This window comes from Streptomyces sp. NPDC093510 (genome assembly GCF_040683555.1).
Lineage (GTDB): Bacteria > Actinomycetota > Actinomycetes > Streptomycetales > Streptomycetaceae > Streptomyces.
The window spans coordinates 115,344-171,375 of sequence record NZ_JBFBEE010000001.1 but is presented as its reverse complement, the minus strand read 5'-3'; the positions used below and the strand labels follow the sequence as shown (position 1 = coordinate 171,375).

The 56,032-nt window shown below is 71.6% G+C and carries 52 protein-coding genes (2 of these 52 only partly in view); 25 read left to right on the top strand and 27 right to left on the bottom strand.

All coding sequences use genetic code 11. The features are described from left to right. Positions 1 to 2,232: the 5' portion of a malto-oligosyltrehalose synthase gene (gene treY, locus AB0N81_RS00670; RefSeq protein WP_365354821.1), read on the bottom strand. Its footprint begins 348 nt before the window's first position; the window shows 2,232 of its 2,580 coding nt (coding positions 1-2,232); the start codon lies at positions 2,230 to 2,232; its stop codon lies beyond the left edge, outside the window. 132 nt (positions 2,233 to 2,364) lie between these two features. On the opposite strand from treY, the gene AB0N81_RS00665 reads away from it, so the two are divergent. After that, on the top strand, positions 2,365 to 3,600 hold the full coding sequence (locus tag AB0N81_RS00665) for an MFS transporter (protein ID WP_365354385.1): 1,236 nt from the start codon (positions 2,365 to 2,367) through the stop codon (positions 3,598 to 3,600). On the opposite strand, the gene glgX is transcribed toward AB0N81_RS00665, so the two are convergent. Then, the gene (gene glgX / locus AB0N81_RS00660) at positions 3,575 to 5,683 is read right to left on the bottom strand and encodes a glycogen debranching protein GlgX (RefSeq protein ID WP_365354384.1); all 2,109 of its coding nucleotides are present in this window, start codon (positions 5,681 to 5,683) and stop codon (positions 3,575 to 3,577) included. The genes AB0N81_RS00665 and glgX overlap by 26 nt on opposite strands. Before the next feature lie 156 nt (positions 5,684 to 5,839). Between glgX and AB0N81_RS00655 the strand changes: the two genes are divergently transcribed. The 4 genes from AB0N81_RS00655 (at position 5,840) to AB0N81_RS00640 (ending at position 10,168) form a co-directional block, all read left to right on the top strand. Continuing rightward, positions 5,840 to 6,631 carry a Tat pathway signal sequence domain protein gene (locus AB0N81_RS00655; RefSeq protein WP_365354382.1) on the top strand — a complete coding sequence of 264 codons (792 nt, stop codon included), beginning with the start codon at positions 5,840 to 5,842 and terminating at the stop codon, positions 6,629 to 6,631. Positions 6,632 to 6,695: 64 nt separating this feature from the next. Continuing rightward, entirely contained in the window at positions 6,696 to 8,012 is a 1,317-nt protein-coding gene (locus AB0N81_RS00650) for a copper amine oxidase (RefSeq protein ID WP_365354380.1), read from the top strand. Between the two features lie 101 nt (positions 8,013 to 8,113). Continuing rightward, entirely contained in the window at positions 8,114 to 9,355 is a 1,242-nt protein-coding gene (locus AB0N81_RS00645) for an SAV2148 family HEPN domain-containing protein (protein WP_365354378.1), read from the top strand. Between the two features lie 102 nt (positions 9,356 to 9,457). Continuing rightward, positions 9,458 to 10,168 (top strand): 3'-5' exonuclease, encoded by a 711-nt coding sequence (locus AB0N81_RS00640; protein ID WP_365354377.1) that lies wholly within the window; start codon positions 9,458 to 9,460, stop codon positions 10,166 to 10,168. A gap of 5 nt (positions 10,169 to 10,173) precedes the next feature. On the opposite strand, the gene AB0N81_RS00635 is transcribed toward AB0N81_RS00640, so the two are convergent. Beyond that, entirely contained in the window at positions 10,174 to 11,037 is an 864-nt protein-coding gene (locus AB0N81_RS00635) for an aminoglycoside phosphotransferase family protein (protein WP_365354375.1), read from the bottom strand. A gap of 170 nt (positions 11,038 to 11,207) precedes the next feature. Between AB0N81_RS00635 and AB0N81_RS00630 the strand changes: the two genes are divergently transcribed. From AB0N81_RS00630 to AB0N81_RS00620, 3 genes are read left to right on the top strand one after another with little or no spacing between them, the layout of a single operon-like run. Next, a complete protein-coding gene (locus AB0N81_RS00630; RefSeq protein WP_365354373.1) occupies positions 11,208 to 12,131 on the top strand; it encodes a sugar ABC transporter permease in 924 nt (307 codons plus the stop codon). After that, positions 12,131 to 12,964, top strand: a complete 834-nt coding sequence (locus tag AB0N81_RS00625) for a carbohydrate ABC transporter permease (RefSeq protein WP_365354820.1) — start codon at positions 12,131 to 12,133, stop codon at positions 12,962 to 12,964. Before AB0N81_RS00630 ends, AB0N81_RS00625 begins: the two co-directional genes overlap by 1 nt. Then, a complete protein-coding gene (locus AB0N81_RS00620) occupies positions 12,964 to 14,259 on the top strand; it encodes a sugar ABC transporter substrate-binding protein (RefSeq protein ID WP_365354372.1) in 1,296 nt (431 codons plus the stop codon). Before AB0N81_RS00625 ends, AB0N81_RS00620 begins: the two co-directional genes overlap by 1 nt. 36 nt (positions 14,260 to 14,295) lie before the next feature. Here the strand turns inward: AB0N81_RS00620 and AB0N81_RS00615 are convergent, their stop codons facing one another. Next, positions 14,296 to 15,000 carry a response regulator transcription factor gene (locus tag AB0N81_RS00615; protein WP_365354371.1) on the bottom strand — a complete coding sequence of 235 codons (705 nt, stop codon included), beginning with the start codon at positions 14,998 to 15,000 and terminating at the stop codon, positions 14,296 to 14,298. After that, positions 14,997 to 16,217 carry a sensor histidine kinase gene (locus tag AB0N81_RS00610; protein ID WP_365354370.1) on the bottom strand — a complete coding sequence of 407 codons (1,221 nt, stop codon included), beginning with the start codon at positions 16,215 to 16,217 and terminating at the stop codon, positions 14,997 to 14,999. The genes AB0N81_RS00615 and AB0N81_RS00610 overlap by 4 nt, the downstream gene beginning before the upstream one ends. A 217-nt stretch (positions 16,218 to 16,434) precedes the next feature. Between AB0N81_RS00610 and AB0N81_RS00605 the strand changes: the two genes are divergently transcribed. Together AB0N81_RS00605 and AB0N81_RS00600 are read left to right on the top strand one after the other, a co-directional pair. Further along, the gene (locus tag AB0N81_RS00605) at positions 16,435 to 18,738 is read left to right on the top strand and encodes an MMPL family transporter (RefSeq protein ID WP_365354369.1); all 2,304 of its coding nucleotides are present in this window, start codon (positions 16,435 to 16,437) and stop codon (positions 18,736 to 18,738) included. Positions 18,739 to 18,791: 53 nt separating this feature from the next. Beyond that, positions 18,792 to 20,468 (top strand): alpha/beta hydrolase, encoded by a 1,677-nt coding sequence (locus AB0N81_RS00600; RefSeq protein WP_365354368.1) that lies wholly within the window; start codon positions 18,792 to 18,794, stop codon positions 20,466 to 20,468. 20 nt (positions 20,469 to 20,488) lie between these two features. Here the strand turns inward: AB0N81_RS00600 and AB0N81_RS00595 are convergent, their stop codons facing one another. Next, positions 20,489 to 21,535 carry a hypothetical protein gene (locus AB0N81_RS00595; RefSeq protein WP_365354366.1) on the bottom strand — a complete coding sequence of 349 codons (1,047 nt, stop codon included), beginning with the start codon at positions 21,533 to 21,535 and terminating at the stop codon, positions 20,489 to 20,491. A 205-nt stretch (positions 21,536 to 21,740) separates the two neighbouring features. Here AB0N81_RS00595 and AB0N81_RS00590 point away from each other — a divergent pair, with 205 nt between their 5' ends. From AB0N81_RS00590 to AB0N81_RS00555, 8 genes are all read left to right on the top strand, one after another. Next, positions 21,741 to 22,142: a MarR family winged helix-turn-helix transcriptional regulator gene (locus tag AB0N81_RS00590; protein WP_365354818.1), complete on the top strand. Its 402-nt coding sequence runs from the start codon at positions 21,741 to 21,743 to the stop codon at positions 22,140 to 22,142. Positions 22,143 to 22,180: 38 nt separating this feature from the next. Further along, positions 22,181 to 23,398 (top strand): macrolide-inactivating glycosyltransferase, encoded by a 1,218-nt coding sequence (mgt, locus tag AB0N81_RS00585; protein ID WP_365354365.1) that lies wholly within the window; start codon positions 22,181 to 22,183, stop codon positions 23,396 to 23,398. A gap of 209 nt (positions 23,399 to 23,607) precedes the next feature. Further along, positions 23,608 to 24,594 carry a CDP-alcohol phosphatidyltransferase family protein gene (locus AB0N81_RS00580; protein WP_365354364.1) on the top strand — a complete coding sequence of 329 codons (987 nt, stop codon included), beginning with the start codon at positions 23,608 to 23,610 and terminating at the stop codon, positions 24,592 to 24,594. 286 nt (positions 24,595 to 24,880) lie between these two features. Continuing rightward, positions 24,881 to 26,089 (top strand): S8 family peptidase, encoded by a 1,209-nt coding sequence (locus AB0N81_RS00575; RefSeq protein ID WP_365354363.1) that lies wholly within the window; start codon positions 24,881 to 24,883, stop codon positions 26,087 to 26,089. A 73-nt stretch (positions 26,090 to 26,162) separates the two neighbouring features. Continuing rightward, on the top strand, positions 26,163 to 26,714 hold the full coding sequence (locus AB0N81_RS00570; RefSeq protein ID WP_365354361.1) for a DUF1697 domain-containing protein: 552 nt from the start codon (positions 26,163 to 26,165) through the stop codon (positions 26,712 to 26,714). After that, positions 26,707 to 27,075: a nuclear transport factor 2 family protein gene (locus tag AB0N81_RS00565; RefSeq protein WP_365354360.1), complete on the top strand. Its 369-nt coding sequence runs from the start codon at positions 26,707 to 26,709 to the stop codon at positions 27,073 to 27,075. Before AB0N81_RS00570 ends, AB0N81_RS00565 begins: the two co-directional genes overlap by 8 nt. Before the next feature lie 8 nt (positions 27,076 to 27,083). Next, positions 27,084 to 28,085 (top strand): 2-dehydropantoate 2-reductase N-terminal domain-containing protein, encoded by a 1,002-nt coding sequence (locus tag AB0N81_RS00560; RefSeq protein ID WP_365354358.1) that lies wholly within the window; start codon positions 27,084 to 27,086, stop codon positions 28,083 to 28,085. 67 nt (positions 28,086 to 28,152) lie between these two features. After that, positions 28,153 to 28,803, top strand: a complete 651-nt coding sequence (locus AB0N81_RS00555) for a DsbA family protein (protein ID WP_365354357.1) — start codon at positions 28,153 to 28,155, stop codon at positions 28,801 to 28,803. Here the strand turns inward: AB0N81_RS00555 and AB0N81_RS00550 are convergent. From AB0N81_RS00550 to AB0N81_RS00475, 16 genes are all read right to left on the bottom strand, one after another. Continuing rightward, positions 28,794 to 29,324, bottom strand: a complete 531-nt coding sequence (locus tag AB0N81_RS00550; RefSeq protein ID WP_365354355.1) for a GNAT family N-acetyltransferase — start codon at positions 29,322 to 29,324, stop codon at positions 28,794 to 28,796. The genes AB0N81_RS00555 and AB0N81_RS00550 overlap by 10 nt on opposite strands. Before the next feature lie 54 nt (positions 29,325 to 29,378). Beyond that, a complete protein-coding gene (locus AB0N81_RS00545) occupies positions 29,379 to 30,236 on the bottom strand; it encodes a hypothetical protein (protein ID WP_365354353.1) in 858 nt (285 codons plus the stop codon). Between the two features lie 143 nt (positions 30,237 to 30,379). After that, complete coding sequence (locus AB0N81_RS00540) at positions 30,380 to 31,138, bottom strand: sirohydrochlorin chelatase (RefSeq protein WP_365354352.1); 759 nt, start codon at positions 31,136 to 31,138, stop codon at positions 30,380 to 30,382. 8 nt (positions 31,139 to 31,146) lie between these two features. Further along, on the bottom strand, positions 31,147 to 32,067 hold the full coding sequence (locus AB0N81_RS00535) for an ABC transporter permease (RefSeq protein WP_365354351.1): 921 nt from the start codon (positions 32,065 to 32,067) through the stop codon (positions 31,147 to 31,149). Beyond that, on the bottom strand, positions 32,054 to 32,860 hold the full coding sequence (locus AB0N81_RS00530) for an ABC transporter ATP-binding protein (protein WP_365354350.1): 807 nt from the start codon (positions 32,858 to 32,860) through the stop codon (positions 32,054 to 32,056). The genes AB0N81_RS00535 and AB0N81_RS00530 overlap by 14 nt, the downstream gene beginning before the upstream one ends. A gap of 37 nt (positions 32,861 to 32,897) precedes the next feature. After that, positions 32,898 to 34,019, bottom strand: a complete 1,122-nt coding sequence (locus AB0N81_RS00525) for an ABC transporter substrate-binding protein (protein WP_365354348.1) — start codon at positions 34,017 to 34,019, stop codon at positions 32,898 to 32,900. 238 nt (positions 34,020 to 34,257) lie between these two features. Beyond that, positions 34,258 to 35,631, bottom strand: a complete 1,374-nt coding sequence (locus AB0N81_RS00520; RefSeq protein ID WP_365354346.1) for a GTP-binding protein — start codon at positions 35,629 to 35,631, stop codon at positions 34,258 to 34,260. A 2-nt stretch (positions 35,632 to 35,633) separates the two neighbouring features. Then, positions 35,634 to 36,572 (bottom strand): sulfate adenylyltransferase subunit CysD, encoded by a 939-nt coding sequence (cysD, locus tag AB0N81_RS00515; protein WP_365354345.1) that lies wholly within the window; start codon positions 36,570 to 36,572, stop codon positions 35,634 to 35,636. Continuing rightward, entirely contained in the window at positions 36,569 to 37,150 is a 582-nt protein-coding gene (cysC, locus tag AB0N81_RS00510) for an adenylyl-sulfate kinase (protein WP_365354344.1), read from the bottom strand. Before cysC ends, cysD begins: the two co-directional genes overlap by 4 nt. Further along, the gene (locus AB0N81_RS00505; RefSeq protein WP_365354342.1) at positions 37,150 to 37,863 is read right to left on the bottom strand and encodes a phosphoadenylyl-sulfate reductase; all 714 of its coding nucleotides are present in this window, start codon (positions 37,861 to 37,863) and stop codon (positions 37,150 to 37,152) included. Before AB0N81_RS00505 ends, cysC begins: the two co-directional genes overlap by 1 nt. Continuing rightward, positions 37,860 to 38,039 carry a hypothetical protein gene (locus tag AB0N81_RS00500; protein ID WP_365354341.1) on the bottom strand — a complete coding sequence of 60 codons (180 nt, stop codon included), beginning with the start codon at positions 38,037 to 38,039 and terminating at the stop codon, positions 37,860 to 37,862. The genes AB0N81_RS00505 and AB0N81_RS00500 overlap by 4 nt, the downstream gene beginning before the upstream one ends. Next, on the bottom strand, positions 38,036 to 39,733 hold the full coding sequence (locus AB0N81_RS00495) for a nitrite/sulfite reductase (RefSeq protein ID WP_365354339.1): 1,698 nt from the start codon (positions 39,731 to 39,733) through the stop codon (positions 38,036 to 38,038). The genes AB0N81_RS00500 and AB0N81_RS00495 overlap by 4 nt, the downstream gene beginning before the upstream one ends. A 147-nt stretch (positions 39,734 to 39,880) precedes the next feature. Continuing rightward, complete coding sequence (locus AB0N81_RS00490) at positions 39,881 to 39,964, bottom strand: putative leader peptide (protein WP_317850486.1); 84 nt, start codon at positions 39,962 to 39,964, stop codon at positions 39,881 to 39,883. A 111-nt stretch (positions 39,965 to 40,075) separates the two neighbouring features. Further along, positions 40,076 to 40,663 carry a GNAT family N-acetyltransferase gene (locus AB0N81_RS00485; RefSeq protein ID WP_365354337.1) on the bottom strand — a complete coding sequence of 196 codons (588 nt, stop codon included), beginning with the start codon at positions 40,661 to 40,663 and terminating at the stop codon, positions 40,076 to 40,078. 56 nt (positions 40,664 to 40,719) lie between these two features. After that, the gene (locus tag AB0N81_RS00480; protein ID WP_365354336.1) at positions 40,720 to 42,018 is read right to left on the bottom strand and encodes a GAF domain-containing protein; all 1,299 of its coding nucleotides are present in this window, start codon (positions 42,016 to 42,018) and stop codon (positions 40,720 to 40,722) included. 252 nt (positions 42,019 to 42,270) lie between these two features. Then, complete coding sequence (locus AB0N81_RS00475; RefSeq protein WP_365354334.1) at positions 42,271 to 43,905, bottom strand: acyl-CoA dehydrogenase family protein; 1,635 nt, start codon at positions 43,903 to 43,905, stop codon at positions 42,271 to 42,273. A gap of 17 nt (positions 43,906 to 43,922) precedes the next feature. On the opposite strand from AB0N81_RS00475, the gene AB0N81_RS00470 reads away from it, so the two are divergent. Continuing rightward, positions 43,923 to 45,095 (top strand): YihY/virulence factor BrkB family protein, encoded by a 1,173-nt coding sequence (locus AB0N81_RS00470; RefSeq protein WP_365354332.1) that lies wholly within the window; start codon positions 43,923 to 43,925, stop codon positions 45,093 to 45,095. A 50-nt stretch (positions 45,096 to 45,145) separates the two neighbouring features. Here AB0N81_RS00470 and AB0N81_RS00465 read toward each other — a convergent pair whose 3' ends face one another. Next, positions 45,146 to 46,018, bottom strand: coding sequence for an NAD(P)H-binding protein (locus tag AB0N81_RS00465; protein ID WP_365354331.1), 873 nt, complete (start codon positions 46,016 to 46,018; stop codon positions 45,146 to 45,148). Positions 46,019 to 46,099: 81 nt separating this feature from the next. Between AB0N81_RS00465 and AB0N81_RS00460 the strand changes: the two genes are divergently transcribed. Both AB0N81_RS00460 and AB0N81_RS00455 read left to right on the top strand, forming a co-directional pair. After that, a complete protein-coding gene (locus AB0N81_RS00460) occupies positions 46,100 to 47,038 on the top strand; it encodes an AraC family transcriptional regulator (protein WP_365354329.1) in 939 nt (312 codons plus the stop codon). A gap of 30 nt (positions 47,039 to 47,068) precedes the next feature. Next, positions 47,069 to 47,800, top strand: coding sequence for a DUF6597 domain-containing transcriptional factor (locus AB0N81_RS00455; RefSeq protein WP_365354328.1), 732 nt, complete (start codon positions 47,069 to 47,071; stop codon positions 47,798 to 47,800). On the opposite strand, the gene AB0N81_RS00450 is transcribed toward AB0N81_RS00455, so the two are convergent. Then, positions 47,777 to 48,205 (bottom strand): VOC family protein, encoded by a 429-nt coding sequence (locus AB0N81_RS00450; RefSeq protein ID WP_365354327.1) that lies wholly within the window; start codon positions 48,203 to 48,205, stop codon positions 47,777 to 47,779. The two genes, AB0N81_RS00455 and AB0N81_RS00450, sit on opposite strands and share 24 nt — an antisense overlap. A gap of 206 nt (positions 48,206 to 48,411) precedes the next feature. On the opposite strand from AB0N81_RS00450, the gene AB0N81_RS00445 reads away from it, so the two are divergent. Further along, a complete protein-coding gene (locus tag AB0N81_RS00445; protein ID WP_365354325.1) occupies positions 48,412 to 48,822 on the top strand; it encodes an NUDIX hydrolase in 411 nt (136 codons plus the stop codon). Positions 48,823 to 48,861: 39 nt separating this feature from the next. On the opposite strand, the gene AB0N81_RS00440 is transcribed toward AB0N81_RS00445, so the two are convergent. Together AB0N81_RS00440 and AB0N81_RS00435 are read right to left on the bottom strand one after the other, a co-directional pair. Next, complete coding sequence (locus AB0N81_RS00440) at positions 48,862 to 49,587, bottom strand: hypothetical protein (protein WP_365354324.1); 726 nt, start codon at positions 49,585 to 49,587, stop codon at positions 48,862 to 48,864. Positions 49,588 to 49,629: 42 nt separating this feature from the next. Then, positions 49,630 to 51,060 carry a hypothetical protein gene (locus AB0N81_RS00435; RefSeq protein WP_365354323.1) on the bottom strand — a complete coding sequence of 477 codons (1,431 nt, stop codon included), beginning with the start codon at positions 51,058 to 51,060 and terminating at the stop codon, positions 49,630 to 49,632. A 63-nt stretch (positions 51,061 to 51,123) separates the two neighbouring features. On the opposite strand from AB0N81_RS00435, the gene AB0N81_RS00430 reads away from it, so the two are divergent. Next, positions 51,124 to 51,936, top strand: coding sequence for a dienelactone hydrolase family protein (locus AB0N81_RS00430; protein ID WP_365354322.1), 813 nt, complete (start codon positions 51,124 to 51,126; stop codon positions 51,934 to 51,936). A 48-nt stretch (positions 51,937 to 51,984) separates the two neighbouring features. Here the strand turns inward: AB0N81_RS00430 and AB0N81_RS00425 are convergent, their stop codons facing one another. Beyond that, positions 51,985 to 54,864 (bottom strand): glycoside hydrolase family 2 TIM barrel-domain containing protein, encoded by a 2,880-nt coding sequence (locus AB0N81_RS00425; protein ID WP_365354320.1) that lies wholly within the window; start codon positions 54,862 to 54,864, stop codon positions 51,985 to 51,987. 238 nt (positions 54,865 to 55,102) lie between these two features. Between AB0N81_RS00425 and AB0N81_RS00420 the strand changes: the two genes are divergently transcribed. Beyond that, positions 55,103 to 55,273 (top strand): hypothetical protein, encoded by a 171-nt coding sequence (locus AB0N81_RS00420; RefSeq protein ID WP_365354319.1) that lies wholly within the window; start codon positions 55,103 to 55,105, stop codon positions 55,271 to 55,273. A gap of 206 nt (positions 55,274 to 55,479) precedes the next feature. Further along, positions 55,480 to 56,032 carry the 5' portion of a pyridoxamine 5'-phosphate oxidase family protein gene (locus tag AB0N81_RS00415; protein ID WP_365354817.1) on the top strand. It continues 101 nt past the right edge of the window, so 553 of the gene's 654 nt are visible here — the first part of the coding sequence; it begins with the start codon at positions 55,480 to 55,482; its stop codon lies off the right edge, out of view.

Here is a 56,032-nt window from a genome sequence, read left to right as displayed (position 1 = left end):
GCGGGCGAACGCCAGGCAGTGCGCGGCGCCGGGACCCTCTGCGGTCAGCGGCTCGTACGTGGCCGTGCCCCCGAACAGCTCCGGCCGCCGCGCGCGCAGCCGCACCGCTGTCGCGGTGAGCGCGAGCTTCTCCTCCGAGAGGTCCCACGGCTCCCCCTGGGAGTCGAGCCGCTCCAGGACGTGCGGCTGGAAGCGTGCGGGCCGCCGGTTGTCCGGGTCGACCAGGGCGCGGTACTCGCCCTCCGTGCCCTGGTAGAGGTCCGGCACCCCGGGCATCGTCAAGTGCAGCAGGGCCGCCCCCAGGACGTTCGCCCGCACGTGCGGGCCGAGCTCCCGCGCGAAGGACGCCACCGCGTACAGCGGCGGCCCGCACGGCCCCGCCTCCACGAACGCCGCCACCGCCTTCTCGTACGCCTCGTTGGGCTCGGTCCAGCTGGTGTGGAGCCCCGCCTCGCGCACATGCTTCAGGAGGGCGTTCTGCAGGCGCATGTCGTAGGGGAAGCCGAAGCCGACCGCCGTCTGCCAGGCGGCCCACGCCAGTTGGGGGTCGGGCGCGCACGTGCCGCCCACGCGTGAGGTCTGCTCGGTCACCTCGGCGAGGAGATCGGCCCACCGGTCGGGGCACTGCGTCAGGACGGAGATGCCGGCCCGCACGTCCGCGCTGCGCTTGGTGTCGTGGGTCGTCAGGACGGTCCCCGAGTAGGGCCAGTCGCGCTGCACGCGCGCGCAGTACGCGTGGAACTCGTCCACCGGCACCGCAGGACGCTCGGGCGCACCGCCCACCTCGGCCGCCGAGAGGAGCGGCGCGTGCCGGTAGAACGCGGTGTCCTCGACGGCCTTGGCGCGCAGCGCCGACGCGGTCTGCGCGAACCGCGCCCTGAACTCCTCCACGGCCGACAGGACCTGCGGGCCCTCGGCGGCCCGCAGCCGCCCCAGCGCCATGTCCCGTACGACATCGACCGTCCGGGCCTCCTCGGGCACGCTGAAGGCCGCCCTGGCCTCCTCGGCGGCGCGGGCGGTGAGCACCGAATCGGGTGCGTCGCCCCCGGAGACGTACGGCCGGTAGACGGGAAGCCGCACGAGCAGCTCCCTGAGCGCGGTGCGCAGCATCCACGGCGCGTGGTCGCGCAGGGCGGGGACGGCCGCGCAGACGGCGCCCGCCGCGCGCGTGAGACGGTCGACCTCGGCGGCGAGTTCGCGGGTGACGACCTTGTACGCGGCCCGCCGCACCGTCGCGTCCCAGTCGCCGCCCCGGTCGGCGGGCGGCGCGGCGAAGCGGCGGTACTGCCCTAGGAGTTCACCGGCGCCCGCCGGGTCGGTGAGGACGCCGTCGATGTGGCGCAGCGCGTCGTAGCCGGTGGTGCCGGCCACCGGCCAGGCGGCGGGCAGGCGCTCACCGTCGGCGAGGATCTTCTCGACGACCGTCCAGCGCCCGCCGGTCGCCTCGTGCAGCCTCTGGAGGTACGTTCCCGGGTCCGCGAGGCCGTCCGGGTGGTCGATCCGCAGACCCTCGACGACGCCTTCCCGGAGCAGCTGAAGGATCTTCCCGTGTGTCGCCTCGAAGACGTCCGCATCCTCGACACGCACTCCGATGAGGTCCGAAATGGTGAAGAAGCGGCGGTAGTTGAGCTCCGTGCGGGCGAGCCGCCACCAGGCCAGGCGGTACCACTGCGCGTCCAGCAGCTCCGGCATCGGCAGCTCCGCGGTGCCTTCCCGGAGGGGGAACGCGTGTTCGTGGTAGCGCAACACGTCACCGTCGACCCGCAACTGTCCGAGCTCGTCCCCGAGCCGGCCGCCGAGGACGGGCAGCAGGACGCGCCCGTCGCCCGCGTCCCAGTCGATGTCGAACCAGCGCGCGTACGGCGACCGCGGGCCCTCGCGCAGCACCTCCCACAGTGCGTGGTTGTGCCGGGGCACCGCCGCCATGTGGTTCGGCACGATGTCCACGACCAGGCCGAGCCCGGCCTGCCGGGCGGCGCGGGAGAGGGACCGCAGGCCCTCCTCGCCGCCCAGTTCGTCGCGCACGCGCGCGTGGTCCACCACGTCGTAGCCGTGCGTCGACCCGGGGACCGCCTCGAGCACCGGTGACAGGTGCAGATGCGAGACACCGAGGGAGGCCAGATGGGGGACGGCCGCCTCGGCGGCCGCGAAGGGGAAGTCCGGCTGCAGCTGGAGCCGGTACGTGGCGGTGGGCGGCGGCGGTACCGCGGGGCCGGGGCGCTCCGGCGTCATGCGCGTCATGCGAACGTACGTACCCGCTCGGGAGGCTTTCGTGTCATCGACTCATGCGTGTCCGCCCTACGCCGTCGTTAGCGTCGGACGATGGGTCAGAACACACGGGACGCGTATCGCACAGTGATTCGGATGACGGGGGCTCCGCTGCCCGTCGTCTCGTTCTTCGGCAGGCTGCCCGTGGCCATGATCCAGTTCGGCAGTGTGCTGCTGGTGACCGAGACCAGCGGATCACTGGCCACCGGCGGGATCGTCGCCTGCGCGCTCGCGCTCGGCCAGGTGGGCCTCGGGCCGTTCGTCGGACGGCTCGCGGACCGGCACGGCCAGCGCCCCGTGGTGCTCGCGTTCTCGCTCGTCAACGCCGTGGCGATCGCGGCGTACACCCTGGGCGCCGTCGCGGACCTGCCCACGCCGGGCCTTGTCGCCCTGGGTGCTCTCGCGGGCGCGACGATCCCCGGGATCGGCCCGCTGGCCAGGGCCCGCGTCGTCCCGCTGGTGCGCGCCAAGGGCGGCGACGACCGGCTCGCGAGCACCGTGCTGTCCCTGGAGAGCACCATGGACGAGCTGTCCTTCGTGCTCGGCCCGGCCCTGGTGGGCCTCGCGTCCGTGGCGGGCCACCCGGCGTACGCCTTCGGGGCGGCCGCGCTCCTGGTCGCCGGCTGCGGCACGGCCTTCGCACTGCACCCCACGGGACGCACCCCCAAGGCGGAGACCGGCGGGCCTACGCGCGCGCGTGGGGAGCGCCCGCGCCTGCCGCGCTCCGTGTACGTGGTGCGGGTGGGGCTCCTCTTCCTGGGCGTCCTGCTGGGTGCCTGCGGGGCGGGGATCACCGCGTTGACCGAGGAACTCGGCAGGCCGGGGCAGGCCGGGCTCGTGTACGCGGCGATGGGCGTCATGAGCGCGGTGGTGGGGCTCTCCATGGCCGCGCTGCCCGAGCGCTTCGGGCTCATCGCGCGCTGGCGTGTCGCGACGGCGGCCGCGGCGCTCCTGTCGCTGCCCCTGGTGTGGACCGACAGCCTGGCGGGTCTCTACGTAGTGGTCACTTTCTTCGGTGCCATCTATGCCCCGAACCTCATCACGGGCTTCGCGCTGACCGAGCGAGCCGTGCCGCCGCAGCGGCTCGCCGAGGGCATGACCTTCGCGGCGAGCGCCTTCGTCGGCGGCCAGGCGGTGACGCTCGCGGTGGCGGGGCGGCTCGCGGAGTCGCACGGCGCGGGGGCGGCGTTCGCCCTCGGCAGCGCGGCCGCGGCGGTCGCGTTCGTGATCGCCCTGATCGCCCGCCACGAACCGCACCGCCCCGATCCGTCACGTCACCTCCATGAGGTGCCCCGGACCGCCACCGTCACGCCGGACGCCGCAGCACGGTAAGGCTCCGGTCGGTCAGCGTGAGCCGGTCGCCCGCCCGCACCTTCGGTCCCGGCTCCGGCGGCACCCCGTCGTCGTGCGCCGTGTCGATCACGATCTGCCACTGACGGCCGTGGTTGACCGGCACCACGAACTCGATCGGCTCCGGTGACGCGTTGAACATCAGCAGGAACGAGTCGTCGGAGATCCGCTCCCCGCGCGGTCCGGGCTCCGAGATGGCGTTGCCGTTCAGGAACACGCTCAGGGCGCGCGCCTGCGAGGCGTCCCAGTCGGGCTGCTCCATCTCATCGCCTTCCGGGGTGAACCAGGCGATGTCCGACAGTTCGTCGTGCGTGCCCTGGACCGGCCGGCCGTGGAAGAACCGCCGCCTGCGGAAGACCGGGTGGTCACGCCGGAGCATCGCCATCGTCCGGGTGAAGGCAAGCAGCGAGTTCTCACCGTCCGGCCAGCGCACCCACGCCAGCTCGTTGTCCTGGCAGTACGCGTTGTTGTTGCCGTTCTGCGTGCGCGCGAACTCGTCGCCGTGGCTGAGCATCGGCACGCCCTGGGAGAGCATCAGGGTGGCGGTGAAGTTCCGCATCTGCCGGGCGCGCAGCGCCAGGACGTCCGGATCGTCCGTCTCGCCCTCGGCGCCGCAGTTCCAGGATCGGTTGTGGCTCTCGCCGTCCTGGTTGCCCTCGCCGTTGGCCTCGTTGTGCTTCTCGTTGTACGAGACGAGGTCGTGCAGCGTGAAGCCGTCGTGGCAGGTGGTGAAGTTGATCGACGCCAGCGGACGCCGCCCGTCGTCCTGGTAGAGGTCGGACGAACCGGTGAGCCGGGAGGCGAACTCCGCGAGAGTGCGCTGCTCGCCGCGCCACAGGTCACGCACCGTGTCGCGGTACATCCCGTTCCACTCGGTCCACAGGGGCGGGAAGTTGCCCACCTGGTAGCCGCCCTCGCCGACGTCCCAGGGCTCGGCGATCAGCTTCACCTGGCTGACCACCGGGTCCTGCTGCACCAGGTCGAAGAAGGACGAGAGCCGGTCCACCTCGTGGAACTGCCGCGCCAGCGTCGCCGCGAGATCGAAGCGGAACCCGTCCACGTGCATGTCCGTGACCCAGTGCCGCAGCGAATCCATGATCATCTGGAGTACGTGCGGCGAGCGCATCAGGAGGGAGTTGCCGGTCCCCGTCGTGTCCATGTAGTAGCGGGGATCGTCCATGAGGCGGTAGTACGAGGCGTTGTCGAGGCCCTTGTAGGAGAGCGTCGGGCCCAGGTGGTTGCCCTCGGCCGTGTGGTTGTAGACGACGTCCAGGATCACCTCGATCCCCGCCTCGTGCAGCGCCTTCACGGCCTGCTTGAACTCCAGGACCTGTTCGCCCCGGTCGCCCCAGGAGGCGTACGCGTTGTGCGGGGCGAAGAAGCCGATGGTGTTGTAGCCCCAGTAGTTGTTCAGGCCCATGTCCACCAGGCGGTGGTCGTTCACGAACTGGTGGACCGGCATCAGCTCCAGCGCGGTGACGCCGAGGCCGGTGAGGTGCTCGATGATCGCCGGGTGCCCGAGCGCCGCGTACGAACCGCGGAGCTCCTCCGGAAGGTCCGGATGCAGCATCGTCAGGCCCTTCACATGGGCCTCGTAGATCACCGTCTCGTGGTACGGGGTCCGCGGCGGCCGGTCGTCACCCCAGTCGAAGTACGGATTGACCACGACGGACGTCATCATGTGCGGGGCCGAGTCGAGGTCGTTGCGCTCGCCGGGCTCCTCGAAGTGGTAGCTGTACACCTCCTCGCCCCAGTCGACGCGCCCGCTCACCGCGCGCGCGTACGGATCGAGCAACAGCTTCGCGGAGTTGCAGCGGTGCCCATGCTCCGGTGCGTAGGGGCCGTGCGCCCGGAAGCCGTAGCGCTGTCCCGGCATGACGCCGGGCAGATACGCGTGCCGCACAAACGCGTCGGACTCGCGCAGCTCGACGGCCGTCTCCGAGCCGTCGTCGTGCAGCAGACACAGCTCCACTCGCTCTGCGGCCTCGGAGAAGACCGCGAAATTCGTGCCGACTCCGTCGTACGTCGCACCTAAGGGATACGCCTGCCCAGGCCAGACCTGCATGAATAAGACTCTTCCACTCACGCCCCCTCAGATCGGGGCCACTTCGGCCAGAGTGTGCCCGAAAGTGGGGCAACCACCCAGGAGTTGTACCCGTCTAACCGTCCGACCACATACTCGGCATGCCCATGAAGGGGCGCCAGGGGAGTAGGGGGAGTAGTGCGAGAGATAGTCAGACGCCACTTGGGGAAGGTGGTGGCGGGCGCGGCGGTTGCGGCGACCGCGACCGCTGTGCTGGTGGGCGTCAATCTGCCGGGATCGGAGGCAGGCGGCTCGGGGGACCGCCAGGCCAACGCGGCAGCGGCGGAGCAGGACGCCATCGCGAAGGACGGCGTCGTGGAGGCCGCGCCCGAGGAGGGCGCCAAGGGTGTCGGCAGCGATCCGCTGACCGACGAGGAGATCGAGCGGGCCGAGAAGGCCTCGGTTTCGGGCCAGATGCGTTCCAGCGCCCGGGACGTCGAGGGGGACCGCGGCCCGCAGCTGCTGTCCACGAACCTCAGCGAGCCCGAGCCGGGCGGCGGCGCGGCAACGGCCCCGCGCAAGGCCGAGGTCGTCTACTACGACTACAAGAAGGACGCCGTCATCACCAAGACGGTGAACCTGGAGACCGGCAAGGTGGACGACACGGTCACCACCAACAGCGTCCAGCCGCCGCCCAGCCAGGAAGAGCTCGTCGAGGGCGCCAGGCTGCTGATCGCCGACCCGCTCGGCAAGGGCCTGAAGAAGGACTTCAAGCACGCCACGGGCAAGGCGCTGACCGGGCCGGAGCAGCTGCAGCTGAGCGGCATGGTCTTCCGCAAGGAGACCGTCAAGCGTGTGCCGTCCGGCCTCGCCGAGTGCGGAAAGCACCGGTGCCTCCAGGTCGTCACCAAGGTCAAGAACGGTCCGTGGATCGACACGCGGGCTCTCGTCGTCGACCTGAGCACCCGGACCGTGGGCCGACTCGGCTGACCCCGGGCGCCCGCGCACGAGACCACACATCAACTTCTCCTCTTACGAGGGAGTGCACTCCGTAATGCACGTCAACAGACTTCCGCGCGCCCGCAAACGGGCCACCATGGCCCTCGCGGTCTCCGCGCTCCTCGGCGGCGCCGTCTCCGTCGCCTCACCCGCGTCGGCGGCCCCCCAGGCACCCTCCGCACCCGCCGCGGCGGCCGACTGCAGTGACGCCTACAAGATCGAGCAGACCGTCGACGGCGGCACGACCTGGCGCATGTGCTGGCACTACAACACGCTCTCCGGCCTGATCCTCGACAAGATCAGCTACCAGCCGAAGGGCGAGCCGAAGCCGATCCCCGTCCTGACCAGCGCCCGGCTCGCCCAGGTGCACGTCCCCTACGACGACGGCCAGGCCGAGTACGACGACGTCACCGGCACCGACTTCGGCCAGGCCCTGCAGAACCTCAAGCCCGGCGAGTGCCCCGGCGGCACCATCAAGACCGTCAAGGTCCCGCACCGGGGCGACGTGAAGGGCCTGTGCACCACCACGCGCGCGCGTGGCCACGCCTACCGCCTCAACGACGACGCGTCCACCGGCGGCACCGGCAAGGTCTACACCGGCCAGGCCAAGGACCTGCTCGTCTACACCGTGAACAAGGCCTCCTGGTACGAGTACATAACCGAGTGGCGGTTCTCCTCGGACGGCACCATCACGTCCAACGTCGGCGCGACCGGCAGCCTCTCCCCGTACGACTACGACGGCGGCGACAGCCGGGGCTGGCCGATAGGCAAGGGCGACCAGGCCAAGGCCGAGAGCCACGCCCACAACGTGTTCTGGCGCCTGAACTTCGGCCTCGACGGCTCCCCGAAGGCCAAGGTCGAGCAGTACGACTCCAAGGTGACCCCGCCCACCGGCGACGGCAGCCCCACCACGAAGACCACCCGCACCAAGGTCACCAAGGAACTCGCGGGCGACCGCAAGGACATGCGCTGGTGGCGTGTGGTCAGCGGGGCCGGCAAGAACAAGGACGGCCACCCGCGCTCGTACGAGTTCGTCCCCGGCGCCAGCAGCAAGCACGCCGGACGGCCCTTCACCAAGCACGACGTGTACTTCACCCAGTACAAGAAGTGCGAGCAGTACGCCAGCAACAACCCGGGCTGCCCCAACGGCGCCGCGAACAGCGTGGACAAGTACGCGAACGGCGAGACGTTGACGCACCCCATCTCCTGGGTGCACATCGGCTACCACCACATCGCGCGTGACGAGGACCAGCAGCCCATGCCGGTCCACTGGCAGGGCTTCTCGCTGGCCGCGCGCGACGTCACCGCTATGAGCCCGCTCACTCCGCAGGACCTGGCGAACCAGAACGGCCAGCCTCCGATGGGCGGTTGAGAAACCACCCTGCCCATCGGGCTGCACCTCCTGCCGCTCCCGGAGTACCCTTCCTTGATCGTTGACCGGAGGAGTGTCCGGGAGCGGAAGGCGGTGCGCGGGTGAGCTCGGGTGGTCGGGAGCTGCCCCCTGGTGACGAGGGTCACGAGGGGAGCTCCGCGGACGTACCCGCCGGAGCGGTGTCCCTGGCCCGGCCGATGGAGACGGGATCTCAGATCGGACCCGAACTGGACTGGGACGCCGACGCCTGGCGTGAGGTCCGTACGCGCGCACAGCGCGCCGGGCGGGCCTACATCTGGCTGAATCTGGTGGAGCAGCGGCTGCGCGCGGTCGTGGCCGCTGTTCTGCGTCCCGTCTACGAACCCGTCCACGCCGACGACTGGGTCGTCGCGGCGGCGGGCCCCGCCGGTCAGGAGTGGGTGCAGCGGGCCGTCGCCGTGCGGGAGGTGAGCCGCCGCAAGGGCTATCTGCTCGACCCGGCCGACGACAACGTCCTCAGCTTCCTCACGCTCCCGCAGCTGCGGGAGCTGATGGTGCAGCACTGGCCGTGCTTCGAGCCGTACCTGGACGACCGGCGCGACGTCGAGCTGGCCCTCGACGAGCTGGAGGTCACCCGCAACGTCGTCTCCCGCAACCGGGCCCTGTCCGAGGCGGTCCTCGCCCAGGCCGAGCGCGCCTCGGCCAGGCTCCTGGACATCCTCGGCTCGGGCACCGACACGCCCTCCGCGCGCCGCCTGCCCGTCGACGCGGTCGAGGACCTGGTCGGCGACCGGTACGCGGACGTGGTGGCCGTGCACTCGGACCGGGTGCGGCTCCTGCGGCAGTTCCCCGCCGAGGACATCTTCGGCGGCGCCCGCCGCCTCGACGCGATCGGTATCGGCCTCAACCTCCTCGTGCAGAACTTCTCCGGGCGCCGCCTGGTCAGGCTCGCCGAGTCCGGCTGCCGGGTGCGGCTGCTCTTCCTCAACCCGGCGAGCAGCTCGGTGAAGCGCCGGGAGCGTGAACTGGGCATCAAGAAGGGGGAGCTGAGCCGTTCCGTCGAGATGAACATCCTGCACATGCGGCGGGTCAGGGCGCGCCTTCGCGACCCGGGCGCCTTCGAGATCCAGGTCTTCGACGAGACGCCCCGCTTCACCGCGTACCTGGTCGACGGGGACGGCTCGGACGGCATCGCCGTCGTCCAGTCGTATCTGCGCAGAACGCGCGGCATGGAGGCGCCGGTCCTGGTGCTGCGGGGCGGCAGCAAGGTGGTGAAGTCGGGCGATCCGGGCGAGGGCGGGCTTTTCACCACATACCGCGAAGAGTTCGAGCTGGCCTGGGCGGACTCGCGGCCGGTGTCCTGACCCCCCTCGGCGGGCAGAAGCGGAATGCGGTCCTCGGATTGTCAGTGGCCCATGGGATCGTGGTGGTCACTGGGGGAAAGCACCACGAAGAAGGGGGCGGCCATGGGCTGGCACCAGGAGCTGCTGATCGGTTTCGACCTGGAGACGACGGGGACGGACCCGACCGAGGCGCGCATCGTCACCGGCGCGGTCATCGAGGTCAAGGCCGGCGAAACGCTGGGGCGTCGTACGTGGCTCGCGGACCCGGGAGTCCCGATCCCGGCCGAGGCGGTGGCCGTGCACGGCATCACGGACGAACGGGCGACGGCCGAGGGCAGGCCCGCCGACGAGGTCGCGGACGCGCTCGCCGACGTCCTCACCTCGTACTGGCGATCGGGCGTCCCGGTCGTCGCGTACAACGCGGTCTTCGACCTGACCCTGCTCTCCGCCGAGCTCCGGAGGCACGGCCTGCCGTCGCTGCGCGACCGCCTCGGCGGCACCGCCCCCGGCCCGGTCATCGACCCGTACACGATCGACCGCTCCGTGGACCGCTACCGAAGGGGCAAGCGGAACCTGGAAGCGGTCTGCACGGAGTACGGCGTGCGCCTGGAGGAGGCCCACGACGCCGCGGCCGACGCCCAGGCCGCGGCCCGGCTGGCCTGCGCGATAGCCGACCGCCACCCGAAGGTCGCGTCCCTCGGCCCGGCGGCCCTGCACAGCCGCCAGATCGAGTGGTACGCGGAATGGGCGGCGGACTTCCAGAACTTCCTGCGCAAGAAGGGCAACGCGGACGCGGTGGTCGAGGGCCTCTGGCCCCTGAGGGCGGTGGACTAGCCGCTTCAGAAGGGGAACCAGCGCACTTCGGTGTCCCCGTCCCGCAGGGACGCCACCCGTCGGCGGAACTCTGCGAGCGCCTTCGGATTGGCGGGCGCGTGCTGCGCGACCCACGCGCAGCTGGCCGTCTCCCGGGCGCCGCGCAGCACGGCGCACCCCTCCCACTCCCGCACGTCCCACCCGTAGACCGACACGAACCCGTCGTACGCCTCGGGCGCGAGCCCGTACCGATCGCGGGAGAGTGCCATGACGACGAGGTCGTGCTCCCGCAGATCGAAGGAGAACGTCTCCAGGTCCACGAGCACGGGCCCGTCGGGACCGACCAGGACATTGCGCGGCAGCGCGTCGCCGTGGACAGGACCCGGCGCGAGGTGCGGGGTCAGCGCCGCCGCCGCGGCGGCGAACCCGTCCCTGCGCTCGCGCAGATAGTCCGCGTCGGCCGGGTCGACGGCGTCGCCCGCGAGCCGCAGCCAGCGTTCCACGCCGCCGAGCAGTTCACGGCGGGGGAGTTCGAAGGGAGGCGGGTCAAGGTCGTGGACGAGACGGAGCAGTGCGGCGAGGTCGCGCGGCTCGGCGGGGCGCACGGCCTCCGGCAGGCGGTGCCACAGCGTCACCGGATGGCCGTCCACAAGACGCGGCTCCGGTTCGGCGGCCCGCACGGCGGGGACACCGGCCTTCGCGAGCCACTCGGCGACGGCAGGTTCGCGCCGGGCCCTCGCGAGGAGTTCGGGAGCGGCCCTGCCGACCTTGACGACCAGCTCACCGACGGCGAACACCGCGTTCTCGCCGAGCGCGACGAGGCGCGCCCCGCTCACCGGAACCGGCAGATCCGCCGCGTCCAGTACGTCCCGCGCGCGTGCCTCGTCCATTGCCTGCCTCCCGCACCTGGTGCACCGTTCGCCCGACAGTCTCGCATTCACACAGGCCAACCGGCGTGCGAGGGCGCCCAGCTGCTTGACGTATCAAGGTCACATCAGCACGATGACGGGGGCCGCCGGGGCGGCCAGACCCGCATGAGCCGCCCGAAGGAGCCGATTCCGTGACATTGGCGACCGCCAAGAAGCGGTCAGCGAGAGGCGCACCGCGACGCGAGGCCGCGGACCACGGCGCGTGGTTCCTCGTGCTGCCCGCGCTGATCCCGATCCTCGTCCTCAGCGTCGGCCCGCTCCTCTACGGCATCGCGCTGGCCTTCACCGACTCCCAGTCGGGCCGCACCCGGTCCACGCAGTGGATCGGCACCCTCAACTTCCAGGACCTGCTGCACGACACGCTGTTCTGGGACTCGTTCAGGATCGGCCTGCTGTGGGCGTTCGGTGTCACCGTGCCGCAGTTCTTCCTCGCGCTCGGCCTCGCCCTCCTGCTCAACCAGCCGCTGCGGATGCGCTGGCTTGCGCGAGCCCTTGCGATCATCCCGTGGGCGATGCCCGAGGTGGTCGTCGGCATCATGTGGCGGCTCGTCTACCACCCGGACGCGGGCGTGCTCAACGAAACGCTCTCGAACTTCGGCCTGGGGGAGGGGAAGGACTGGCTGACCGGCACGGCCACCGCGCTCTTCGCCGTGATCGTCGTCGGCGTCTGGGCGGGCATGCCGCAGACCACCGTCGCGCTGCTCGCCGGACTGCAGAACACCCCGCGCGAACTGCACGAGGCCGCCGCGATGGACGGCGCGGGCGCCTGGCGCCGGTTCCGCACCGTCACCTGGCCCGCCATCAAGCCGATCGCCCTCGCCATCACAGCCCTCAACTTCATCTGGAACTTCAACTCGTTCGCCCTGGTCTACGTCCTCACCCAGGGCGGCCCCGGCGGCCGCACCCGCCTGCCCATGCTCTTCGCCTACGAAGAAGCCTTCCGCTACGGCCAGTTCGGCTATGCCGCGGCCATGGGCTGCGTGATGGTCGCGGTGATCTCCGTCATCCTCGCCTTCTACCTCGTAGGCCGCCTGAAGGGAGGCGACGAGGCATGATGCCCACGAAGAAGTCGACACGCGCCGCGCAGTACGTGGCGCTCGCCGCCTATCTCGTCTTCCTCGCCTTCCCGTTCCTCTGGCTGATCTCCACGGCCTTCAAGCCCGCACGGGAACTGGGCAGCCTGCACCCCACCTGGATCCCGAAGGACCCGACCCTGGAGAACTTCCGCCAGGCCTTCGACGAACAGCCGCTCCTCCAGGCCGCGGGCAACTCCCTGATCGCGGCGCTCAGCGCGTCCCTGATCGCGGTCGTCATCGCGACCCCGATGGCGTATGTCATGGCCAGGCACCGCAACCTCCTGGCGAAGGCGGCCACCGGCTGGGTGGTGATCAGCCAGGCGTTCCCGTTCGTCCTGATCATCATCCCGCTGTTCCTCGTCCTGAAGAACCTCCACCTGATCAACTCCCTGCTCGGCCTGATCATGGTGTACGTGGTGTGGTCGCTGCCGTTCGCGCTGTGGATGCTCGTCGGATACGTCCGCGCGGTCCCCGCCGAACTGGAGGAGGCGGCCGCGGTGGACGGCGCGAGCCGGGTGCGTACGTTCGTCTCGGTCGTCGCGCCGCTGCTCGCGCCCGGCATCGTGGCCACGGCGATGTTCGCCTTCATCACCGCGTGGAACGAGTTCTTCTTCGCGCTCGTCCTGCTCAAGACCCCGGAGAAGCAGACCTTGCCGGTCATCCTGAACCGCTTCATCGGCACGGAGGGCGTCGCCGACCTCGGGCCGCTCGCCGCGGCCGCGTTCCTCGCGACCATCCCCTCGCTCGTCATCTTCGCGATCATCCAGAAGCGGATCACCGGCGGCATGCTGGCGGGGGCGGTGAAGGCCTGATGCGGACGGCACCGCGGCTGTGGGCCGCCACCGCGACCGCCCTCGCGCTGCTGCTCGCCGGCTGCAGCGGCGACTCCGGCGACGACGACGGGAAGATCACCCTCCAGTTCCAGTCCCTGGCCTGGCAGAAGGAGTCCGTCGACGCCAACAAGGCGCTCGTCGAGGAGTGGAACGCCACCCACCCGGACGTCGAGGTCGAGTACCTCCAGGGCAGTTGGGACAACGTCCACGACCAGCTGCTCACCTCCTTCGAGGGCGGCGAGGCGCCGGACATCATCCATGACGCCTCGGACGACCTCGCCGACTTCGCGTACGGCGGATACCTCGCGGACCTCGGCGGCCTGCTCCCCGAGCGCCTCAAGTCCGACATCCCCGAGCGCAGCTGGCAGACGACGACCTTCGACGGCAAGGTCTACGGCGTGCCGTTCCTCCAGGAGCCGCGCGTCCTGATCGCCAACGCGAAGTGGCTGAAGAAGTCCGGCGTACGGATTCCGACGCCCGCGAAGCCGTGGAGCTGGGCGGAGTTCCGCGAGGTCACCAAGGAGCTCGGGGACGGCGAGGACGGGAAGTACGGCGTCGCCTGGCCGCTCAAGGAACCGGTCTCCGCGACACTCAACCTCTCGCTGTCCACCGGCGGGAAGATGTTCCACCGGGGCGAGGACGGCAAGGTCGACGTCCGCTTCGGGGCGGCCGACGAGATCATGCCGCGCACGGTCCACGACCAGGTCGACAACGACGGAAGCGCCTCGGGCACGACGCTCGGCATGGGCGGCTCCGACACCCTGCCCGGCTTCTTCGGCGGCAAGTACGCGATGGTCCCGCTCGGCTTCTCCTACCGCCAGCAGATCGTCCAGCAGGCGCCCGAGGGCTTCGACTGGCAGGTGCTGCCCGCTCCGGCGGGCAAGGAGGGGCTCGCGCAGGGCGTCAGCCCGCAGACGCTGTCCGTCTCCGAGGACAGCGCCCACAAGAAGGAGGCGGCCGAGTTCATCGACTTCTTCCTCCAGCCGGACAACATGGTGAAGCTCGCGCGCGGCGACTGGATGCTGCCCACTGGCGCGGAGGCTTTGAGGGATCCCGCCCTGCGGACGAAGAAGGACGACTGGGCCGCGGGTACGGCGCTCGCCGAGCATCTGCGGCCGGCACCCGCGCAGACGGTGCGCGGCTACCCGGAGTGGAAGGACAAGGTCGCGACGCCGGCGCTCCAGGAGTACTACAGCGGGGCGATCGACCTCGACGAGCTCAGGAAACGCCTCGTCGAGGACGGGAACCTGGTCCTCAAGAGGTATCAGCGGTAAGCGCTTCGCCGGGTGGGTGTCTTTCGCCGCGGGCGTTCAGTGTCTGGCCCCGTTGCCCTGACCCGCCCGCACCAGCCCCGACTCGTACGCGGCGATGACCGCCTGCGCGCGGTCGCGGACGCCCAGTTTGGCGAAGATGCCCGTGGCGTGGTTCTTCACGGTCTGGACGCCGATCTCCATCTGCCGCGCGATCTCGGTGTTGTCGAGTCCCGCGGCGATCAGCCGGAGCACCTCCACCTCGCGCGGGGTGAGCCCGGAGAGGTCCGCGCTCGGCGGGTGCGAGGCCGGGGCCGGGGTCACGAACGTGGCGAGCAGCCGGGTCAGCAGCCGTGGGGCGACGACCGCCTCGCCGCGGTGGACGGTGCGCAGCGCGGCGACCAGTTCCTCGGGGGAGACGTCCTTGGGCAGGAAGCCCGCGGCCCCCGCCCGGAGCGCCCCGACCACGTGCTCGTCCATGTCGAAGGTGCTGAGGGCGAGGACCCGGCATCGGGGCAGCTCGGCGGCCAGGCGCTCGGTGGCCCTGACCCCGTCGAGCACCGGCATCCGGATGTCCATGAGGATCACGTCGGGGCCCAGTTCGCGGGCCGCGGCGACGGCCTGCTCGCCGTCGCCCACCTCGCCGACGACCTCGATGGCGGGGTCCGAGCGCAGGATCAGTGACAGACCGCGGCGCACGAGCGGCTGGTCGTCCGCGATGAGTACGGTGATCCGCTCGGGCCCGGGCTCGTCGGGAGAAGTCATCGGGTCCCGTCCTCCTTCTCGTACGTGTTCTCGTACGTGTCCGCGGGCGACGGCACGCTCGCGGCCACCTGGAACCCGCCTTCCTCACGGCTGCCGACGTGCAGGGAACCGTCGTGCAGGGCGATGCGTTCCCGCATGCCCAGCAGACCGTATCCGCCGCCCCTGCCGAGCCCGTCGGGCGCCCTGGTGTCACCGGCTCCGTCGTCGGTCACCTCGACGGTGACACGGTCCGGGAGATAGGCGAGCCGTACCGTCGCGCGGGCGGGCCCGGCGTGCTTGCGGGCGTTGGTCAACGCCTCCTGCACGATGCGGTAGAGGGTGAGGCCGACGGTCATCGGCAACGGGCGCGGCTGCCCGGTGACGTGGAGTTCGGCCGGCAGGCCCGCGGCGGTCGAGTCGGCCACGAGCCGCTCGATGCCGTCCACCCCGGGCTGGGGTTCCGACGGCGCCTCCTCCAGCGTGTCGGTGCTGCGCAGCACCCCGAGGAGCTGCCGCATCTCGTGCAGCGCCGTGCGGCCCGACTCCTCCAGGGTCACCAGGGCCTCGCGTGCCGTCTCGGGGTCGCGGTCCAGGGTCGACCTCGCCCCGCCGGACATCAGGTACATGGTGGTGATGTGGTGGGCCACGATGTCGTGGAGCTCCCGTGCGATGCGGCGCCGCTCCTCGGTCACCGCGCGGTCGGCGAGGAGCTTCCGGTTGATGTCGAGCTGCCGCTTCCACTGCCGCACGGCCAGGCCGACGGCGACGATGAGGCAGGGCGTCACCAGCACATCGGTGATGCCCATGCCCAGGAAGGGTATGCCGTTGTGCAAGTATCGCGCGATCTGCACGGGCGCGGTGGCGACGACGCCGAGCGTCACGGCGCGCCGCCCGCCGTATCTGGCCACGGTGTAGAGCGCCACCGCGACGGCGCCGCCGTAACTGTTCGACATGGGCGCGCCCGGGTCGACGGCGAGGCCGAGGTTCACGGCCAGCTGCACGATGAGGACCGCGCCGAGCACCGGCACGGGACGGTGGCGCCTGAAGAGCAGCGGGACCAGGGAGACGGCGACCAGCAGGACACCGGGCACGGTGACCGGCGCCCCCGGCCCCTCCTCGCCCGGCGCCAGATAGGCCAGTACGTCGAGCGTCACCGCGGCGACGGCGACCGCCGCATCACCCGGCGTCGGCCGTGCCCCGCCCGTGGGCGGTACCGGAGGGAAGAAGTCGCGGCCCATCCGGGCGCCTCCAAGTCGAGCCGGTTCGTCGGGCTCTGGTGTCCCGTCGTTCCGCACCATTACATCCCGGTGGGAAGGGGCCCTTGATCGGTACGGGGGCGGTTCTTCGCACCAGTACCGGAGTACTGCCCGCGGCCCGGTGCCGGACCAGGGTCACGGGCGCGTCCCCTTCCGGCGGCCGACGCTCCCAAGGGGCCCCGCGTGATGACCTGTTGGCATGATCCGCAAGCTGACCTCCTTCTCCACCCGGCACCGATGGCTGACCATCGTCGTCTGGACCGTTCTCGGAGCGGCCCTGTCGTTCGTCGGGCAGACGATGATGTACGACGTCACCGACTCCCAGGCCGGGGACTTCCTGCCCAAGAAGTACGACTCGGCGGTGGCCCTGCGCATCGCGGAGGACGAATTCGGCACCAAGCTCGACCCCAACGCCCTGACCGTGCTCGTCGCCAGGGACGACGGCGGCAGACTCACGTCGGGCGACCAGCGGCGGATCACCGCCACGGCGGCCGGCCTGGGCCGGGAGCGGATCGCCGCACCGAAACCCGAAGAGTTCATGAAGGACCACTCCCAGACCCCGCGCGTCTCGCCGGGGGCCGTGGCGCCGGACAGGAGTTTCCGGCTCCTGACGGTGTCGCTCGACGGGAACGCGCAGGACCCCGGGCTCCAGGACGTCTACAAGAAGTTCCGCGACACCGCGGAGGACGCGTTCGCCGACGCGGACATGCGCGTCGGCTTCACCGGCGGCATCGCCTCCACGGTGGACGACACGGAGGCCGAGGAGACCACGGGGAAAGTCGTCGGCATCCTGACGATGGGCCTCATCGTGCTCCTCAACGTGCTGGTGTTCCGCAGCCCGGCGGCCGCGTTCGTGCCGCTCGTCGCGGTGGCACTGATCGGCGGAGTCGCCTCGGGCGCCGTGGTCGGCGCGGCGAAGCTCTTCGGCATCAGCCTGGACCCGTCGACGCCTTCGCTGATCGGTGTCGTACTCATCGGCATCGGCATCGACTATTTCCTCTTCCTGATGTTCCGCTTCCGGGAACAGCTGCGGAACCATCCCGGGCAGCACGCCAGGACCGCCGCGGCCGCGACGGCCGAGCGGGTGGGCAGCGCGATCACCTCCGCCGCGCTGACGATCGTGGCGGCCTTCGCGACCCTCGGCCTGGCGAGCTTCGGACAGTTCAGGGTGCTCGGCCCCGCGATCGCGCTCTCCGTGCTCGTGATGCTCCTCGCCAGCCTCACGCTCATGCCCGCACTGCTCGCCGTGCTCGGCCGCGGCATGTTCTGGCCCGCGCGTGCCTGGAAGAAGGAGCGCACCGGCGGCTTCGCCGCACGCCTGGGGCACGCGGTGAGCGCTCGGCCGCTGCGGTACGCCCTCGGCAGCCTGGTGCTGCTCGGTGCGCTGGGCGCGGGCGCGCTCGGCGTGAAGATGAGCTACGACCAGCAGGGCCTGCACGAGACCGCCGCGGTCAGGACCGCCGAGCAGATCTCCCGCAGCCTGCCCCCGGGCGTCTCCGACCCGCACAGCGTGTACGTGCGGAGCACGAACGGCGGTGAGATCAAGGCGAGTTCACTCACCGGCATGACGCGTTCCCTCGCCAAGGCGGAGGGCGTCGGCGAGGTGGGCGAGCCGGTGCTCAGCAAGGACCGCACGGCCGCGCGGGTCGATCTGTTCCTGAGCGTCGAGTCCGATACGCAAAAAGCGCGCGACCTGGTCTCGGGGCCCGTCAGGGAGACGGCCGCGCGGACCGCCCCACAGGGCACGGAGGCGTACGTCACGGGGACGGCCGCCGTCTTCGCCGACATCGCGACGGCCGTGGAGAAGGACCTGCGGCTGGTCTTCCCGGTCGCGGCCCTGCTGATCGCGGTGATCCTCTTCCTGCTGCTGCGCTCCCTGCTCGCCCCGGTCGTGCTGATGATCGCCGTGGGGCTCGGGTTCCTGGCGACCCTCGGCGCGAGCACGCTGTTCTTCCAGCACGGCCTGGACCGGCCGGGCGTCTCGTTCACGCTGCCCCTGGTGCTGTTCCTGTTCGTCGTCGCCCTCGGCACCGACTACAACATCCTGATCACCGACCGGATCAGGGAGGAGATGGCGAAGCCGGTCCCGGCCCGGCACGCGGTGGCGGAGGCGGTGCGGCACACCGCGCCCGCCATCGCCACGGCGGGCATCGTGCTCGCGGGCTCCTTCGCCAGCCTGGCCGCCAGCCCCGCCACCCAGGAGATCGGCTTCGCCACCGGCCTCGGCATCCTCCTGTCCTCGCTCGTGCTCTCCCTCGTGCTGGTGCCCGCCCTGGCCGCGGTCCTCGGACGCGGTCTGTGGTGGCCGCGCAGGACGGGACGGACGCAGGGCCGCCACCACGCACCGGCCGGCCCGCGCACCCCCGGGCAGCCCCAGCCGTACGCGACGGTCCCCGAGCAGTACGAGCAGTACGAGCAGTACGGGCAGTACGAGCCGTACGCGGCCGCCCCCGCACACCCCCACTCCGTGCACCCGCACCCCGAACACCGGCCGACTCGGTGACCGCCCCCGGCCCCCGGGACACCACGTCCTCCCCCGAACAGCGAAGGCAGCACATGAAGGCGACACCCCGAAAGACAACACCCCGAAAGGCGACGCCCCGGACCCTGACCGCCGTCGGCCTCGCCCTGGCCGCGGGGGTCACCGGACGCGCGGCGAGCGGCGGCGCCCCGGCAGGCGCGGACGGTTCCGCCACGGCCGGTCACACGACCGTCGTCTCCACCGGGGCGACGTCCAAGGCGGGGGCGGCGGCACGGGCGGAGGCGGCGGCGAACGCGGAGACCGCAGCCGGGCTCGACCGCTTCTACCGGCAGCACCTCGACTGGGGCCCGTGCGAGGACCCCGCCCTCGACGAGACCGGCACGCGGTGCGCGAAGGTCACCGTCCCGCTCGACTACGCCGCACCCGAGGGCCGAACCCTCACTCTCACCATCTCCCGGCTGAAGGCCACCGGGAAGGACCGCGAGCGTCGCGGCATCCTCCAGACCAACCCCGGCGGCCCCGGCGGACACGGCCTCGGGATGCCCGCCCAGCTGCGCGCCAAGATGACGCCGAAGGTGGCGGCCGCGTACGACGTGATCGGCATGGACACCCGCGGCCTGGGGGAGAGTTCACCGCTGGACTGCGGCCTCGACAGCCTCTCCTGGTTCCGCGGCGCCGGATTCGACCGCGCCTCGTTCGACCGCGTGGCGAAGAAGTCGGCTGACGACGCGAGCAAGTGCGACGCCAAGTACGGCGACCGGCTCGCGCACTACTCCACCCGCAACATCGCCCGTGACGTGGACGTCATACGCGGCGCGCTCGGCGAGCGCAGGACGTCCTGGTTCGGCCAGTCCTACGGCACCTACCTCGGCGCCGTCCACGCGGAGATGTTCCCCGGCAGGACCGACAGGATCGTCCTCGACAGCGCCATGGACCCGCGCGACTACGGCCTCAAGATGTTCCAGGCCATGGGCCCGGCCAACGAGAAGGCCCTGGACGACGTGGCGCGCTGGGCCGCGCCGCGCCACGGGACGTACCGCCTGGGGAAGACGCCCGCCGCCGTGCGGGCCACCGTGGAGGGGCTGGTGCGGCGGGCCGCGAAGCAGCCGATCCGGGTCGGCGGCGACCGGCTCGACCAGGAGAGCCTGCCGTTCGTCCTCTACTTCCTCGGGACGGACGACCTCGACAACGCCGAGTACGCGCGCACCCTGCGGCTGCTCCTGGACGCCGCGGCGGGCCGGACGGTCGAGCCGCCGCAGCGGCTCGCGGGGCTCCTCGACGCCATGTTCCGCACCGGCCCGCAGGAGACGGGGACCGGCAAGGACTACGCCTCCACGCTTGCCGTCCTGTGCGCCGACACCACCGCGCCGGGCGACGCCGAGTGGTACCGCGAGGCCATCGAGAAGGCCCGCCGGAAGCAGCCGGTGTTCGGCCCCTTCCACAACTCCCCGATGCCGTGCGGCTGGTGGAAGGAGAAGCCGCGGGAGCCGCGCACCGAGATCGACAACACCCTGCCGGCGCTGCAGATCCAGGCCACCGGCGACACCCGCACCACGTACCGGCAGGGCCTCGGCATGCACAGGGCGATGCGGGGCTCCAAGCTGGTGACCGTCCCCGTGCGCACCCACGCGGTGTTCGTCGGCTACCCGAACGCCTGCGCCGACAAGGCCGTCAACGACTACCTGCTGACCGGCGAACTCCCGGCCAAGGACTACACCTGTCCGCGCGACACGAACGGGAAGCAGCCGTAAGCAGGAGCCGGGCCGCGGTCTCACACCGCGACCGATTCCTCCATCTCCTCCTCCTGAGCGGCCGCGGGTGCCACCGCCGTGCGCCCGCGCCGCTCCCAGAGGCCCGCGACGCCGACGGCCACCAGGCCGAGCACCAGCCAGCCGACGAGCGTCCAGATGTGTCCGCCGAGTCCGTGGCCGCCGAAGTAGAGGTGGCTGCGGACGCCCTCGACGAAGCCGGCGCCGTTCCAGAAGGCGTGCAGGGAGCCGAAGAAGCCGTTCTGCAGCTCGGGGCGGAAGAGACCGCCGGACGTCGTGAAGTTGAGCATCACGAAGAGGACCATCATCGCCAGCGTCGTCCAGCGCTTCAGGAACGTGTGCAGTCCGACGCCGATGAAGAGAATCCCGGCCGCGTACAGCCAGCACATGGCCCACACGCCCCACAGGCCCTGGTGCACGAGGTGGAAGATCGGCCCGGCGAGTGCGGCGCCGATCAGGCTGACGGCGAAGGAGACGCCCACGACGAGGCCCGCCCTGGCCCGCATCCGCAGTCCCGCCCCGGCCGCGCCGAGCACCGCCACCGACGCGTACGAACCGATGCTCACGGCGACGAGCAGGAAGAAGAGGCCCTGGCCCGTCGGGTCGTCGTCGACCGGCGCCGCGACGTCGGTGACCTTCAGGGGCATGCCCTGCGCCGCCGCGACGGGCGTGAAGATCTTCTGTGCGGCCGTCGCGCTCATGTCGGATCCGGCGGTGGCCACGATCAGTTCGGGGGCCTTCGTGTCGGGCACGTAGGCGCCCGCTATGTCCTGCGACTTGAGCGCGTCGACCGCCTGGTCGCGGGAGCCGAGGGTGCGTACGTCGAGGGCGTCTCCCGCCTTGTCCTCGACGCTCCGCGCGAAGGCCTGTGTCTGCGGGCCCGAGCCGACGACGGCGATCGGCATGTCGTTCGGCTCGGGCGTGACGAACGCGCCCATGTAGGCCAGGCCCATGCCGAGGCACATCAGCAGGGGCGTGACCAGGTGGAGGAGGACGTGGCGCAGTACGTCGCGCAGTCGGGCGGTGGGTTCCGCGGTGGTGGCGGACATGGGGGAACTCCGGTTGTTCGGTACGAGGGGGCCTGCTCGGCGCAGATGGTTGGCATATACAACTCTCTTTGTGTTGTACTCTACAACTATTCATGGAGAGGGAGAAATCGTGACCGATCGAGACGGGGCAGGGGCGAGAGCCGGGGCCGGGAGTGGGGTCGAGGGTGGGGTCCGGGATGAGTCCATCGAGGTCATCCAGCGGGAGATGACCGCGTTCGCCCGACGTGCGCGCGCCACCGCCGCACGGATGCACCCCGAGCTCTCGCTCGTGTCCTTCACGTTGCTCAGTCATCTCGAGCACCAGGGGGGCTGCCGGGCCACGGACCTCGCCGCGCACTACACCCTCGACAAGTCGACGATCAGCAGGCAGGTGGGGGCACTGGAGAAGGCCGGGCTCGTCGAGCGGCGCCTCGATCCGGCCGATCACCGGGTGCACGTGCTGCACCTCACCGACCGGGGCAACGAGGTTCTCGTGCAGGTGGGCGACGCCCGCCGGGTCGCGTTCCAGGGCCGGCTCGCGGGGTGGAGCGCGGCGGACCTGACGCGGTTCGCGGAGTATCTGCTCCGCTACAACGAGGCGGCGGCCGACGACGACCATCCCGCATAGCTTGCACGAGACGTATCGTCTCGCCTAGAGTTCCGGGCATGACCTCATCCAGGCCTGCCCACATCGCCATGTTCTCGATCGCCGCCCACGGGCACGTCAACCCGAGTCTCGAAGTCATGCGTGAGCTCGTCGCGCGCGGGCACCGCGTCACGTACGCCATTCCGCACGCCTTCGTGGACAAGGTCGCCGAGACCGGCGCCGAGCCCCGGCCCTACACCACGACGTTGCCCTCCGCGGACGACGACCCGGAGGCGTGGGGCACCGAACTGATCGACAACATCGAGCCGTTCCTCGCGGACGCCATACAGGTCCTGCCGGAACTGGCCCGCGCTTATGAGGGGGACGAGCCCGACCTCGTCCTGTACGACATCACCTCCTATCCGGCGCGTGTCCTCGCCCGCCGCTGGGGCGTCCCCGAGATCTCGCTCTCGCCGAACCTCGTCGCCTGGGACGGTTACGAGGAGGAGGTCGCCGAGCCGATGTACGCGGAGCTGAAGGAGACCGGGCGCGGCCGGGCGTACTACGAACGCTTCATCGGCTGGCTCGCCGAGAACGGCATCACCCAGCACCCGGACCCCTTCGTCGGCAGGCCGCCGCGCTCGCTCGTACTGATCCCGAAGGCGCTCCAGCCGAACGCCGACCGGGTCGACGAGAGCGTGCACACGTTCGTGGGCGCCTGCCAGGGCGACCGGGCGGCGCAGGGCGACTGGGAGCGGCCCGCCGGCGCCGAGAAGGTGCTGCTCGTCTCGCTCGGCTCGTCCTTCACCAAGCAGCCGGGCTTCTACCGCGAGTGCGTCAAGGCTTTCGGGGATCTGCCCGGCTGGCACGTGGTGCTGCAGGTCGGCAGGCACGTCGGCGCGGGCGAGCTCGGGGACGTACCGAAGAACGTAGAGGTGCACCCCTGGGTGCCGCAGTTGGCGGTCCTCAAAAAGGCCGATGCCTTCATCACCCATGCCGGTGCGGGCGGCAGTCAGGAGGGTCTGGCGACCGCGACCCCGATGGTGGCCGTGCCGCAGGCCGTGGACCAGTTCGGCAACGCGGACATGCTCCAGGGGCTCGGTGTGGCCCGGCATGTGCCGATGGAGGAGGCCACCGCCGAGACGCTGCGCGAGGCGGTCCTGGCGCTGGTCGGGGACCCCGAAGTGGCCCGCAGGCTGGGGGGGATCAGGGACGCGATGGCGGCCGAGGGCGGCACGAGGAGGGCGGCCGACCTCATCGAGGAGGAGCTGGCGAAAGTGCCGGCCCGAAGGTCCTGACGTGACGCTGCGTGACGCGGTTCCCGTGGCAGCCCGGTTATTCGGTAACGCTCTGATAACACGGCACCGTCCTGGAAGGGCCATTGACTCGTCCTGAAAGGTTGACCGTTACCCCCGGTCAAAGGTTGCACGCGGCAGATCTTGTTCCTTGGGCAACCATCTTCCTAGCGTGGGGTGAACTTTCGCCGAACACCAGGAAGTTGACCCCCATGCGTCGAGACATACCGCCCCTCGCCGAGGTGCGCCGCATCACCGAGAAGAAGCGTGACGCGTGGTGGACCGTGTTGCTTGTCGACCCGGTCGCCACGCCGCTCGTGCGGCTCACCGCCAAGTACACGAGAATCACGCCGAACCAGATCACCTGGGGCGCGTTCCTTCTCGGGCTCGGCTCGGCGGCGTGCTTCGCGTTCGGCGACTGGAAGTGGCTCGTCCTCGGCGCGGCCGTGTACCACTTCAGCTTCATCCTCGACTGCATGGACGGCAAGGTCGCCCGCCTCACCGGGCAGGGCTCGGTCTTCGGAGCCTGGCTGGACTTCGTCTTCGACCGCATCCGCGTCATGGTGTGCGGCGTCGCGCTGATGTGGGGCCAGTACGACCGCACCGGCGACACCCTCTACATCTGGCTCGCGCTCGCCGTCGTCGCGCTCGACACCCTGCGCTACATCAACTCGCTGGAGATCTTCAAGATCCGGCACACCATGCGCAAGCAGATCAAGACGCGCATGCGGGCCGCCCGGCGCGCGCAGAACGACGCGGAGCTCGCCTTCATGGAGGACCTGCTGCGGGACAACCCCTCGGCGGACATCGAGCAGGACCTCCAGCGGGCCGCGGGCGAGGCGCCCTACGCCGAGCAGCCCGACCGGGAGGCCGGTGCCGACGGGGAGGAGGCGGCTCCGAAGGCTCAGGTCATCGACCTGCACCAGGAGTTCCGGCGGAAGTTCCCCGCCTATCTGCGGGCCCGGTCCTTCCTGCTGCGCCACCGTATCCGCGCGCATCTGGTGAGCGGAATCGAGTTCCAGATGGGCGTTTTCATGATCGGCCCGATCTTCGACGCGGTGATTCCCGCGACGATCATCTCGGGTGCGCTCCTCCTGGTCTTCGAGCTCGCCATCATCTACAAGCTGCTGCTCTCGACCCGCGACTTCACGCGGACGATCGACTCCTTCGAGCAGGAGAAGGTCCCCGCCGCCGCTTGAGGCACAAAGTGCCTTCTGTTACCGGGAGTTGCGGTCCTTGTGGCCCGGGATGTCCGATCCGACGGCACAGTTCCGGTTTGTTATTACGGAACCTTGTTGAACAAGTCACAGGTGTATGTAGGTATTGATCTGCGCCCGTCAATCAGACAGGGTTTCGTCCCAACACCCGGAGATCTTCCGGCCTTCGAGGGATGCCGCGACGAACTTGTCGCCGCGGCAAGCCCTGGGAAAAACAGCTGAACAACCCCCCACATCCCCCCACACAGCACTGAGGAGACCCCTCTTCATGGCAACTCACAAGCGTGCCCGCACGACGAAGCTCACCGCGGCGATAGCCACCGCCGCCACCGCGGTCGGTGTCACCGTCTTCGCGACCTCCTTCGCCGGCGCGGCCACCCCCGCCGAGGGCAAGGTGTACGGCCTCGACGCCAAGGGCGCCGTCGCCGGCAGCTACATCGTGATGCTCGACGAGAAGGCCGACGAAGGCGCCAAGTCCGACCTCGCCGAGGAGTACGGCGGCGAGCTGAAGCGGAACTACTCCTCCGCGATCAACGGCTTCTCGGCCAAGGGCCTGACCGAGACCGAGGCCAAGCGACTGGCCGCCGACCCGACCGTCGGCAAGGTCGTCCAGTCGAAGAAGTTCACCATCGACGCCACCCAGGACAACCCGCCGTCGTGGGGCCTCGACCGCATCGACCAGGCGGACACCGCGGCCGACAAGAAGTACACCTACCCCGACGCCGCAGGCGAGGGCGCCACCGCGTACGTCATCGACACCGGCGTCCGCGTCAGCCACAAGGACTTCGGCGGCCGCGCCACCTCCGGCTTCGACGCGATCGACAACGACGACAACGCCGACGACGGCAACGGCCACGGCACGCACGTCGCCGGCACCATCGCCGGTGACGCGCACGGCGTCGCCAAGAAGGCGAAGATCGTCGCCGTCCGCGTCCTGGACGACCAGGGCTCCGGCACCACCGAGCAGGTCATCGCGGGCATCGACTGGGTCACCAAGAACCACCAGGGCCCCTCCGTCGCCAACATGAGCCTCGGCGGCGGCGCGGACGAAGCGCTCGACGCGGCCGTCCAGAAGGCGATCGAGGCCGGCGTCACCTTCGCGGTCGCCGCGGGCAACGAGTCCACCGACGCCTCCCAGGGCTCCCCGGCCCGCGTGAAGGACGCCATCACGGTCGCCTCCTCCACCAAGGACGACGAGCAGTCCGACTTCTCCAACTACGGCCCCATCGTGGACATCTACGCCCCGGGCTCGGACATCACGTCCGCCTGGAACACCGGTGACGACGCCACCAACACCATCTCCGGTACGTCGATGGCGACCCCGCACGTCGTGGGCGCCGCTGCCGTCTACGTCGCCGCCCACCCGGACGCCAAGCCCGCGGACGTCGCCAAGGCGCTGACCGACGGTGCGACCCCGGACAAGATCTCCAACCCGGGCGAGGGCACGCCCAACAAGCTCCTGAAGGTCGTCGAGTGACCCTCGCCACCCGCTGAGCCGCGGCCGTCGTGCCCACCCCCACGGGGCACGGCGGCCGCTCTATCGTGTGCGCATGGCGATCAGGACATACGCGGCGCTGCTCCGCGGTATCAACGTGGGCGGCCACAAGAAGGTGCCGATGGCCGACCTGCGGGCCCTCCTGGAGGGGCTCGGCCACGGCGGCGTACGGACGTATCTGCAGAGCGGCAACGCGGTCTTCACCGCGGACCACGGCGACGAGGAGTCCCTGGCCGCCGAGGCGCGGGCGGCGATCGCGGAGCGCTTCGGCTTCGCCGTCGACGTCCTCGTGCGCGACAGCGCGTATCTGCGGGCGGTGCGGGACGCCTGCCCGTTCCCCGCGGCCGAACTGCAGCCCAAGCAACTGCACGTCACCTACTTCTCCGCGCCCGTCGGCCCGGACCGCTTCACCGCCGTCGACCAACCCGCATTCCTCCCCGAGGAGTTCAGGCTCGGCGACCGCGTCCTCTACCTGTACGCACCCGACGGCCTCGGCCGCTCCAAACTCGGCGAACAGCTGTCGCGGCCCGCCCTGACCAAGGGCGTCATCGCCACCACCCGCAACTGGAACACGGTCACACAACTCGTGGAGATGACCCATGGCTGAACGCACACCGGCCGTCGAGGCCGCCATCGACGGCGAGCTGCGCCTCCTCGACCCCGAGGTGCGCGCCTCGCCCGAGCTCTTCGGGGCGTTGCTGCACCCGGAGTTCACCGAGTTCGGCGCCTCCGGCGCGCGGTGGGACCGGGCGTCGATCGTCGGTGTCCTCACGGCGAGCCCGGCACCCGGCACCCGGCCCGTCACGACCTCCCGCATGAGGGGCGTCCAGCTCGCCGACGACCTGGTGCACCTGACCTTCGACACCGACAGCAACGGCCGCCGCGCGCACCGCAGTTCCCTGTGGCGGCGCACCGACGGCGACTGGCGGCTCTGGTTCCACCAGGCGACACCGTTCAGCGAGGAATGAGGCCACGCATGCGCTACATCATCATCGGATCAGGGGCCGTCGGCGGCACCGTGGGCGGACGGCTCGCCGAAGCGGGGCACGAGGTGGTGCTCGTCGCGCGGGGCGCCCACGCCGAGGCCCTGCGGGACGGCGGGCTGCGCCTCAGAACGCACGAGGGAACGCTGACACACCGGCTGCCGGTGGCCGAACAGCCCACTGACCTCGGCGAGTTGCGCGCCGACGACATACTCTTCCTCGCCGTGAAGACCCAGGACGTCACGGCGGCCCTCGACGCCTGGGGCGGCCGCCCGGTGACCGGCGGCGGCACGGCGGCCGAGCGGCTCCCCCTGGTCTGCGCGCAGAACGGCGTGGAGAGTGAACGCATCGCCCTGCGCCGCTTCCGGCACGTGTACGGCGTGTGCGTCTACATGCCCGCCTCCCACACGGAACCGGGCCTGGTCTCCGCCGTCGGCAGCCCTCGCACGGGCATACTGCACATCGGCCGCTACCCGGCCGGCACGGACGAGACCGCCCGACGCATATCGGCGGACCTGGAGAAGTCCCGGATCCTCGCACCCGTCGTCGCGGACGTGATGCGCTGGAAGTACGCGAAGCTGCTCGCCAATCTCGCCAATTCCGTCGAGGCGGTCACCGGGCCGATCACCGACGACGAGGCCAAAAACCTCTACGCCAGGGCCCGCGCCGAGGGCGAGGCCGCGCTCACCGCCGCCGGGATCGCCTGGGCGGGCGACGAGGAGCAGCAGAGGGCCCGCGCCGACCACATCCGCTTCGACCCCTTCGACGGGAGCCCGCGCGGCGGCGGCTCCTCCTGGCAGAGCCTGGACCGCGGCACGGGCAGCATCGAATCCGACTACCTCAACGGCGAGATCGCCCTGCTCGGCCGCTGGCACGGGGTGCCGACACCGGTGAACGACGCCCTGCAACGGGTGGCGAACAGGTGCGCCCGCGAGCGGCGGCCCGCGGGATCGATGACGGTCGCGGAGCTGACGGCGGAGGTCGACACCGGATGAAATGGCCCGCCCGCAAGAGGCGCGAATGGCCCAGAAGCCCGCGCCACTCGCTGGCTAGTGTCGGGGCATGACGACGACCGACGCCCGCACGCCCGCACCCGACGCCTCCGCCTCCACCACCCGGGTGGACTTCTACTTCGACCCGGCCTGCCCGTTCGCGTGGATCACCTCACGCTGGCTCCTGGAGGTCGAACGCCACCGCGACCTGGACGTCCGCTTCCACGTGATGAGCCTCTTCTTCCACAACGAGGGCAACGAACTCCCGGACTGGTACCGGGACCTGGTCGACCGCTCACTCACCCTCACGCGGATCGCCGCGGCCGCCGCGGACCGGCACGGCGAGAAGGTCCTCCGCGACCTCTACACCGCCTTCGGCACCCGAATCCACCAGGAGAAGAACGAGGACTTCGGGGAAGTCGCCGAGCAGGCCCTTGCCGAGCTCGGTCTGCCGGCCGGTCTCGCGGCGGCGGCGCACGATGCCTCGTACGACGAGGTGCTGCGCCGCAGCCACGACGCGGGCAGGGACCCGGAGGCCGGCGGCTATGTGGGCACGCCGACGATCCACGTCGACGGCACCGTCTGGTTCGGGCCCGTGCTGCGCGCGATCCCGCGCGGCGAGGAGGCGGCCCGGCTCTTCGACAGCTTCCGCGTCCTCGCGGGCCACCCGGACTTCTTCGAGCTGAAGCGCACGCGCACCGGCGGCCTCGACTACTCCTGAGGCCCGGACCGCTCCCCGAGCCGCGAGGTCATCTGGACGGTGAGGGTGCCGTGCTCCTCGGGGACCACGCGGCCCCGCGTATAGCCGAGCCGTTCGAGGACGCAGAGGGAGGGCGCGTTCTCCGAGTCGACCGTCGCGTGCACCTCGGCCAGGCCCAGGGTCTCGTGCCCGTACGAGGTCAGCAGCCTCGCCAGCTCCGTCCCGAGCCCGAGCCCCCAGCTCTCCCTGGTCAGGCCGTAGACGATCTCGTGCCCGTCGAGCCAGCTCTCCGGCGACGGCTTGACCTCGGCGTGCCCGGCGTAGCGTCCCTCGTACCGGACCGCCCAGACGGGAAACAGCCCGTTCGCGTACACATGGCTGAACATCCGCCCGAACAGCGCCCGGTCCTCCGCCGCACTCTGCATCCCGTCCCCGAACCAGCGCCCCACGGCCTCGTCCTGGAACAACGCGACGAAGTCGTCCTCGTCGGAGGCGACGTAGGGCGAGAGACAGAGGCGTTCGGACCGCAGTTCGGGTGTCATCCGCGTGACGGTATGGGGCAGGACGCGGGCGTGCAAACGGATTGTGCGGGCCGCTCAGCCCACCGCCCGTGGCAGGCCGATGGGGTTCGGGAAGGGCAGGACGTCCGAGTCGAGGATGTGGCGGGCCGCCGGTTCCAGCGCGGTGAGGAGGGCCTCCGTCTCCCCGGTGGGCAGCGGGCGGAGCAGGCGTGCCGCCAGGCGGTCCGTGTCGTCCTCGATGAGCTCGCGCTCCGTGAGGCCGCGCTCGGTGACCCGGCCCGTCGCGTCGAGCAGGCCGAGGCCGCGCATCCGGTCCACGGACACCGCCCACTCCTCCTCGGTCCAGCCCCGGTCCTGCCGGATGCCCGCCGCGTCGACGCGGTCCGTCGCGGCGGCCAGGACGAGACTCTCGCGGGCGTCCAGGCCACGGTCGGCGAGGACCGCGACATGCGCGTCACCCCGGAACTCACGTACGCACGTGGCGAGTTGCCAGAGCCGCTCGACCGGGTCGGAGCGGTGGGCCAGATCGCGGTTGGCGGCGAACAGGGGGCGGGCGAGCGACGGCGCGTCCTCGACCATGGCCATCAGGGGGCCGTTGACCGCGCTCGCCAACCCCTCGGCATCCGGGACCAGTTGGCGCAGTGCGGCGGCCGTGAGGCGGGCCCGCTCCTCGATGACCCGGTCCGGTGACGCGTACTCCCAGGCCGACGGCAGGGAGCGCGCCACCATGCCGGGAGCGAAGACACCGAGTGCCGCGGCGGCCACTCCAGGCCCGACCCGGCCCATCGGCGCGGTGCGGGCCGCGAAGTACCCCATCCAGAAGCCCTTGAGGCCCACGGCCCGGCCGAGGCCGCGGCACCGCTCCTCGAAATAGACCACCGCGTGCAGCGGTTCGGTGCGCAGCCACAGCGTGCGGGATCGGCTCGGGGTCATGAACCCACAAGCTAGGCCAGTGCGGGGGTCCGCGCCAGAGGCGCAACTTGGCAGGTGCCAGGCGCATACGCCCGGACGAACATCAACTCGCCACAAGTCCACGGAGATCCGCGGAGATCCGCGGATCTCCGCAGAGAACAGCGCTACGCCGCGTGCGTATGGGCGGACACGGGTGCGTGCATGGCCGCGTCATGGCGAAGGAGCATCAGCCGGGCGATTTCGGGAGAGTCGCTCAACGGGGCCGCGCAGAAGTCGGCATTCGCCTCCCGCGCGTCGTCCGAAATCCGGTCCGGCAGAAATCCCGGCGCGATGACGTACGGCGCGACGGCGACCCGTTCGACGCCGCCGGCCCGCAACTCCCGTACCGCGTCCCTGGTACGGGGGAGGGATGCGGAGGCGAACGCAGGCCGCACGGCGCACCAACCGGTGTGCCGCCACTCCCGCGCGATGTCAGCGATCACTGCGATCGCCTCCGGGTCGGATGACCCCGCCGAGGCCAGTACGACCCCGGTCGAGGACTTGTCGGCGGGCGTGAGGCCCGCCTCGTACAGCCGCCGCTCCAGCGCGTCCAGGAGCAGCGGCGAAGGCCCGAGCACATCGGCCTGCCGAATCCGCAGCCGCGGCAGCCGGGCGGCGGCCTCGTGCAGTACGGCCGGGATGTCGGCCTTGGCGTGGAAGGCCCGGGTGAGGAGGAGCGGCAGGGCGACCACGTCACGGACCCCGTCCGCCGCGAGCCGTTCGAGCACGCGCGGCACGGACGGAGCGTTGAAGTCCAGGAAGCCCGTCTCCACCCGCAGCCCGGGCCGCAGGGCCCGCACCCGCCGCACCAGGGCGCGGACGGTCGCGGCATGCCGCGGATCACGGCTGCCGTGGGCGATGACGAGGAGAGTGGAGTGCCGCATGGGTGCGCTCAGTTCTTGACGAGGAGGCCGCGGTTGCGAAGCACCCAGCGCTCCAGAGGGCTGAAGACGAGCAGCTCGACGGCGATGCCGACGATCAGGATGAGCAGGATCGCGGCCAGCACCCAGGCCATGTCCTGAAGCTCACGGCCCTGTTCGAGGAGCTGGCCGAGCCCGACGCCCAGGTCGCCGGACTTCACGATCAGCTCCGCGGCCATGAGGGAGCGCCAGGAGAAGGCCCAGCCCTGCTTGAGGCCCGCGATGTAGCCGGGCAGCGCCGCCGGGAGCAGGATGTGCCGCACGGCGTTGATGCCCCGCGCACCGACCACCCGGCCCGCCCGCAGGTACAGCGGCGGGATCTGGTCGACCCCGGCCACCAGGCCGTTGGCGATGGACGGCACGGCGCCGAGCAGGACCACCGCGTAGATGGTGGCGTCGGAGAGGCCGAACCAGATGATGGCCGCCGGGACCCACGCCACGGACGGCAGGGACTGCAGGCCCGACATGATCGGTCCGATCGCGGCGCGCACCACCTTGACCCGCGCGATGATCAGGCCGAGCGGCGTGCCGACGGCCACGGACACGAGGAAGCCGAGCGCGCCGCGCGAGAGGCTGGTCCACACGAACTCGTGGAGGGTGCCCTCCAGCCACTTGTCCTGGATGACCCGCGCCACGTCCACCGGGCTCGGCAGCAGATAGTGCTCTTTGACCTTGAAGTGGTAGGCGAGCTGCCACACCGCGAGGACGATGGCGATCGCCACGACCGGCGGCACGGCCTTGGCGAGCAGGGTCCTGCCGAACGGGGTGCGCTCGGAGGTCCGCGTGTCCAGGGCGTCGAGCCCGGCCTCCAGGCCCGCCAGCTGGTCGGACGTGGCGTCCGGCGCCCCGGGGCCGCTGCGCGGCTCCTGCCGCTCGGTGTCAGTGCTGGCCATGTCGGCGGATCTCCCCACGCAACTGCTCGGTGATGTCGACGGAAAGGTCGGCGACCGCGGGGTCCTCGATCCGGCGCGGCTGCGGGATGTCGACCTCCCACTCGCGGGCGATGCGTCCGGGGCGGGACGACAGCAGGACCACCCGCTGGGCGAGGCGGACCGCCTCGCGGACGTTGTGGGTGACGAAGAGGACCGAGAGGCTGGTCTCCCGCCAGATGCGGGTCAGCTCGTCGTGCAGCACGTCCCGGGTGATGGCGTCGAGCGCGGCGAACGGCTCGTCCATGAGCAGCAGTTGGCTGTCCTGGGCGAGCGCCCGTGCCATGGCCACGCGCTGCCGCATGCCGCCCGACAGCTCGTGCACCCGCTTGCCGTGGGCTCCCTTGAGCCGTACGAGTTCGAGGAGCCGCTCGGCCTCGTCGCGCCGTTCGGCCTTGGGCAGGCCGCGCATCTTCAGCGCGAGTTCGATGTTCTTGCCGGCGGTCAGCCAGGGGAAGAGCGCGTGCTCCTGGAACATGAGCGAGGGCCGCCCGCCCGGCACGGTGATGGTGCCCGCGGACGGGGCGTCGAGCCCCGCCACCAGGCTGAGCAGCGTGGACTTGCCGCAGCCCGAGGCGCCCAGGAGGGTGACGAACTCTCCGGGTGCGACGTCGAGCGTGATGTCGTCGAGCACGAGCTGCCGGTTCGCGGGTCCGCCGAAGGACTTGGAGACGTGTGCGATGCGCGCGGCGTACTCGGCCGCTCCGACACCGACGCCGTCCGTGGTCCTGTCGCTCTTGGCGAGTGTGGTGGTCATGGTCGTCACCTCCTGGGAAAAGTGGGGAAGCGGGGGGTTACCTGGTGCCGAGCCCGGCGTCGCCGAAGCCGGGCTGCGACGCGTCGACGAGCACCTTGTTGAGCGGCCGGAGGTCGTAGATCCCCTTGAGGTCCGGCTTCTCCAGGAGGCCCGCCTTGACCGCGTGGTCCGCCTCGGCGTCGAGCGTCGCGGCCAGCGGGTCGTCGGTGAAGTCGATGGACTTCCACGCCGGGTCGATGACCTCGTCGGGCAGCGGCTTGCCGGTGAGCTTCTCCAGCTGGGAGTTGGCGGCGGCCTTCGCCTTGCCGGGGTTGTCGTTGATCCACTGGTTGGTCTGCACCGAACCGCGCAGCACGGCCTCGACGACCTTCGGGTGCTTCTCCAGGAAGCTCTGCTTCACGATGATGTTGGTGATCACGAACTTCTTGCCGGGCCACAGGTCCTTCTCGTCGAGCAGGACCTTCCCGCCGTCCGCGACCAGCTTGGACGCCGTGGGCTCGGGCACCCAGGCGCCGTCGATGTCACCGTTCTTGAAGGCGATCGGCGTCACCTTGTTGTCCGTGCGGGTCACGGTGACGTCGCCCTTGCCCGAGTTGGCGTCGACCTTGAAGTTCTTCTCGGCGAGGAAGTTCAGCAGCGCGACGTCCTGGGTGTTGCCGAGCTGCGGGGTGGCGATCCGCCTGCCCCTGAGGTCGTCGACCTTCTTGATCTTCTTCGGGTTCACGACCAGGGAGACACCGCCGGACGCCGAGCCGGAGATGATGCGCAGGCTCTTGCCCTTGGACTTGACGTATCCGTTGATCGAGGGGGAGGGGCCGATCCAGCCGATGTCGATCGCCCCGGAGTTGAGCGCCTCGATCTCGTCGGGCCCCGCGTTGAAGTCCTGCGGCTTGATCTCCGTGCCGCCGAGCTCCTTCTGGAAGATGCCTTCCTCCAGGCCGACCAGCGCGGTTCCGTGCGTCAGGTTGGGGAAGTAGCCGAGCCTGACCTCCGAGAGGCCGTCGACGGGCTTGCCCTTGGCGGCGACCTTCACCGTGTCGTCCTTCGCCTCGGACCCGTAGCCGCAGGCGCCGAGCCCGCCGGCCAGCAGGGGCAGAAGGGCGAGCGCGGCCAGGCGGCGGTGCGCCGGGCGATGGATGCTGCGGGTGCTGGCAGGCACGGGAGGTGGTCCTCTCGTAGGCCCGGGATCACGCCGTCAGGGCGTGGCCGGGAGGTCGGCAGGTCTTCGTCTTCGCGGGGGTACGGAACGGACGTGGGCGCGCGATCGGTGCGCGCGCCCCGCCGGAGGCGTCAGGCCGCACATCGCGCCACCCCGCCCTGCCCGCTGCCGAGGGCGCCGCTGCCGATGCGGCCGCCCTCTTTCGCGAACGTCGCGAACACGTCGACGTAGGTCATGGTCAGAAGTCCCAGCCCTCGTCGTCCGCGGCGGGGCCGGCCTTAGCCACCACGTCGTCGGCGGGCGCGGCGAACGCGTCGCCCGCCATGCCCGCCGCGAGTGTCGTGCCGTCCGCCGGGTCGATGAGCAGGAACGATCCGGTGCGGCGCGAGTCGGCGTACGCGTCGAGGGCGAGCGGCTCGGCGGTACGGACCTTCACGCGGCCGATGTCGTTGGCGACGAGCTGTCCGGGCTCGGGGTGCTGGGAGAGGTCGTCGAGGGTGAGCCGCGACGGGATCTCCTTCACGATCGCCTTGACCGTGCGGGTGGTGTGCTTGAGCAGCACCCGCTGGCCGACGGTGAGCGCGGTGTCCGCGACGTGGCAGACCGTGGCCTCGATGTCCTGTGTGGTCTGCGGGACGTCACCGCTCGGCACCAGCAGGTCGCCGCGCGAGATGTCGATGTCGTCCTCCAGGAGCAGCGTCACGGACTGCGGCGTCCACGCCACGTCCACGGGCTTCCCCAGCAGGTCGATCCCTGTGACCTTCGAGGTCCGCCCGGACGGCAGCACCGTCACGGACTCGCCGACCCGGAAGGCGCCGGCCGCGATCTGTCCCGCGTAGCCGCGGTAGTCGGGGTGTTCGGGCGTCTGCGGGCGGATCACGTACTGGACGGGGAGGCGCGCGTGGCAGGTGGTCAGGTCGTGGCTGACCGGCACCGTCTCCAGGTGCTCAAGGACGGTCGGGCCGCCGTACCAGTCCATGTTCGAGGACGGCTCGACGACATTGTCACCGGTCAGCGCCGAGATCGGGATGGCGGTGATCTCCGGGACGCCCAGCTCGCCGGCGTACGCGGTGAACTCCTCGGCGATCTTCGCGAAGACGGTCTCGTCGTACGCGACCAGGTCCATCTTGTTGACGGCGAGGACGACGTGCGGGACCCGGAGCAGCGCGGCGACCGCGGCGTGCCTGCGGGTCTGCTCGATCACGCCGTTGCGGGCGTCCACGAGGACGACGGCGAGGTCGGCCGTGGACGCGCCGGTGACCATGTTCCGGGTGTACTGCACGTGGCCCGGGGTGTCGGCGAGGATGAACCGGCGCCGGGCCGTCGCGAAGTAGCGGTACGCGACGTCGATGGTGATGCCCTGCTCCCGCTCGGCCCGCAGGCCGTCCGTGAGCAGCGCCAGGTCGGGGGCGTCGGCGCCGCGGCTCGCCGAGACGCGCTCCACGGCCTCCAGCTGGTCGGTGAGGACCGACTTGGAGTCGTGGAGGAGGCGGCCCACCAGGGTGGACTTGCCGTCGTCGACGGAGCCGGCGGTGGCGAACCGCAGCAGGGTGGTGGCCGACAGCTGCTCGGTGGAGAGCGGCTGAACCGGCTCAGTGGTGCTGTTGCTCATGGTTAGAAGTACCCCTCGCGCTTGCGGTCTTCCATCGCGGCCTCGGAGAGCTTGTCGTCGGCCCGGGTGGCCCCGCGCTCGGTGAGGCGCGACGCGGCGATCTCGGTGATGACGGCGTCCAGCGTCGTCGCGTCCGAGTCGACGGCTCCGGTGCAGGACATGTCGCCCACCGTGCGGTAGCGGATCAGCCGCCTCTCGACGGTCTCGCCCTCCTTGGGGCCGCCCCACTCACCGGCGGTCAGCCACATCCCGGAACGCTTGAACACGTCACGCTCGTGCGCGAAGTAGATCCCCGGGAGCTCGATGCCCTCGCGGGCGATGTACTGCCACACGTCCAGCTCGGTCCAGTTGGAGAGCGGGAAGACCCGGACGTGCTCGCCGGGTGCGTGCCGGCCGTTGTAGAGCTGCCACAGCTCGGGGCGCTGGCGGCGCGGGTCCCACTGCGAGAACTCGTCGCGCAGCGAGAACACGCGCTCCTTGGCGCGCGCCTTCTCCTCGTCGCGGCGCCCGCCGCCGAAGACCGCGTCGAACTTCTCGCTCTGGATCTTCTCGGTGAGCGGCACGGTCTGGAGCGGGTTGCGCGTCCCGTCGGGGCGCTCCCGCAGCTTTCCGGCGTCGATGTACTCCTGCACGGAGGCGACGTGCAGCCGCAGCCCGTGCTCGGCGACGACGCGGTCGCGGTACTCGATGACCTCGGGGAAGTTGTGCCCGGTGTCCACGTGCAGCAGGGAGAAGGGGACCGCCGCGGGGGCGAACGCCTTCAGCGCCAGGTGCAGCATGACGATGGAGTCCTTGCCGCCGGAGAAGAGGATCACCGGCCGCTCGAACTCGCCCGCCACCTCGCGGAAGATGTGCACCGCCTCGGACTCCAGGGCGTCCAGGTGGCTGAGCGCGTAGGGGCTGTCGGTGCCCTCGTCGGTCACTGTGGCGACGGTCCTCATGCGAGACCCCTCTCGGTGAGCAGCGCGTGCACGGCCGCCGCTGACTCCTGCACGGTCTGGTTCTGCGACTCGATGCGCAGGTCGGGCGATTCGGGCTCCTCGTACGGGTCGTCTACCCCGGTGAGCCCGGAGATCTCACCCTTCGCCTGCTTGGCGTACAGGCCCTTCACATCGCGTACCGAGCACACCTCGACCGGCGTCGCGACGTGCACCTCCACGTACGCGGTGCCGCCCTTCTGGTGGCGTTCCCGCACCGCCTCGCGGCTGTCCGCGAACGGCGCGATCACCGGTACGAGCGCCAGCACGCCGTTGCGGGCGAGCAGTTCGGAGACGAAGCCGATCCGCTGCACGTTGGTGTGCCGGTCCTCGCGGCTGAAGCCGAGGCCCGCCGAGAGGAACTCGCGGATCTCGTCGCCGTCGAGCACCTCGACGCGGCGGCCCTCCGCGCGCAGGCGGCCCGCCAGTTCGTACGCGATGGTGGTCTTGCCGGCGCTGGGCAGGCCGGTGAGCCAGACGGTGGCTCCGGTCGTCACGTGGTTCTCCAGGGTCTGTTGCTGCTGAGTCTGCGGCGCGGTCATCAGTGGATGCCGCACTCGGTCTTGCTGTTGCCGGACCAGCGGCCGGCCCGCGCGTCCTCGCCCGCCAGGAGGCGGCGGGTGCAGGGGGCGCAGCCCACCGAGCCGTAGCCGTCCATCAGGAGCGGGTTGCTGAGGACGCCATGCTCGGCGATGTACGCGTCGACATCGTCCTGCGTCCACCGGGCGATCGGCGAGACCTTGACCTTCCTGCGCTTCTCGTCCCAGCCGACGACCGGGGTGTCCGCCCGGGTCGGCGACTCGTCGCGGCGCAGGCCGGTCGCCCACGCGGCGTACCCCTTGAGGCCGTCCTCCAGGGGCTGCACCTTGCGCATCCTGCAGCACAGGTCGGGGTCGCGGTCGTGCAGCTTCGGGCCGTACTCGGCGTCCTGCTCGGCGACGCTCTGACGGGGCGTCAGGGTGATGACGTTGACGTCCATCACGGCCTCGACGGCGTCACGGGTGCCGATGGTCTCCGGGAAGTGGTAGCCGGTGTCCAGGAAGACGACGTCGACGCCGGGCCTGGCCCGCGAGGCCAGATGGGCGACGACCGCGTCCTCCATCGAGGAGGTCACGCAGAACCGCGCGCCGAAGGTGTCGGCGGCCCACTGGAGGATCTCCAGGGCGGAGGCGTCCTCCAGGTCGCGCCCGGCCTGCTCGGCGAGCACCCTCAGTTCGTCGTCGGTCCGCTGCTGTCGGTCCTGAGCAGTCGTCATATCTGGTCCCCTCCACCGCTGGTGTGCTGAACGCCCCGGGCGAGCAGCCCGAGGAACTTCAGCTGAAAGGCCCGATTGCACGCCGCGCATTCCCAGGCGCCGTGACCGGTCTCGTTCGGACGCAGGTCCTCGTCGCCGCAGTAGGGGCAGTGGAACGGGGCGGCACGCTCGCTCACTTGAGGGCCTCCTCGGACGCACGCGAGGCCCAGGCGGCGAAGCGCTCGCCGTCCTCGCGCTCCGCCTGGAAGTGCCCGAGGACCCGCTCGATGTAGTCGGGCAGCTCGGTCGCGGTGACCTTCAGGCCGCGCACCTTGCGGCCGAAGCCCGCGTCCAGACCGAGCGCGCCGCCCAGGTGCACCTGGTAGCCCTCGACCTGGTTGCCGTCGGCGTCGAGCATGAGCTGGCCCTTGAGGCCGATGTCGGCGACCTGGATGCGGGCGCAGGCGTTCGGGCAGCCGTTGATGTTGATGGTGATCGGCTCGTCGAACTCCGGGATGCGGCGCTCCAGTTCGTCGATCAGCGAGGCGCCGCGCGCCTTCGTCTCGACGATGGCGAGCTTGCAGAACTCGATGCCGGTGCAGGCCATCGTGCCGCGCCGGAAGGGCGAGGCGTTGACGCGCAGGTCGAGCGCTTCGAGGGCGGAGACGAGCGAGTCGACCTGCTCCTGCTCGACGTCGAGCACGATCATCTTCTGCTCGGCGGTGGTGCGCAGCCGGCCGGAGCCGTGGGCCTCGGCGACCTCGGCGATCTTCGTGAGGGTGGTGCCGTCGACGCGGCCGACGCGGGGCGCGAAGCCGACGTAGAAGCGTCCGTCCTTCTGGCGGTGGACGCCGAGGTGGTCGCGCCAGGTGCCGGCGGGCTGCTCGGGGGCGGGCCCGTCGACCAGCTTCCGCTTCAGGTACTCGTCCTCCAGGACCTGCCGGAACTTCTCCGGGCCCCAGTCGGCGACGAGGAACTTCAGCCGGGCGCGGTTGCGCAGGCGGCGGTAGCCGTAGTCGCGGAAGATGCCGATGACACCGCCGTACACGTCGGGCACCTCGTCCAGCGGCACCCACGTGCCGAGCCGCACACCCAGCTTGGGGTTGGTGGAGAGGCCGCCGCCGACCCACAGGTCGAAGCCGGGGCCGTGTTCGGGGTGGTTCACGCCGACGAAGGCGACGTCGTTGATCTCGTGCGCCACGTCGAGCTGCGGCGATCCGGAGATCGCCGTCTTGAACTTGCGCGGCAGGTTCGAGAAGTCGGGGTTGCCGATGAAGCGGCGCTGGATCTCGTCGATGGCGGGGGAGCCGTCGATGATCTCGTTCTCGGCGACGCCCGCCACGGGGGAGCCGAGGATCACGCGGGGCGTGTCGCCGCAGGCCTCGGTGGTCGAGAGCCCCACGGCCTCGAGCCGCCGCCAGATCTCGGGGACGTCCTCGATCCGGATCCAGTGGTACTGGATGTTCTGCCGGTCGGTGAGGTCGGCGGTGCCGCGCGCGAACTCCTGGGAGATCTCGCCGATGACGCGCAGCTGCTCGGTGGTCAGCCGCCCGCCGTCGACGCGCACCCGGAGCATGAAGTACTCGTCGTCCAGCTCCTCCGGCTCCAGGATCGCCGTCTTGCCGCCGTCGATCCCGGGCTTGCGCTGGGTGTAGAGACCCCACCAGCGCATCCGGCCGCGGAGGTCGTTCGGGTCGATGGAGTCGAATCCACGCTTCGAATAGATCGTCTCAATACGTGTCCGCACATTGAGACCGTCGTCGTCCTTCTTGAACTGCTCGTTCCCGTTGAGCGGCGTGAAGTGACCTACGGCCCACTGGCCCTCGCCGCGGTGACGGCTCGCCTTGCGGCGGGGCGTGGCTGGGGCGGGCTTCTCTGGCGTGGCGGCCATGCTTGTACGTCCTTCGGGGCAGCGGGAAAGCAACTCTGACCTGCGGGTATGGCACGCGTCCGCACAGAGACGACATATGCGGGAACGTGCGCGCGGCGCTGCGCAGGGAGGGGGATCAGTGAAAGGGGAGCGGCTGTGCTGAGTCGATCAGCAAGCCGGACACATGGCGCTGGACATGCGGCCGAGGTCGACGTGACGTCGACTCACCAAGGCGTTTCCAGTGCGATCCATGCCGGAAGCGTGTCACGGGACTTTCGGCCCAGTCCAGCATTATCCAAAATGCGGACACCCTTGTCCCGCATCGTGGACAAGGGTGTCGTGGGTCACTCCGGAATTCAAGGTTCAGGCGCGGTGCGCTCCCGGCCAGGGCCCGGGGGCCGGCACATCCGCCTCCCGCTCGACCTTGGTGTCGAAGAGCTTGAAGCCGCGCCGCTCATAGTTGTCCATGGCGTGCTCGCCGTCCTTCGAGCAGGTGTGCAGCCAGACCCGCTCGGTCGCCGCAAGCCCCGGCCACCGCTCGGCCAGGTCCCAGGCGCGCGCCACACCGTACGACAGCAGGTGACCGCCGATGCGGCGCCCCCGGAAGGCCGGCAGCAGGCCGAAGTAGACGATCTCCACGACGCCCTCCGCCGCGTCCCCGTTCTCGCCGCGCGCCGCCAGCTCCACATATCCGGCGGGCGTCCCCTTCTCGTACGCGACCCACGTCTCCACGCCCGGCCGCTCCAGCAGCTTCTGCCACTCCGCGTAGGTGAGGGCGAGCCGGTCGGTCCAGCGGATGTCCCCGCCGACGGACGCGTACAGGAACCGGCTGAACTCGGGCGAGGGCACTTCGGCGCGCACGATCCGTACGTCGCCGTCGGGTGCGGCGGCCGGGAGCAGGTCGGTGGGCGACGTCTGCTCGAGGGACCAGGTGGTGACAGTGATGCTCATGCGGCTCAGAGAATCATGGGCGGGGGACCGCCAGGAGGCCGGGGCCCACGGCATGGTCAAGGCTCCGCGAGCCGTCTCGCCGCGCGGACCGCCGGCGCCATCGAGTGGGGCAGCAGGTCCGCCGGACTGTCCGGCATGATCACGTCGACGTCCACGTCCTCCTGGAAGCGGTAGGGCCGGTGCGCGAGCAGACCGCCCAGATAGCGTCGTACGCGCGAGAGTTCGGCGCGGACCGTCACCGTGCGCGCCGGGTCCCCGAACATGTCCTCGGCCAGGCCGGAAGCGGTGCGTCCGGTGCGGTACGTACAGAGCAGGAAGAGGAGTTCGGCGTGGCGCGGACTCAGCTCGTGCGTCCAGTCGTGGGCGCCGCCCAGCACCGAGAGCGTCCAGCGGCGCGGGCTGCTCACGTCCAGGACGAGCCGCGTCGCGGCGACCGGCCGGGGCGCGTCACCGGGGTCCTCCGCCCGCAGCAGCCAGCCGCCGGGCAGCGGCTCCACCAGGCAGGAACCCAGCGACGGCAGCCAGGTGCGGCCCGCCCCGAAGGACTTGGGGAGGGCGAGGCGGTCCGCCGGGGGCATGCCCGTCACCGCGGCCGTCCAGCCGTGCGTGTCCACCGCCACCGCCCGCCCTTCGAGCCGGGCGAGGACCGGGGCCGCCACCGCGCGCAGCCGGTCCAGCGCCCTCACGTGCCGCTCCCGCAGCCGGGCCTCGGCGAGTTTGGCCACCGAGTCGACCAGCGCGAGGGTCGCGGGATGGATGGTCTGCAGCGGGCCGCTCACGTCGACCACACCGAGCAGCCTGCCGTCACGCGGGTCGGTCACCGGGGCGCCCGCGCACGTCCACGGGTGGTGGGTCTGCACGAAGTGCTCGGCGGAGAAGACCTGCACGGGGCGGCGCACCACCAGCGGAGTCCCCAGGCCGTTCGTGCCGACGACGTCCTCGCCCCAGTCCGCGCCCGGTTCCAGGCCGTGGGCGTCCGCCTGGCGCAGCACCGCGGCGCTGCCCTCGCGCCACAGCACCCGCCCCTCCGCGTCGCAGACGACCATGATGTGCTGCGCGGCGTCCGCCACGGAGACCAGGGCGTTGCGCAGGACGGGCAGGACGTCCAGGAGCGGCGAGGTGCGGCGGCGCTCCTCCAGCTCCTCCTCGGCCAGCAGCCGGGACCGGAAGTCGTGGTCGGGGTCGACCCCGCCGAGCAGCATCCGCCCCCACGAGTCGCCGATCACCGGGCGCGGCAAAATCCTCGGCCGCTGCCCGGAGAGCGTGGCGTCGCGCACCCCCTTCAGGAGGTGCGCGGCGTACGCGAGGTCCATGGCGGACATCCGCGCCAGATCTATCGTCGAGGGGGCGTTCATCACCACTGGGTCCTTTCCGGCCAGACCAGTGTGTAGGGGCAGGCAACCATCGTGCCCCCTGCGCGCGTGCCCCGGCGCCGCATCAGCGGGGAAACCGACGTGGCGACGCCACGAGTTGCAACCTCCTGCAACCCTGGCCGACGGCCGGGCGGTGCCCGAATCTGGACGCAACACCGCCCGTGCGGTGCTCATGCTCCTCTTGGGGCCTGAAGGGCGGGGGTGGTGCCGTGTCGGCGCGGCGCCACCCCCGTGTCAGACGCCGGGTGCGGCCCTCTCCACCACCGTGGCCAGATCGAGGCTGTGCGGCAGTGTGCCGAACGCCGCGCCCCAGTCCCCGCCGAGCCGTGAGGCGCAGAACGCGTCGGCGACCTCCGCGGGCGCGTACCGCACCAGGAGCGATCCCTGGAGCACCAGCGCCATCCGCTCCACGAGCCGGCGCGCCCGCCCCTCGACGCCGTCCAGGTCGGCCAGTTCGGTCAGCAGGTCCTTGATCGCCCCGTCCAGACGGTGGTCGGCGCCGCGCTCCGCACCGACCTCCTGGAGGAACGCGTTGAGGGCGAGCGGCTCACGCTGCAGCGCCCGCAGCACGTCCAGCGCCTGGACGTTCCCCGACCCCTCCCAGATGGAGTTGAGCGGCGCCTCGCGCAGCAGCCGCGGCATGCCCGACTCCTCCACGTACCCGTTGCCGCCCAGGCATTCGAGGGCCTCGCCGACCAGTGGCGTGCACCGCTTGGTCACCCAGTACTTCGCGGCGGGCACGGCGAGCCGCAGGAACGCCCGCTCCTGCTCGCTCCCGTCGTCGTACGCCGCCGCGAGCCGCATCGCGAGCGTCGTCGCCGCCTCGGACTCCAGCGCCAGATCGGCCAGTACGTTGCGCATGAGCGGCTTGTCGACGAGCTTGCCGCCGAACGCCTCCCGGTACGTGGCGTGATGCACCGCCTGCGCCACGGCCTGCCGCATCAGCGCCGCCGAACCGATCACGCAGTCGAGCCGGGTCGCCGCCACCATCTCGATGATGGTGCGCACCCCGCGCCCCTCGTCCCCGACCCGGCGCGCCCACGTCCCTTCGAACTCCACCTCGCTCGACGCGTTGGACTTGTTGCCCAGTTTGTCCTTGAGCCGCTGGATGGCGAAGGCGTTCCGCGAGCCGTCGTCGAGGACCCGCGGCACCAGGAAGCAGGTCAGGCCCTGGTCGGCCTGCGCGAGCACCAGGAACCCGTCCGACATGGGCGCCGAGCAGAACCACTTGTGCCCCGTGAGCGCGTACGTCCCGTCCTCCGCCAGGGCCTGCGCGCGCGTCGTGTTGGCCCGCACGTCGCTGCCGCCCTGCTTCTCCGTCATGCCCATCCCGAAGAGCACGCCCGCCTTCTGCGACGCCGGGCGCAGCCCCTCGTCGTACACGGTCGAGGAGAGCCGCGACTCCCACTCGGCGGCGAGTACCGGGTCGGTGCGCAGCGCGGGCACCGCGGCGTGCGTCATCGAGACCGGACAGCCGTGCCCCCCTTCGACCTGCGTCCACACCAGGAACCCCGCGGCCCGCCGCACATGCCCGCCGGGCCGCGACCAGGCGGTCGTCAGGCCCGCGGAGACGGCCTTGCCGAGCAGCCGGTGCCACGCCGGATGGAAGTCGACCTCGTCGATCCGGTTCCCGTAACGGTCATGGGTGTGCAGAACGGGAGGATTGGCGTTGGCCTGTTCCCCCCACCGCTGCGCCTGGGCCGAACCCGCGGAGCGGCCGAGCAAGGAGAGTTCGTCGCGGGCCGTGTCGAGGAGCGCCGGATCCAGATGCCGCTCGACGCCCTCCACGAGAGCCCGGTCGGACGCGAATACGTCATATCCCACCAGGGGCGGAGCCTGGTTGGTCACTGTGTGGGTGCTGGCTGCCATGCCGCTACGGTAAGGAGGTGCACCAGGCAAAAGAAACACCCGGGCGGCCGTCGGGCCGCTGGAACCGGGCCCGCGCTCTCTACCGGAACGTCTCCAAGCGCAGGACCGCCTGGCTGCTGCTCAAGGACACCGTCAACTCGTGCATCGAGTACCGCATCCTGGGGCTCGCGGCCGAGGCTGCGTTCTTCACGCTGCTCTCCGTTCCACCGCTGCTGCTGAGTCTGATCGGCCTGCTCGCCTACGTCGACCGGTGGACCGGCGCGGACACCATCGCCAGCGTCCAGAACAACATCCTGGAGGCGTCCCGCACGATCCTGTCCGACCGGGGCGTCCACCAGATCGCGGAGCCGATACTGGACGACGTGATGCGGGTCAGCAGACCCGACGTCATCTCCATAGGGTTCCTCTTCGCCCTGTGGTCGGGCTCGCGCGCCGTCAACGTCTTCATCGACACCATCACCGTGATGTACGGGCTCGACGGCGTGCGCGGCATCGTCAAGACCCGGATACTCGCCTTCGGCCTGTTCCTGGTGGCGCTGCTCATCGGCTCCGTCGCGCTGCCGCTGATGGTGGCGGGTCCGGACGCGGTGGTGAAACTCCTGCCCGGTTCCACGACGGTGGTCCAGATCCTCTACTGGCCCGTCGTCGTCATCCTCTCCGTGGTCTTCCTGACGACGCTGTACCACGTGTCGGTACCGGTGCGTTCGCCGTGGGTCGAGGACATGCCGGGCGCGCTGATCGCGCTCGCCATGTGGGTGCTCGGCAGCTTCCTGCTCCGCATCTACCTCACCAGCACGGTGGAGGGCCCCACCATCTACGGCTCGCTCGCGGCACCGGTCGCCGTGCTGCTGTGGATCGGCGTATCGGCGTTCGCGGTCCTTGTCGGCGCCGCCGTCAACGCGGCGATCGACCGGGTCTGGCCGTCCGTCGCCACGGCCGTGGCGCGCGCCGCCAACGACCGCATAAGGGAGGCGCAGGCCGCGGAGGTGGTGGCCCGCGCGGCCGCGCGCGAGGCGGCGGGGGGCAGCGAGGACCCCGACGACGCCGACGACCCCGAGATGCCCTCCGAGTTCCCCGAGCGCTGGTCCCGCTTCCTGCCGCCGGACGACGTGACGTCGCGCCTGCGGACGCCCGCGAAGCAGGGGAAGCACGCGAAGCGGTCCGGAGACGACAGCCCCTCCGGCGATTGAGGAGCGGGGTCCGGGGCAGAGCCCCGGAACCTCACCCCGAGTGCCGGGGCTCATGACTTCCAGGTACCGGCCCCGGCGCACTCGCGGGCGAAGTCGGCGAAGTCCCTGGGCTCCCGGCCGAGGACCTCCCGCACCCCCTCGGAGAGCTGCGCGTTGCGGCCGTCGAGGTTCGTCTCGAACAGCTCGACCAGGAACTCCACTTCCCCGGCAGGCACCCCGAACTCCGCGAGGGCGGCCCCGTACTCACGGGCGGACACCGGCACGTACGTCATCTCGCGCCCGGCCGCCGCCGCGACCTCGGCCACCGCCTGCCGGAAGGAGAGGAGCAGTGGCCCGGTCAGGTCGAGGGTCCGGCCCGTGAACCGGTCGCCGCCGGTCAGCGCGGCCACCACCACGTCCGCGATGTCCCGCGTGTCGATGAAGGGTTCGAGCACCTCGCCGGCCGGGAAGACCAGCTCCCCGCCCCGCATCTCGTCGAGCAGCGGGCCCTCGCTGAGGTTCTGCGCGAACCAGCTGGCCCGCACCACCGTCCACTCCGCGCCCGACTCCCGCACGGCCCGCTCCGTCGCGTGCGCCTGCTCCTCGCCCCGCGCCGACAGCAGCGTGAGCCGCCGTACGCCGAGGGCGACCGCCCGCCGTGCGAACGCGCCCACCGCCTCGGCCGCGCCGGGCGCCCCGACGTCCGGCAGATACGCGAGGTGCGCGGCGTCCGCACCCCGCAGCGCGTCCGCCCAGGTCGACCGGTCCGCCCAGTCGAACCGCACCGCGCCGGACCGCGAAGCCGCCCGCACCGTGAGGCCCGCGGCCTCGGCCGACTCCACCACTCGGCGGCCCACCCGCCCGCTCGCACCCGTCACCACAACCGTCATGTCCGCCGTGTTCGCCGTGTTCGCTGTGTTCGCTGTGTTCGCTGTCTTCGTCATGTACGTCAGTCAACTGCCGCGCCGCCCGGCGAACCATCGGCGAGGAGCTCACCCCCATACGCGTGCGTCTACGCTGCCGTCATGGACGTACTGGCCGGACTGCTTGAAGGACCGCGGGCGCGCGGCGCCTTCATGATCCGCACGCTCTTCGACCCGCCCTGGTCCGTCCGCGTCGCGGACGAAGCGCCCCTGTCGGTCATGATCATGGTGCGCGGCACCGCCTGGATCGTGCCCGCGGACGGAGCGCCCGCCCAGCGCATCGGGCCCGGTGACCTCGCCGTCGCCCGCGGCCCCGGCCACTACACCTGCGCCGGCGAACCCGGCACCGCGCCCTTCGCCGAGATCCGGCCGGGGGAGCGCTGCGTGCCGCTCGACGGCTCCCCCGTCGCGCGCTACCGCGACCTGGGCCTGCGCGCCTGGGGCGAGTCGCACGACAGCTCCGTGGAACTGCTGATCGGCACCTACCAGCTGCGGGGCGAGATCACCGGACGCCTCCTCGACGCGCTGCCGCCGCTGCTCGTGCTGCCCGCCGACGTGTGGGAGTGCCCGCTCACCCCGCTCATCGCCGAGGAGATCGGCAAGGACGATCCCGGCCAGGCCGTCGTCCTCGACCGGCTCCTCGACCTCCTCCTGATCGCCGCGCTCCGCGCCTGGTTCTCCCGCCCCGAGGCGGCGGCCCCCGCCTGGTACCGCGCGATGGGCGACCCGGTCGTGGGCCGTGCCCTGCGTCTCCTCCAGGACGATCCGGCGCACCCCTGGACGATCGCGGACCTCGCGGCGAAGGCGGGTGTCTCGCGGGCCGCGCTGGCCCGGCGGTTCGGCGAGCTCGTGGGGGAGCCCCCGATGACGTACCTGACGAACTGGCGGCTCGCGCTCGCCGCCGACCTGCTGCGCGACAGCGACCTGACCATCGGCTCGATAGCCCGCAGGGTCGGCTACGGCAGCGCGTTCGCCCTGTCCGGCGCCTTCAAGAGGGTGTACGGGGTCAGCCCGCAGGAGCACCGCACGCCCGCGGCGTAGCCATTCGTGCGCGGGCGTAGCCTTTTGTACGTGACCGAGGAGACCGGCCCCGGCGACGCGGGAGCCTACCGGGAGCGGCCGTCCGCGCTGCCCGGCGCGGTCGTGTGGACCCGCACGGCCACGGGCGCCCCCGGCGACACCCGCCCGGTGCTGCCCGACGGCTGCATGGACCTGCTGTGGACCGAGGGCAGGCTGTTCGTCGCGGGCCCGGACACCCGTGCGTACGCTCCCGACGGCGGGCCGGGACGGTACGTCGGCATCCGCTTCTACCCCGGCACCGCCCCCGCCCTCCTCGGGGTCCCCGCCCACGAACTGCGCGACCGGCGGGTGGAGCTCGCCGACCTGTGGACCGCCGCGCAGGCGCGCCGCCTCATCGGGAAGGTCGACGCGGCGAGCGATCCGATGGCCGCGCTGGAGGCCGTCGCGGCGGACCGTGCCGCCGACGCCGGGCCGCCCGACCGGCTCCTCGCCCACGTCGTCGAGTCGCTGCGCGCGGGCAGGTCGGTCGCGCGGACCGCGGCGGCCGTGGGCGTCAACGCCCGCCTGCTGCACCGCCGTTCGCTCCACGCGTTCGGGTACGGACCCAAGACGCTGGCCCGGGTGCTGCGGCTGCAGCGGGCGCTGGCGCTGGCCCGCGACGGCCTGCCGTACGCGGCGACGGCGGCCGCCGCGGGCTTCGCCGACCAGGCCCATCTCGCGCGCGACGTCAAGGAGTTGACGGGCCTGCCGCTGGGTGAACTACTCGGCGTCGGCCGCCCCTAGAGGTGCGAAGAGGTCCACGCCGTTGCCGTCCGGGTCGAGCAGGACCGCGTACCGCTGGCCCCAGGGCGCGTCGAACGGCTTGAGCTCGCTTCCGTACCCGGCGCCCGTCATGTCCTCGTGCACCGCGTCGACCCCGGCGGGCGTGCCGCAGTGGAAGGCCAGCCCGATCCGGCCGGCGCTCGCGGGCGGCTGCCAGTCCGGGTGGAAGGACCGGACGGTGTCCTCCGTGTCCAAGGCGATGCGCAGACCGCCCGGGAGCGCCGCCTCGACGTGCGGAGCGCTCTGCGACCCGGCGGGGAACTCCAGGCCGAGCCTGCGGTAGAAGGCGAGCGACGCGGTCAGGTCGGAGACGACGAGACCGATCAGGTCGAATCGGGGAGTGGGTGATACCGGTGTGCTGTTCATGCCCGCAAGCGTAGGCAGCGGGCCGCCGCGGGGTCTTGAAGGAATCGGACACCCGCCCGGTCGACGCGTACGAGTGGTGGTCTACGGCACTCAGTTGACGGACGTCTACCTTCCGCCACGGCTCGACCAGCGGGAACGCGAAACGGCCCCCGACGGGCGGCTGCGGCGACTGTCACGGCCCCCGAATCCCCGCTACGTTGGAAGACATGGACTATCCCGGTGACAACCGGCTCGCGGCGGCGGTCGTGGTGTTCCGCCGCCGTGTGCTGCTCGTGCGACGCAGCGAGACCGAGCGGTTCCTGCCCGGCGTGTGGGGCGTACCGTGCGGGAAGCTGGAGCCCGGCGAGAGTCCGCGGGACGGTGTCCTCAGAGAGCTCAAGGAAGAGACGGGACTGCTCGGGCAGGTCCTCCGCAAGGTCGGCGAGTCCTCCTTCGTCAGTACCTACCGCGGACACGAGGTGAAGAACTGGCAGGACAACTTCCTGGTCCGCCCGCTCACCTTCGACGTGTCCCTGCCCCTGCCCGACCAGGACCACCGCTGGATCGCCCCCGCCGACCTCGGCACCGTCCGGATCGACGACTACAACCGCGAGATCGTCCGCCAGGCCTTCGGCTGAGCCACCGCGCCTGCCGCGACCACCGCGCCCGCCGGGCCGTCAGCCGAGCAGATCCGCGAGCGTCGAGAGCTCGGCCAGATAGTCGTTCACCTCCAGAGGCTTCTTCGCCACCGCCCGGCCCCCCGGCTCCGCGACCGGACCGACGAACACGTCCGTGTACCGCCGCCGCCCAGCACCCGTCTCGAGGAACAGGGTGACCGCGGGCCGCGACGAGGCGCACCACGCACGGTGCAGGACGTGCGGCGGCAGCGCGTAACCGCTCCCCTCCGCGTACTGCGCGGTCTGCGTGAGACGGAGCCGCGCCCCGCCCGCGGGCTCCAGGAGCCAGTCGCCCTCCTTGCCGGACAGCGACTCCCGGTACCAGGACGTGGCGATCCCCTCACCGGCGGCGGGGTCCGCGGGCTCGTACAGCTCCATGCCGAGCGCGCCCCGCACCACGTAGGAAGCCAGCGGCGAGCGGTGGTTGTGGATGTCCTCGCGTGTGCCGCGGCCGGGATGCCACACGTGCGCGCGCAGCATGTGCCGCGGTCCGCCGTCGATCAGGAGCAGCTTGTCGAAGCCGAGGACGTGGCGGTACGAGAGGAGCGCGCACCCCGAAGGGTCGCCGACACCGGACGCCAGCTCGCGGACGATGGGCAACAGGCGCCGCGGGGCGCCCAGTTCGGCGACGACCGCGCGGGCGGACCGCACCAGCTCGTCCCCCGTCGCCCGGTCCAGAGCCTCTTGTAGGAGCCGCGTGGCGTTGTGGACGTGCCGACCACCCAATGCACTCTCCCCCTCGTCCGCGCGCCCCGCGTCGCCGGGGGTTCAGGCACCCGGCTGATACATCCATACGGCATGTGCGCGCAGCGCGGAAAGGCCTTGGTAGGTCATCCACAGCGGGTAGGCGAGATCGACGCCGTCCCACGTCCAGATTCCGTTGTCCTGCTGCCGCCACACGGAGGCGGCCGAACCCGACAGCATCTCCTGCCAGACCGCTTCCCGCTCCTCGTCGGCGGCGACCGCAGGGGCGTCCGGGGTGAGCAGCGCCCGCACCACCCAGGCCGCCGAGAAGTGCCGTACGGAGAGCACCTCGTGGCGCGAGGCGTCCACGGGGTGCGGCCTGCGCACCGTCTCGTGGCCGCTCTCCAGGTCGTCGCAGCCGTCGTGCGCGGGCCCCGGGCAGGAGAGGAGCCAGCGGATGCCCTCCTCGCGTGTGGCGCGGGCGTTCGCGTCCTCGCCGAGCACCCGCGCCGCCCGGTCCAGGGCGACGACGGCCTGCGCGGTGTGCACGGCCGACGGCGCCACCGCCCGGCCGCGCGGCGGGGTGAGCCGGGAGCCCCAGCAGCGCCGGTGGCCGCGCGCCGGATCGGTGACGGCCCCGTCGACGAGCGCGTCCCGCAGCAGCGGCAGCGCCGGCGAGTCCGGTGCGGCGCGCAGCAGTCCGCGCAGCACCGTGGTGACCACATGGGTCAACTCCATTCCGGCGGGCTCCAGTTCGCGGGAGAACCGCTCGGTGCACCGCTCCGCCTCCGCGGCGAGGAGCCGGGGATCGGCGCCCGCCCGCGCGAGCGCGCCGAGCACGAGCGCGGTCACCTCGGGGCGCCCCACCACCCCCTGCGAACGGGCCGCCCAGCCGCCCTCGGGCAGCCGCAACCGCCACAGCGTCTCCACGAGCTCCGAGGCGCGCAACCGCCCGTCGGGCATGCCGAGTTCGAGGACGATGTGGAGTCCGTACGCGGTGCCGGTCGGGGTCGGACGGACCGGCCCCGGCTGTTCGTCGAGCGCGTGCGGCCAGCCCGCGAGGCGGCCCCGCAGCGGATCGTCGAAGACCGTCAGGCGGTCGGCGAGCGTGGCGTACGTGGCGGCGGAGAGCCCCGGCAGCGGGCCGGGCGCCGCCGCTTCCGCCGCGCCCCGGGTGCCTCCTGTCAGGGCGCGGCGCTGCGCAGGCACCCCGTCGAGGCCACCGTCCTCGCCACCCTCGCTGCCCTCGCCGTCCTCCCCGTCGCCTGCCGCCGCCCGGGCCCGCAGCAGCGCGCCGGCCAGCCAGGCGGAGACCCCCGTCCCGAGACCGCTGACCACGGCGAGCGAGTAGCGGGCCGTGTCGCCGAAGAGCCCGTCGGGCAGCAGCCCCACCAAGGCCTGGAACACGGCGTATCCCACGGCGGCGGGGCCGAGCCTGCCGAGCCACGCCACGAGCCGCCCGGACGGGGGCTCGGGCGGCGCGGGCTGCCCGGTGGGGTCTGTGTTTCCGCGCATGGGTGCTGTAGGCATGAACTCCACTTACCCATAAGACACTTGTGACGAAAGGAAGTGAGCACCGTGCCCGGTTCGGAACCGACGGCGGATCTCACCGGCTGGAACGTGGCCCCGTTCACGGAGGCCGGTCTCACGCATGATGTCTATGAGAAGGGGACAGGCCCCGGTGTCGTCCTGGTTCCCGAAATCCCGGGCGTGCATCCAGGAGTCCTGGGCCTCGGCGAACACCTGGTGAAGCAGGGCTTCACCGTCGCGATCCCGTCCCCCTTCGGCGAGCCGGGCCGCCCCGTCTCCACTCCGTACGTGCTCGGCGTCTTCGGGAAGGTCTGCGTGGCCGCGGAGTTCCGCGCCTTCGCCACCAACGCCCGGCGCCCGTTCGCGGACTACCTGCGCGCCCTCGCCCGCGACCTGGCGTCCCGCACGCCGGGTCCCGGCGTCGGCGTCATCGGCATGTGCTTCACGGGCGGCTTCGCGCTGGCCGCCGCCACGGACGACTCCGTCCTCGCCCCCGTGCTCAGCCAGCCCTCGCTGCCGCTTCCGGTGAGCGCCGCCCGCCGCGTCGACCCGGGCCTGTCCCGCGCCGAGTTCGACACGGTCGTGGCCCGCACAAGGAACGAGGGCCTGTGCGCGCTCGGCCTGCGCTTCAGCGAGGACAAGCTGGTGCCGCGGGACCGCTTCGCCACCCTGCGCCGCCACTTCGGTGACGCCTTCGAGGTGATCGAGCTCGACTCGTCGCCGGGCAACGAGACGGGTTTCGCGAAGTCCGCGCACTCGGTCCTCACGGAGGAGGTCCGTGAGGAGCCCGGTCACCCGGCGTACGCCGCCCGCGAGCGGGTCGTGCGGTTCCTCCGTGAACGGCTGACCACCGCCGGGTGACCGGGCGGCACCCCGGCTCAGCGTCCGTGAGTTCAGTCGTCCGTGAGTTCAGTCGTCCGTGAGTGAGAAGACGCAGCTCAGGGTCGACGGCCGGGGTGTGGCGCGGAGTTCGTACTGCGGCAGGACGCCGGGGCCGCACGACTGGGTGCCGATGCCGTGCCGGGCGATGTCGAGGTTGACCCAGACCGTGTCGCCGGGCGTGAGATCCGTGCGGTGCCGGGCGGCGTCGAGCTGTTCGGTCGTCCAGCGCCGCGCGGTGAACGCGGGAGCGCCGTCGCTCTCCACGCGCAACCAACCCACCTCGGCCCAGCGGACGGCCGCGCGCGCCCCGTTCTCCTGCGGGCGCACGTACGGCGTCTGCATCGCGTCGAGGTCCGACTCCCAGATGCCGATCAGCGAGGCGGCCGCGGTGTCGGGGTAGGCCTCGCCCGGCCCGCCGCCGAACCACCGGACCCGCCCCGACGCGCCCGGCAGCCCGAAGCGGATGCCCAGCCGGGGCAGTGGCACGGGCCAGTCGCCCTCCGGTGTCACGGACATCCGCAACAGCAGCTTGTCGCCGTCCGACACCCAGCGGTACTCCGTGCGCAGCGCCAGGTCGCTCGCCGCCGGCGCCACCCGGGTGCGTACGGTCAGCGCTTCACCGGCCGTTTCGACGGAGTCGACGCGGTGCCGCATCCGGTGCAGGCCCAGCTTTCGCCAGAGGGAGGCCACGGACGGCTCGGGGCGCCAGGGCATGCCGTTGTCGTTGTCGGTGGGGGCCCGCCACACGTCCAGGCGCAGATCCCTGACCTCGCGGCCGCGGAAGGTGAGGAGCGAGCCGGTGCGGGCGTCGAAGTCCGCGGCGCCGAGCGTGATCCGCCGGCCGTCCGCGTCGCGCACCGGGGCCGCGCCGCCGGGGACGGGCAGGCCCGTGCCGTACTCGACGGGCAGCTGGGCCCACGCCACCACGTGCCCCTGGGGTGCCCACGCCGTGTCCTCGGCGAGCGACGCCCGCACCGTCCACTGGGTCTCGGCGTCCGGGTCCCGGGGCGGCGGGGGCGGCAGCCGCACCTCCGCGCGCTCGCCGGGACCGGCCTGCGGCACCGTGAGGACACCCTCCGCGACGGTCCTGCCGTCCTTCTCGTACGTCCAGGTGAAGGCGAGGTGGGAGAGGTCGGCGAAGTCGTGGAGGTTGGTGACGGTGAGCGTCCCGGCCCGTCCGTCGCCCTCGATGCGGACCGGCTCGACGACCTTCTTGTACTCGACGAGACCGGGGGACGGCGTCCGGTCGGGGAACACCAGGCCGTCGCAGACGAAGTTGCCGTCGTGCAGCTCCTCGCCGAAGTCGCCGCCGTACGCGTAGCCGTACGCGGGGTGCGTGATGCCGTGGTCGATCCACTCCCAGACGAAGCCGCCCTGTAGCCGCCCGTACGTCTCGAACAGCCGCTGGTACTCGCTGAGTCCGCCGGGGCCGTTGCCCATGGCGTGCGCGTACTCGCAGAGGATGAACGGGAGCCGGCGCCGCTTCTGCGGCCCCTCGTCGGCGCGGCGGCCGATGCGTTCGACCTCGGCGTGGTCGGCGTACATCCGCGAGTAGACGTCGGTGTCCTCGCACGACGCGTCGCCCTCGTAATGGAGGAGGCGGCTGCCGTCACGGGCGCGCATCCACTCGGCCATGGCGGTCAGGCCGCGGCCGGTCCCGCACTCGTTGCCGAGCGACCAGAGGATCACCGACGCGTGGTTCTTGTCGCGCTCGACCATGCGGGCCGCGCGGTCGAGGAGGGCGGGCGTCCAGCGTTCGTCGTCGACCGGGTTGCCGCGCCAGTCCACCGCCTGGAACCCGTGGGTCTCCAGGTCGCACTCGTCGATGACCCAGAGGCCGAGCTCGTCGCAGAGGTCGAGGAACGCCGGGTGGGGCGGGTAGTGGCTGGTGCGGACGGCGTTGATGTTGTGACGCTTCATCAGAATCGCATCCGCGCGCATCGTTTCGAGGTCGAGGGCGCGGCCCGTGTCGGGATGGAACTCATGGCGGTTCACGCCCCGGAAGAGGACCGGGCGGCCGTTGACCTTGATGACGCCGTCCTCGACGGCGACCGTGCGGAAGCCCACCCGCAGCGGAATCCGCTCGCCGGGCGTGGCCAGCGTCGCGTCGTACAGCCGAGGCGTCTCTGCCGTCCACGGCTCCACGGCCATGGCGACCTGCTCGCCGGTCGGTACGTCGATGTTCAACTCCGGTACGGTGACCCGTCCTTGGACGTCCGAGTCGACCCGCAGCGTGCCCGTCCCCGCGCGGTGGTCGTACGCCGCGTGCACGAAGAAGTCACGGGCGCAGCCATCGGGCCGGTGCAGCAGCGTCACGTCGCGGAAGATGCCCGGCAGCCACCACTGGTCCTGGTCCTCCAGGTACGAACCGGCGGACCACTGGTGGACGCGGACCGCGAGGACGTTGCCCCCGGGCCGCAGCAGCTCGCCGACGGCGAACTCGTGGGGGAGGCGGGAGCCCTTGAAGTCGCCGAGCTCCGTGCCGTTCAGCCAGACGCGGGCACACGACTCGACGCCGTCGAAGCGGAGGACCGCGGCGCCGTCCCGCGGCCAGTCGGCGGGCAGGTCGAAGCGGCGCAGATGGTCACCGGTCGGGTTCTCGGTGGGCACGCGGGGCGGGTCGAGGGGGAACGGGTAGAGCTGGTTGGTGTACTGGGGCGCGCCGTGGCCCTGCAGCACCCAGTGGCCGGGCACGGCGATCTCGCCCCAGGCGTCCGAGGCGTCCGAGGCGTCGGGGTCGTACCCGTCGGCGGCGAACGCGTCGTCCTCGGCGTCGGCGGTCGGGGAGAGGCGGAAGCGCCAGCGGCCGTTGAGGGAAAGGGTGGCGGCGTCCGACGTCGCGTACCAGGCGCGGGGCGGGAGAGCGCCGCTGCCGGGGGACACGTCCTCGTGGTGGGGAAGCTCCATGGGTTCCATCAGACCGTGCGGGGGCCGGGGGCCGCCATCGTCCCGGGCCGGAAGTCGTTGGATTCTTCGAGGATGGCTTGGACGGGTCACCGCCATGGGCCTCCCCCGTGGGGCGGATGCGGCCGCGACCTTCGGACGATGCGGGGGCACCGGACGGGTGGCGAGGATCAAGACGCGAGCCACCGCTCGCCATCCCCCCCGGGCCGTCACCGACGCCCGCCGAGATCGGAGCCCCACCGTGCTGAAGTGGTCCCTGCGCGTCATCGCCGCCGTCGCCATCGTCGCCGCGATCGCCGCGCCCGTCGCCGTGCCCACGCCGGACATGCCGGACGCGCCGGACACGGTGGCCGCCGCACCTGTCGTCGCCGTCGCTGTCGCCGACGCCGCGTCCGAATCCGTCCCCGGGTAACTTGTCGCGTCGTGAACGATCACCGCGAACAGCCGCAGCCACAGTCACAGCCGCAGCCGCAGCCGCAGGAACAGCCGCAGCTCCAGTCCCAGCCCCAGCCGCAAGCGCGACCGGCCGTCGAGGGCGGCGCCCCGCTCCCCGCGACCCCGCTCCCCGCGACCCCGCTCCCCGCGACCCCGCTCCCCGCGACCCCGCTCCCCGCGACCCTGCCCGTCACCGACCGCACCCGTCACCGCCGCCTGCGCGAGCAAGGCAGTCTGGACCGTGCCGACCTGGAGGCGATCCTCGACGCGGGGTTCGTCTGCCACCTCGGGGTCGTCGTCGACGGCCACCCGATGGTCGTGCCCACCGTCTACGGCCGCGACGACACCCATCTCTTCCTGCACGGGTCCGTCGCGAGCCGCAGCCTGGCGTCCGACCCCGGAGCGGCCGTCTGCGTCACCGTCACGCACATCGACGGGCTGATACTGGCCCGCTCGGTGTTCGAACACGGCGTCAGCTACCGCAGCGCGATGATCCACGGGGTCCCGCGCCGGGTGACCGACGCCGAGGAGAAGCTGCGCGGCCTGCGCCTGCTCACCGAGCACGCGACGCCCGGCCAGTGGGACTACGCCCGCCGCCCCAGCCGCAAGGAGCTCGCCGCGACCACCCTGCTCGCGCTCTCCCTCGCGGAGGCCTCGGTCAAGGTCGCGGCGGGGCCGCCCGACGACGGCGACGGCCCGGACGCCGGGCTCGGCGTGTGGGCCGGGAACCTGCCAC

Coding starts and splice junctions, on each gene's coding strand:
- AB0N81_RS00665 (WP_365354385.1), top strand. CDS start 2,365: ATGACGGGGGCTCCGCTGCCCGTCGTCTCGTTCTTCGGCAGGCTGCCC.
- glgX (WP_365354384.1), bottom strand. CDS start 5,683: ATGCAGGTCTGGCCTGGGCAGGCGTATCCCTTAGGTGCGACGTACGAC.
- AB0N81_RS00650 (WP_365354380.1), top strand. CDS start 6,696: ATGCACGTCAACAGACTTCCGCGCGCCCGCAAACGGGCCACCATGGCC.
- AB0N81_RS00640 (WP_365354377.1), top strand. CDS start 9,458: ATGGGCTGGCACCAGGAGCTGCTGATCGGTTTCGACCTGGAGACGACG.
- AB0N81_RS00635 (WP_365354375.1), bottom strand. CDS start 11,037: ATGGACGAGGCACGCGCGCGGGACGTACTGGACGCGGCGGATCTGCCG.
- AB0N81_RS00625 (WP_365354820.1), top strand. CDS start 12,131: ATGCCCACGAAGAAGTCGACACGCGCCGCGCAGTACGTGGCGCTCGCC.
- AB0N81_RS00620 (WP_365354372.1), top strand. CDS start 12,964: ATGCGGACGGCACCGCGGCTGTGGGCCGCCACCGCGACCGCCCTCGCG.
- AB0N81_RS00615 (WP_365354371.1), bottom strand. CDS start 15,000: ATGACTTCTCCCGACGAGCCCGGGCCCGAGCGGATCACCGTACTCATC.
- AB0N81_RS00610 (WP_365354370.1), bottom strand. CDS start 16,217: ATGGGCCGCGACTTCTTCCCTCCGGTACCGCCCACGGGCGGGGCACGG.
- AB0N81_RS00605 (WP_365354369.1), top strand. CDS start 16,435: ATGATCCGCAAGCTGACCTCCTTCTCCACCCGGCACCGATGGCTGACC.
- AB0N81_RS00600 (WP_365354368.1), top strand. CDS start 18,792: ATGAAGGCGACACCCCGAAAGACAACACCCCGAAAGGCGACGCCCCGG.
- AB0N81_RS00595 (WP_365354366.1), bottom strand. CDS start 21,535: ATGTCCGCCACCACCGCGGAACCCACCGCCCGACTGCGCGACGTACTG.
- AB0N81_RS00590 (WP_365354818.1), top strand. CDS start 21,741: ATGACCGCGTTCGCCCGACGTGCGCGCGCCACCGCCGCACGGATGCAC.
- mgt (WP_365354365.1), top strand. CDS start 22,181: ATGACCTCATCCAGGCCTGCCCACATCGCCATGTTCTCGATCGCCGCC.
- AB0N81_RS00580 (WP_365354364.1), top strand. CDS start 23,608: ATGCGTCGAGACATACCGCCCCTCGCCGAGGTGCGCCGCATCACCGAG.
- AB0N81_RS00575 (WP_365354363.1), top strand. CDS start 24,881: ATGGCAACTCACAAGCGTGCCCGCACGACGAAGCTCACCGCGGCGATA.
- AB0N81_RS00570 (WP_365354361.1), top strand. CDS start 26,163: ATGGCGATCAGGACATACGCGGCGCTGCTCCGCGGTATCAACGTGGGC.
- AB0N81_RS00565 (WP_365354360.1), top strand. CDS start 26,707: ATGGCTGAACGCACACCGGCCGTCGAGGCCGCCATCGACGGCGAGCTG.
- AB0N81_RS00560 (WP_365354358.1), top strand. CDS start 27,084: ATGCGCTACATCATCATCGGATCAGGGGCCGTCGGCGGCACCGTGGGC.
- AB0N81_RS00555 (WP_365354357.1), top strand. CDS start 28,153: ATGACGACGACCGACGCCCGCACGCCCGCACCCGACGCCTCCGCCTCC.
- AB0N81_RS00550 (WP_365354355.1), bottom strand. CDS start 29,324: ATGACACCCGAACTGCGGTCCGAACGCCTCTGTCTCTCGCCCTACGTC.
- AB0N81_RS00545 (WP_365354353.1), bottom strand. CDS start 30,236: ATGACCCCGAGCCGATCCCGCACGCTGTGGCTGCGCACCGAACCGCTG.
- AB0N81_RS00540 (WP_365354352.1), bottom strand. CDS start 31,138: ATGCGGCACTCCACTCTCCTCGTCATCGCCCACGGCAGCCGTGATCCG.
- AB0N81_RS00535 (WP_365354351.1), bottom strand. CDS start 32,067: ATGGCCAGCACTGACACCGAGCGGCAGGAGCCGCGCAGCGGCCCCGGG.
- AB0N81_RS00530 (WP_365354350.1), bottom strand. CDS start 32,860: ATGACCACCACACTCGCCAAGAGCGACAGGACCACGGACGGCGTCGGT.
- AB0N81_RS00520 (WP_365354346.1), bottom strand. CDS start 35,631: ATGAGCAACAGCACCACTGAGCCGGTTCAGCCGCTCTCCACCGAGCAG.
- cysD (WP_365354345.1), bottom strand. CDS start 36,572: ATGAGGACCGTCGCCACAGTGACCGACGAGGGCACCGACAGCCCCTAC.
- cysC (WP_365354344.1), bottom strand. CDS start 37,150: ATGACCGCGCCGCAGACTCAGCAGCAACAGACCCTGGAGAACCACGTG.
- AB0N81_RS00505 (WP_365354342.1), bottom strand. CDS start 37,863: ATGACGACTGCTCAGGACCGACAGCAGCGGACCGACGACGAACTGAGG.
- AB0N81_RS00495 (WP_365354339.1), bottom strand. CDS start 39,733: ATGGCCGCCACGCCAGAGAAGCCCGCCCCAGCCACGCCCCGCCGCAAG.
- AB0N81_RS00490 (WP_317850486.1), bottom strand. CDS start 39,964: ATGGATCGCACTGGAAACGCCTTGGTGAGTCGACGTCACGTCGACCTC.
- AB0N81_RS00485 (WP_365354337.1), bottom strand. CDS start 40,663: ATGAGCATCACTGTCACCACCTGGTCCCTCGAGCAGACGTCGCCCACC.
- AB0N81_RS00480 (WP_365354336.1), bottom strand. CDS start 42,018: ATGAACGCCCCCTCGACGATAGATCTGGCGCGGATGTCCGCCATGGAC.
- AB0N81_RS00475 (WP_365354334.1), bottom strand. CDS start 43,905: ATGGCAGCCAGCACCCACACAGTGACCAACCAGGCTCCGCCCCTGGTG.
- AB0N81_RS00465 (WP_365354331.1), bottom strand. CDS start 46,018: ATGACGAAGACAGCGAACACAGCGAACACAGCGAACACGGCGAACACG.
- AB0N81_RS00460 (WP_365354329.1), top strand. CDS start 46,100: ATGGACGTACTGGCCGGACTGCTTGAAGGACCGCGGGCGCGCGGCGCC.
- AB0N81_RS00450 (WP_365354327.1), bottom strand. CDS start 48,205: ATGAACAGCACACCGGTATCACCCACTCCCCGATTCGACCTGATCGGT.
- AB0N81_RS00445 (WP_365354325.1), top strand. CDS start 48,412: ATGGACTATCCCGGTGACAACCGGCTCGCGGCGGCGGTCGTGGTGTTC.
- AB0N81_RS00435 (WP_365354323.1), bottom strand. CDS start 51,060: ATGCGCGGAAACACAGACCCCACCGGGCAGCCCGCGCCGCCCGAGCCC.
- AB0N81_RS00425 (WP_365354320.1), bottom strand. CDS start 54,864: ATGGAGCTTCCCCACCACGAGGACGTGTCCCCCGGCAGCGGCGCTCTC.